This is a genomic window from Bacillus cereus group sp. BfR-BA-01309 (genome assembly GCF_022664315.1).
Classification (GTDB): domain Bacteria; phylum Bacillota; class Bacilli; order Bacillales; family Bacillaceae_G; genus Bacillus_A; species Bacillus_A mobilis.
Genome location: NZ_JAKUHE010000003.1, coordinates 1 through 57,671 on the forward strand (window position 1 = coordinate 1; position 57,671 = coordinate 57,671).

The window sequence follows — 57,671 nt, forward strand, 5'->3', positions numbered from 1 at the left end:
TTCATCCTGAGCCAGGATCAAACTCTCCAATAAAGTTAGTTTGTCTAGCATCTAAAAATAAAAATTGACGTTTCACGTTGTTTGTTTCGTTTAGTTTTCAAAGTTCAACATCGCGTTTCAGCGACTTTTATAATATACCATAGTACATTATTTTCGTCAACAAGTTTTTTAAGATAATTTGTATCCCTCATTTGCTGACTCTGCCTATTATATAGAGTTTTCTATTGCTATGCAAGTATTATTATAAAAAAATAAGAGGAGGAAAAATCCCCCCTCTTATTCTTCAGAAGAAACCTCTTCATTAGATTCCTCTTCTTCATCCTTTTGTGCTTTTGCTACCGTCGCTACCTCTTGCTCATCCTCTAAACGAATTAGACGAACACCTTGTGTATTACGTCCCATTTGAGAGATTTGATCAACTGGCATACGAATAATAACACCCGCCGCCGTAATTAACATGATGTCTTCTTCACCTGTTACAGATTTAACAGCTACTAACTTACCGTTTTTATCTGTAATATTACAAGTCTTCAGACCTTTACCACCACGGCTTTGTAGGCGGTATTCATCAATTGGTGTACGTTTTCCATAACCATTTTTGGTTACAATTAGAACATTTACATCCTCTTCGACGATTTCCATGCCTACAACTTGATCTTCGTCACCTAATGTAATTGCTTTTACACCAGCAGCGTTACGTCCCATAGAACGTACATCTTGCTCGTTAAAGCGAATTAGCATACCGTTGCTTGTTCCTACAATAATATCCTTATCGCCAGATGTTAAACGCACAGATATTACTTCATCCTCTTCACGAAGGGAGATTGCAATTAAACCATTCGTACGTATATTTGCAAATGATGAAAGTGGCGTTCTCTTAGAAATACCTTGTTTCGTTGTGAAGAATAAGAATTCATCGTCACCAAATTCACGAATTGGAATAATGGCGTTAATCCATTCACCCTTATCTACACCTAATAAGTTAATAATAGGTATACCTTTTGCTGTACGACTATACTCTGGGATTTCATATCCTTTCGTACGGTATACTTTCCCTTTATTAGTAAAGAATAAAATGTGATCATGCGTAGAAGTAGTTAATAAATGTTCTACGAAATCATCATCATTCGTCCCCATTCCTTGTACACCACGTCCACCACGGTTCTGTGTTTTGTACGTAGAAGCTGGCAGCCTCTTAATATAACCATTATGCGTTAACGTAATAGCAATGTTTTGCTCTGGAATCAAATCTTCATCTTCAATAAATTCCATGCCGCCAATTGTAATTTCTGTTCGTCTCTTATCATTGAAGCGCTCTTTTACTTCCGTTAATTCTTCACGAATAATCTCAAGAACTTTCTCTTCATCTGCTAAGATTGCTTTTAATTCAGCGATTAACTTCATTAAGTCTTGATATTCTTGCTCAATTTTTTCACGTTCTAATCCTGTTAAACGTTGCAGACGCATATCTAAAATTGCTTGCGCTTGTTTCTCACTTAAACCGAAACGTTCCATTAAGCCTTGCTTTGCAATATCTGCTGTTTTCGAACTACGAATTAACGTAATAACTTCATCAAGATGATCTAAAGCAATTCTTAATCCTTCTAAAATATGAGCACGCGCCTCTGCTTTTTCTAATTCATAAGCAGTACGTCGACGAATTACTACCTTCTGATGCTCCAAGTAATGATATAAATTTTGTTTTAAATTCAATACTTGTGGCTCTCCATTTACAAGAGACAACATATTAATACCGAAACTTGTTTGAAGTGCTGTATGTTTATATAGATTATTTAATAGTACATTAGCATTGGCATCACGGCGTACTTCCATAACAATACGCATACCGTTTCGATCTGACTCGTCACGTAAATCCGTAATACCTTCAATTTTCTTGTCACGAACTAATTCTGCGATTTTTTCAATTAATCGCGCCTTATTAACTTGATAAGGTAGTTCAGTTACGAGAATAGATTGTTTACCATTTGACTTTTCTTCAATTTCAACTTTAGCTCGAAGCATAATAGAGCCTCTACCTGTTTCATACGCTCTTCGAATCCCACTTCGCCCCAAAATTAAACCTGCTGTTGGAAAATCTGGTCCTGGAATAAACTCCATTAATTCTGCAATCGTAATATCAGGATTATGACTTAGTGCCAATACACCATCAATTACTTCACCGAGTTGATGCGGCGGGATATTTGTTGCCATACCAACCGCAATACCCGTCGTACCGTTCACTAATAAATTAGGGAAACGCGCCGGCAATACAATTGGCTCTCTTTCAGAACCATCATAGTTATCTTGATAATCAATCGTGTTTTTTGAAATATCACGTATTAATTCCATAGAAATCTTAGACATTCTTGCTTCTGTATAACGCATTGCTGCTGCTGAATCGCCATCAACAGAACCAAAGTTACCATGCCCATCAACAAGCATATAACGCTGACTAAAATCTTGCGCCATACGTACCATCGTCTCGTAAACAGCTGAATCACCGTGTGGGTGATACTTACCGATTACTTCACCGACAATACGCGCTGATTTCTTATACGCTTTATCAGCTGTAATTCCTAAATCATTCATCGCATATAAAACCCTACGATGCACAGGTTTTAATCCATCACGAACATCTGGTAATGCACGAGATACGATAACACTCATTGCGTAATCTAAAAACGAAGTACGCATTTCATGACTAATATTAATTTCTCGAATTCGTGCTTGTTGTTGATTGTCTGACATCAACGAGCACCTCCTCTTACATTTCCGTTACACATACATTGATTTATATGTAGAAGACAGGAATACTTAGATTCCTGTCGTTACCCATTTAAATATCAAGGTTTTTCACGTATTTTGCATTTTCTTGGATAAAGTTACGACGTGGCTCTACTTTATCTCCCATTAAAATTTCAAATGTTTCATCCGCTTCAATTGCATCTTGAAGAGAAACTTGAAGTAATGAACGTACTTCTGGGTCCATTGTCGTCTCCCATAACTGAGTTGGATTCATTTCCCCTAGACCTTTATAACGCTGAATACCTGGCTTAGGTTGGGCTGGTAATTCAGCTAAGATTTTTTCAAGTTCCTTATCGTTGTAAGCATATTGAATTTTCTTACCCTGTTGTACTTTAAATAAAGGTGGCTGTGCGATATATATATAACCACACTCAATTATTTGACGCATATAACGATAGAAGAACGTTAATAATAGGGTACGAATATGCGCACCATCAACATCGGCATCGGTCATAATAATAACTTTATGATAGCGTGCTTTTTCAATATCGAAGTCTCCGCCGATATTTGTACCGATCGCTGTAATAATTGTACGAACTTCATCATTTGATAAAATCTTATCTAAACGTGCCTTTTCAACATTAATAATTTTACCCTTCAATGGTAAAATTGCTTGGAAATGACGATCGCGCCCTTGTTTCGCAGAACCACCCGCAGAGTCACCCTCTACGATATAAATTTCACTAATTGCTGGATCTTTAGAAGAACAGTCTGCTAATTTCCCTGGTAAACTTGAAACTTCTAAAGCACTCTTTCGACGAGTTAACTCACGAGCCTTTTTAGCCGCTACACGCGCACGGGCTGCCATCGTCCCTTTATCGATAATTTTACGCGCAACATTGGGATTTTCCAGTAAGAACTTTTCAAATGCCTCTGAGAACACTGACTCTGTAATCGTTCTTGCTTCACTATTTCCAAGTTTCGTCTTCGTTTGTCCTTCGAATTGCGGATTTGGATGTTTAATTGACACAATTGCCGTTAAACCTTCACGAACATCTTCACCAGTTAAATTACTATCCGCATCTTTTAAAATATTATTTTTACGACCATAATCGTTGATCACACGAGTTAAGGCTGTTTTAAATCCTACCTCATGTGTACCGCCTTCATACGTATGAATATTATTTGTAAATGAGTAAATATGATTTGTATATCCTTCGTTATATTGGAGCGCGACTTCAACTTGAATACCATCTTTTGACCCTTCTACATATACAGGTTCTTCATGAATTGGCTGTTTTGAACGATTTAAATGTTCAACATATGATTTAATTCCACCTTCATAATGGAATTCTTTCTTCTGTTTATGTTCACGTTTATCTTCAATTGTTAATTTAATATTACGATTTAAAAATGCTAATTCGCGCATACGAGTTGCTAACGTATCAAATTCGTATACGATTGTTTCCTGAAAAATTTCTGGATCTGGTTTAAATCGAGTTATCGTCCCCGTTTGATCTGTGTCACCAATGACCTTTAAATCCGCAACCGGAATACCTCGTTCGTATTTTTGATAATGGATTTTTCCTTCACGATGTACAAATACCTCTAGTTCTGTTGATAGAGCATTTACTACAGATGCCCCAACACCATGCAAACCACCAGAAACTTTATAACCGCCACCGCCAAACTTACCACCAGCATGGAGAACAGTCATTATAACTTCTACAGCAGGACGTCCCATTTTTTCTTGTATACCAACTGGAATACCACGTCCATTATCCGTTACAAGAATACTATTATCTTCTTCGATACTAACGTTAATTTCATCACAATACCCTGCAAGTGCTTCATCAATACTATTATCGACGATTTCCCAAACAAGATGGTGAAGTCCTTTTCCACTCGTAGATCCAATATACATCCCAGGGCGTTTTCGAACCGCCTCTAATCCTTCAAGTACCTGTATCTGACTTTCATCATATGAGTTTTCTTCCATTTGCTTTTGTTCCATTGACACAAAGATCACCTACTTTTCCATTTAAATAGGGATTACGCCCTATCTATTTCACAATCTACCGTGCCGTTCGTTACATGAATTGTTTTCGCTTCTTTTAATGTTTCGTGTTCAATTCCGTCGACACTCGTCGTTGTCACAAATGTTTGCACTTTTCCTTGAATTGTATTTAACAGATGCGATTGACGATAATCATCTAATTCTGATAATACATCATCCAATAAAAGAATCGGATATTCCTTAACTTCTGAGTAAATCAATTCAATTTCAGCTAATTTTAGGGACAGTGCGGTCGTTCGTTGTTGTCCTTGCGAACCAAAGACTTGAACATTTTTACTATTAACGAAGAATTGTAAATCATCACGATGAGGACCAATTAAAGTCGTACCACGGAAAATCTCACGTTGTTTCACAGATTGAAAATTTTCATAGTATACTTCTTTTATTTTCGACAAATCCATTGATTCTGATACATCTACACTTGGTTTATAGACAATTTCTAATTCTTCTAATCCACGGCTTATACCGCGATGAATTGGAGCTGCCCATTCTTGTAGTAAATGCAAAAACTCAAACCGTTTTTGCAATATTTTTGCACCATGCTCAATAAGCTGAAGTGTAAATACATCCAACATCGTTTCCTCATTCTTACTATTCCCTTGCATTTTTTTCAGCAAGTGATTTCGTTGCGTGAGCACCTTTTGATATTGACTCAATTCATACAAATAGACTGGGGCTATTTGTCCTAATTCCATATCTAAAAAGCGTCTTCTTACTTGAGGGCTTCCTTTTACAAGATTTAAATCTTCTGGGGCAAACATGACAACATTCATCATGCCAATATATTGACTCAATTTTTGTTGTTCAAGTTGATTTAATTTTGCCTTTTTACCTTTTTTCGAAATATTTAATTCCAAAGACAAAGAACTATTTCTCTTTTGTAATTTCCCTTTAATTTGACCGAAATCTTCATCCCAACGGATAAGTTCGCGATCATTAGAGGTTCTATGAGATTTCGCCATCGCTAAAACGTAAATAGCTTCCATCAAATTCGTTTTCCCTTGCGCGTTTTCACCGATAATCACATTCACTTTATCTTCAAAGGAAAGCTCTAACTTTTCATAATTGCGATAGTTTTTTAACTGTATTTCTGAAATAAACAAAGGGCTCCCCCTTTATGCCTGAACTTGGAAACTTCCGCTTCCTGGAATTTCAATAATATCGTTCGCATATAATTTGCGACCTCTTCTATTTTCAAGTTCTTGATTCACGTACACTTCATATTCTTGTAAAAACCATTTTACAGCGCCACCTGTATCAATTACATCGGCTAACTTTAAAAATTGTCCTAGTGTAATATACTCTGTTGAAATTTTAATACGTTTCATAAAATCGCTCACTTTCTGAAAGTGTTCATTCTTTCATTGTACTAAATAAACTAACATTAGGAAAGTAATACCCAAAAATCAAATAAGGGCTACTAGTATCTGAAAACTAGCAACCCTTACTTCTTACTTAGTAAGTACGAACCGGTAAAATTAATTGAATAATGGACTCATCATTTACTGTGCGAATTAAGAATGGTCTCATTGCGCCAGTAAAGCTAATTTTAATTTCAGTACTATCTAAAGCTTTTAGTGCATCCATCATATATTTTGCACTAAAAGATATTTTTAATTCTTCCCCATCTACTTTTTCACATTGAACTTCTTCTACTACTTTCCCGATTTCTGGTGAATTCGAAGAAATTTCTAGCATTTCTTGTTCTAAAGTTGATAATTTCACAACATTATTACGACCATCCCTTGCTAATAGAGATGCACGATCAATTGCTTGTAAAAATTCTTTTGTATTTACAAAAATATCTGTTTTACTTTCAGCTGGAATTAAACGAGTTGTATCAGGGTAATTCCCTTCTAACAATCTTGAGAAGAATAATAAATGCTTTGTACGGAATAATACTTGATACTCCGTAATAACGATATCTACCATTTCTTCAGACTCATCTAGAATTTTGCTTAATTCATTTAAGCTTTTACCTGGAATAACAACATTCGCTTGAAATTCATCTGCGATTCCTTCGATTTTTGCTTTTCGAAGAGCTAACCTGTGACTATCTGTAGCAATACAAGTTAATTCGCTGTTATATACTTTCCAGTTTACACCTGTCAAGATCGGTCTTGTTTCAGAAGTGGAAACTGCAAATACAGTTTGTCTGATCATATGTTTCAGTAAATCTGTTGGAATCTTAAAAACATGATGTTCTTCAATTTGTGGTAACAATGGATATTCAGCAGAATCTAAACCATTTAGATTAAACTCTGATTTTCCAGAAGTTATTTTTGTCATAAAATGATTTTCCACAGAAATTTCGACAGTCTCTTTAGGTAATTTTTTTACAATCTCACTAAAATATTTTGCTTGTAAAATAATACTTCCTGATTGCGCTACTTCTACGATTTCTTTTCCATCGTCTTCAACTGGGATAAAGGATTCAATTGAAATATCAGCATCGCTTCCTGTTAACGTAACGCCTTCTTCCGTAGCGACAATTTTAATTCCTGTAAGGATCGGAATTGTTGTACGAGAAGAAACAGCCTTCATTACATCTTGTACACTTCTTACAAGATAGTCTTTTTGTATTGTAAAACGCATAAAGAAAAACCTCCGGTAAGTATAAGATTTTATTTAATTAATAAAGATAAAAAATAGTAGTAATAGTAATAGGGCCTGTGGATATGTGGATAACCCCGTTAAAGGATGTAAAAACAGTCTATCTACATGTGGATAGACTGTGCGTAAAACAAGGTAAGTTATTCACACTATTCAGCTACTACTTTAAAATATCGTTAATTTCTTCAACTTGCTTTTGTAATTGCGTATCCGTTTTAAGCAGCTTAGAAATTTTTTCATGTGCATGGATAACTGTTGTATGATCACGTCCACCAAATTCTTCACCTATTTTAGGTAAGGAGGAGTCTGTAAGTTCGCGTGATAAATACATTGCAATTTGGCGAGGGAAAGCAACTGATTTTGTTCGCTTTTTCGCCTTGAAATCTTCCAATTTTATTTGATAAACATCCCCAACAGCCTTTTGAATATCATAAATGGAGATAATTTTTGGTTTAGAATTTGGAATAATATCTTTAAGTGCTTCAGCTGCTAAATCAGCATTAATATCTTTGTTAATTAAAGATGAATAAGCTACAACTCGGATGAGTGCACCTTCTAGTTCACGAATATTTGAATCAATTTGATTTGCAATATAAAGCATAACCTCATTTGGTATATCGAGTCCTTCAGCCTTTGCTTTTTTACGTAAAATTGCAATTCGTGTTTCTAAATCTGGTGGCGTAATATCCGTAATGAGTCCCCATTCAAAGCGAGAACGAAGACGGTCTTCTAAAGTTGGAATTTCTTTTGGTGGCCGATCACTTGAAATTACAATTTGTTTACTTTCTTCGTGTAATGCATTGAATGTATGGAAAAACTCTTCTTGAGTTTGTTCTTTTCCTGCTAGAAATTGAATATCATCTATCAATAAAACATCTACATTACGGTATTTATTACGAAAATCGACCGCTTTATTATCACGAATAGAATTAATGAATTCATTTGTAAATTTTTCTGATGATAAATATACAACCTTCGCGTTTGGGTTATGTTCAATTACATAATGACCAATTGCATGCATTAAATGGGTCTTTCCGAGTCCAACTCCCCCGTAAATAAAGAGGGGATTATATGCTTTAGCTGGCGCTTCGGCTACAGCCAATGAAGCAGCGTGAGCAAAACGGTTACCAGAGCCAATAACAAATGTATCAAACGTATATTTTGGATTTAGCATGCTCTGCGGTAAATGATTAGAATCATCTTGTGCTGAATTTGGTTTAGAAGGAGGAAGATCAATCTCCTCTTCAGCTTGACTTTGGGGAATAATAAAGCGAATAGCTAATTTTGCCCCCGTTAAATCGTAAAGTGTTTCCGAAATTAGCTCTGAATAATGAGATTCTAACCAATCACGAGCGAATTCATTTGGAGCCGTAATTGTTAATACGTCTTTCTTTAAATTATGCGCGGTTGTTGACTTTAACCATGTTTCATAACTTGGCTTACTGACCTTTTTTTCTAGTTCTTTTAAGGCACTGTTCCATAAATCAGAGATGTTTTCCAAAGGTGTCCCTCCTTTACTAAGATGGTAAAAGAATAAGGTTGCGCAACAAATGTACAACCTAAATAAATATAAAATGTATATTTATACGAAACGTATTTTAAAACCTAAAAACGTCGTTTGTATATGAGATAGGGTTTTCGACAAAAAAAGCAAATGTGGATAATCATTTACCCACATGTGATTAAAACTGTCCACATGTTATACACAAATTGTGGATAAGATAAAGGTGTGGAAAACTTATTCAAAGTGAAAACACAACTATAATATCAAAAAAAAGTAGCTATAGCAATGAATTTCAGAAAGTTATCCACAAAATCAATACCTTGTGGAATAAACTTGTCCACAACACGATATACTGTGTAAAAGTGCGAAAAAGGTTTGTGGATATAAAAAACAAGAAAAAACATTTATCCACAAGGAAATATAGGGTCTGTGAAAAAGTATGTGAATAGGTTCAAAATGAATATTTGATGAAAATTTCGAGAACCATTGACATTTTCCTAGTTGATTAACTATAATTTATAGGACTGTCTTTAACAGATATTCCTCAGGGAGGTGTCATATAATGAAAAGAACTTACCAACCAAATAAACGTAAGCGCAGCAAAGTACATGGTTTCCGCAGCCGTATGAGCACAGCGAACGGACGTAAAGTGCTAGCAGCTCGTCGTCGTAAAGGAAGAAAAGTATTATCTGCGTAGACCACTGATCGTTCAGTGGTCTTTTTTTCTAATAATAGTGAATTTCCACTGATGAACTACAGGAGTGTCAATTGATATGAAGAAAACACATCGTATAAAAAAGAATGATGAATTCCAGACGGTTTTTCAAAAAGGAAAATCGAATGCGAATCGTCAGCTTGTTGTCTATCAACTAGATAAGGCAGAGCAGCCAAACTTTCGTATTGGTCTTTCTGTCAGCAAAAAAATAGGAAATGCAGTAGTGCGTAACCGAATTAAACGTATGATCCGCCAGTCAATCACAGAATTAAAAGATGAGATAGATTCTGGAAAAGATTTTGTTATAATAGCAAGGAAGCCTTGTGCAGAGATGACATATGAAGAATTAAAGAAAAGCTTAATTCATGTCTTTAAACGCTCTGGTATGAAAAGAATAAAAAAGTAGCGTAAGGAAATGAATTACACTATATACATACCGAAACAAGGAGGAGCAGGCTTTGAAAAAGAAAATAGGTTTACTAGCCATGGTTATTGCATTAATGGCAATTGCTACTGGCTGTAGTGAAGTGAATCAGCCGATTACGCCGAAAAGTACTGGAATTTGGAATGAATATTTCGTATATCCGCTTTCTCAGTTAATTACGTATTTTGCCAACTTATTTGGTAGTAATTACGGTTTAGCAATCGTCGTTACAACGCTTATCATTCGTTTTGCATTATTACCATTAATGATTAAACAAACGAAGAGTACGAAAGCAATGCAGGCGTTACAACCAGAAATGGTGAAGTTAAAAGAGAAATATAGTTCTAAAGATCAAGCAACACAGCAAAAACTACAACAAGAAATGATGCAGTTATATCAAAAAAATGGTGTAAATCCATTAGCAGGATGTTTACCAATCTTTGTTCAGATGCCTATTTTATTCGCGTTTTACCATGCGATTATGAGAACAGCAGAAATTAGTAAGCATACATTCTTATGGTTCGACTTAGGGCAGGCAGATCCGTTCTATATCTTACCGGTTGTTGCGGCAATTACGACATTTATTCAGCAAAAGCTTGCAATGGCAGGAACAGCTGGTCAAAATCCGCAAATGGCAATGATGATTTGGCTTATGCCAATTATGATTTTAGTCTTTGCAATTAACTTCCCAGCTGCATTATCACTTTACTGGGTTGTTGGTAATATCTTTGGTATCGCTCAAATGTACTTGATCAAGGGGCCGGAAATTAAGGCTAGTAAGGCAGGAGGATCAAGCAAGTGAGTGTAATTACTGCTAAAGGACAAACAGTCGATCTGGCAGTACAAGATGCTTTAAGACAACTAAATGTTTCAAAAGACCGAGTAGATATAAATATTATCGATGAAGGTAAAAGAGGGTTCCTAGGTTTATTTGGGAATCGACCTGCAGTAGTAGAAGTTGTATTGAAGAAAGATCCGATTCAAGAATGTGAAGAATATTTAAAAAATGTGATTCACGATATGGGTGTGGAAGCTGAGATTAGTAAAATTGTAAAAGGACGCGAAGTTGAATTTACAATTTCTGGCGAAAATATAGGTGTTTTGATTGGAAAAAGAGGAAACACCTTGAATTCTTTACAGTATTTAACAAAACTTGTGGCGAATCGTAATACAAAGCAGTATATTGGCATCACACTAGATGCTGAAAATTATCGTAGTAAAAGAAAAGGTACATTAGAAGCCCTTTCTTATCGATTAGCAAAACAAGTAGTAAGTACGAAAAAAAGGGTTGTGTTGGAGCCTATGCCATCTTTTGAACGAAAGATTATCCATCAAGCATTATCTAATCATCAAAATATCATTACAACTTCTGAAGGAAAAGAACCACATCGACATGTTGTAATATCTTCCAAGTGACCGGTTACTCAATTGAGTGCCGGTTTTTTTGAGGGGAAAATAGGTGTGGATAACTAAAAAACACTAAACTTATCCACTGTGAATAAGTTTAGTGTTTTTTACATGAGGACATAATAAAATGAGTTATTATTCTTTTGTAGATAGGTTCGTTATGGTATTCTAATAATTTAGTGAAGAAAATAATCATGTTGAAATAGAGATAAATAAGCAAGTGAGGTGAAAGGACATGGAATTTGATACAATTGCCGCGATTTCCACAGCGCTTGGAGAGGGTGCAATTGCCATTGTTCGAGTAAGTGGGGATGATGCGGTTGAAAAAGTTAATCGTATTTTTAAAGGGAAGGATTTAACAGAGGTTCCTTCTCACACAATTCATTATGGTCATATTGTTGATTTAGATACAAATCAAGTTATTGAAGAAGTAATGGTGTCCATTCTGCGTGCACCGAGGACATTTACACGTGAAAATATAGTAGAAATTAACTGTCACGGTGGACTTGTTTCGGTAAATAAAGTGTTGCAGCTTATTTTAGCACAAGGAGTACGATTAGCAGAGCCTGGTGAATTTACGAAACGTGCTTTTTTAAATGGCCGTATTGATTTATCACAAGCGGAAGCTGTTATGGACTTAATCCGTGCAAAAACAGATCGTGCAATGAACGTAGCGATTAATCAAATGGAAGGACGATTATCTAAATTGATCGGCCGTCTGCGTCAGGACATATTAGAAACGTTAGCTCATGTTGAGGTAAACATAGATTACCCGGAATATGATGATGTGGAAGAAATGACACATAATATTTTAATTGAGAAAGCTACACATGTCCGTGCTGAAATTGCAAAAATATTAGAAACATCGAAGCAAGGAAAAATTTTACGTGAAGGTATTGCTACTGCAATCATCGGTAGACCTAACGTTGGGAAGTCATCGCTATTAAATAGTCTCGTTCAGGAGAAAAAGGCAATTGTAACTGATATTGCAGGAACAACTCGTGATGTTATTGAAGAGTACGTTAATGTGCGTGGTGTACCACTTAAACTTATAGATACAGCCGGAATTCGTGAAACAGAAGATGTTGTTGAAAGAATTGGTGTAGAGCGTTCAAAAGAAATGATGAGTCAAGCTGATTTAGTGTTAGTTGTCGTGAATTATAGCGAGGCTTTAACGAATGAGGATGAAGATCTATTCCGTGCCGTACAAGGAAAAGATTTCATTGTTATTGTAAATAAGACTGATTTACCGCAAACAATTGATATGGAACGTGTTACAGAATTGGCAGCGGGAAATCGTGTTATTACAACATCGCTAATTGAGGAACAAGGAATAGATGAGCTTGAAAAGGCAATAGCTGATTTATTCTTTGAAGGAGCAATCGATTCTGCAGATGTGACATATGTTTCTAATGCAAGACATATTGGATTATTAACACAAGCAGGAAAAACAATTGGAGATGCGATTGAGGCGATAGAAAATGGTGTTCCAATTGATATGGTGCAAATTGATTTAACAAGAACGTGGGAAATACTTGGTGAAATTACTGGTGATACGGTCCATGAAAGCCTAATTGACCAGCTGTTCTCTCAATTTTGTTTAGGAAAATAATATAGTGATGTTTTAGAAAGATAGAGATTATTAGGAGGAATAAACAATGGGATACAATGCCGGTTCATACGATGTCATAGTAATCGGTGCAGGTCATGCAGGATGTGAAGCTGGTCTTGCGGCAGCACGAATGGGCTCCAACACATTAATGTTAACAATTAATTTAGATATGGTAGCGTTTATGCCATGTAACCCTTCTGTTGGTGGACCAGCAAAAGGGATTGTTGTTCGTGAAATTGATGCATTAGGCGGAGAAATGGGACGCAACATTGATAAAACACATATTCAAATGCGTATGTTAAATACAGGTAAAGGACCAGCTGTGCGCGCACTTCGAGCACAAGCAGATAAGTTCTCTTACCAGCATGAATTAAAGAAAACAATTGAAGAAACACCAAATCTAACGTTGTTCCAAGGAATGGTAGAGCGTTTAATTGTTGAAGATGGTGAATGTAAAGGGGTAATTACGCAATCTGGTGCTGAATATACAGCAAAGACAGTAGTAATTACGACTGGAACATTTTTACGCGGTGAGATTATTATGGGGGATTTAAAATATTCGAGCGGTCCGAATAATCAACAACCATCTATTACTTTATCTGAACATTTAGAGGAGCTTGGATTTGATCTTGTTAGATTTAAAACAGGTACACCTCCGCGTGTAAATAGTAATACAATTGATTACAGTAAAACAGAAATTCAGCCAGGTGATGATAAACCACGATCTTTCTCTTTTGAAACGACAAAATTTATTATGGATCAAATTCCATGTTGGTTGACGTATACAAGTACGGAAACACATCGTTTAATAGATGAAAACCTACATCGCTCAGCTATGTATTCTGGTATGATTAAGGGAACAGGACCTAGATACTGCCCTTCAATTGAAGACAAAGTAGTAAGGTTTAATGATAAACCACGTCATCAAATTTTCTTAGAGCCAGAGGGACGTAATACACAAGAAGTGTATGTACAAGGTTTATCCACAAGCTTACCAGAAGATGTACAGCGTGATATGCTTAGAACAATCCCTGGTCTAGAAAACGTTGAAATGATGCGTACAGGTTATGCGATTGAATATGATGCGATGGTGCCAACACAACTATGGCCAACACTTGAAACGAAAAAAATTAAAAATTTATATACAGCAGGACAGATTAACGGAACTTCTGGTTATGAAGAGGCAGCAGGACAAGGGCTTATGGCTGGAATTAACGCAGCATGTCGTTCTTTAGGCAAAAAAGAAGTTATTTTAGGTCGCGAGGATGCTTATATCGGTGTCTTAATTGATGATCTTGTAACGAAAGGTACAAATGAACCATATCGTTTATTAACGTCTCGTGCAGAATATCGTCTATTATTACGCCATGATAATGCTGATCTTCGTTTAACTGAAGTTGGTCGTGAAATTGGACTAATTAAAGAAGAGCGCTATGAGCGATTTACAAATAAAAAATTACAAATTGAACAGGAAAAGGAACGTTTAAGCAGCATCACTATTAAGCCACGTCCTGAAGTTCAAGAATTAATTCGTAGCATTGGCGGAAGTGAATTGAAAGATGGAATACGTGCAAGTGACTTGTTACGTCGTCCAGAGATGACATATGAGCACATTCATCTTTTAGTACCAAGTGAAGTAGAATTAAGTGATGAAGTGACAGAACAAGTTGAAATTCAGATTAAGTACGAAGGATATATTGAAAAATCTTTACAGCAAGTAGAGCGTATGAAGAAAATGGAAAACAAAAAAATCCCTGTGGATATTGATTATGATGCGATTTCTAGCCTTGCCTCAGAAGCTAGACAGAAATTGAAAGATGTTCGTCCACTTTCAATGGGGCAGGCTTCACGTATTTCTGGCGTAAACCCAGCGGATGTTTCCATTTTACTTGTGTATATTGAACAAGGAAAAATTGCGCGAGTATCGAACCAATAAATAGTAAGGAGATATTGCTAGATGAACATAGAACAATTTCAATCTATGCTAGAAGAGAAGGGGATCACCCTCTCTTCTAGACAGTTAGAGCAGTTCGAAATCTACTTCGAAACATTAGTAGAGTGGAATGAAAAAATGAATTTAACGGCTATTACGGAGAAAGAAGAAGTATATTTAAAACACTTTTTTGATTCCATTACAGCTGCCTTTTATTATGATTTTTCAAAACCATTCTCAATTTGTGATGTTGGCGCAGGAGCTGGATTCCCAAGTATTCCTTTAAAAATCTGTTTCCCGCACTTAAAAGTGACAATTGTAGACTCATTGCAAAAGCGCATTAATTTCCTAAATCATTTAGCACAAAAGTTAGAATTAAGTGACGTTGCGTTTTGTCATGATCGTGCTGAAACATTTGGGAAAAAAGAAGGTGTACGTGAATCGTACGATATTGTAATGGCACGTGCAGTTGCGCGTCTTTCGGTATTGAGTGAGTTATGTTTACCACTTGTAAAAGTTGGAGGAACATTCATTGCAATGAAAGGTGCTGCAGCAAACGAAGAAATTGAAAATGGCAAGTATGCTTTAGAGGTGCTAGGCGGGGATCTAAAAGAAATGTCTACGTTCCAATTACCGTTTGAAGAAAGTGAACGTAATATTTTATTAATCGAGAAAAAGCGCAAGACACCAAAGAAATATCCACGCAAACCGGGAACACCCAATAAATTACCTATTGAAAAATAAATCTTATTAGACGTAAGATTAAATTATATAAATGAAAACGTAAATGTTTCATAGGAAACATTTTATGGAGAATAGTCAATAGGCCTAAAAGGTGGTGGAATATGTATGAAAAATACGTTTTCTCGTTTATTTGGCTTTGGAGATAAAGAGAGCGAATTCGAATTACAAGACGAAAGCCATGAAGAAATAGATAAAAAGGTATATGAAGAAATACAAGAAATTCCGATAGTAAATATTACCCCTAACCGTTATCAACCACGAACAGTTTTTGATGATGCGCGTATTGAGGAGCTAGCATTAACGATTCGTACACATGGACTTATTCAGCCAATTGTTGTGAGGCAATATGAGGATGACAAGTACGAGATTATTGCTGGGGAAAGACGTTTCCGTGCGGCAACAAAGTTAGGGTGGGAAAAGGTTCCTGCAATTATAAAAAACTTAAATGATACAGAGACAGCTTCTGTAGCTTTAATTGAAAACTTGCAACGTGAGGAACTAACAGCAATCGAGGAAGCTGTGGCATATCAAAAGCTAATTGAGTTACATAATTTAACACAAGAAGCATTGGCACAACGACTTGGAAAAGGACAATCCACAATCGCAAATAAGTTGCGATTGTTAAAGTTGCCTGAAGAAATAAAAAGTGCGTTATTAGAAAAAAGCATTACAGAAAGACATGCTCGCGCGCTCATTCCTTTAAAAAATGAGGAATTACAACTGAAGGTTTTACAGGAAATTGTGGAGAAACAGTTGAATGTAAAGCAAACAGAGGAACGAATTGCGAAATTACTAGAGGAAGCAAAACCGAAGCGTAAGGCAAAGCAAAAAGCAGTAAGTCGAGATACGAGAATCGCCATGAATACAATTAGGCAGTCATTACAAATGGTTGCTGACAGTGGTTTAAATGTTAATTCTGAGGAAGAAGAATTTGATGAGTACTATCAAATTACAATTAAAATTCCAAAGAAAAAATAATAATGGCGTGTTAGAGACCTTATCCTATTGGATAGGTCTCTTTTACTATATTTTCTTGCTGGATGAAGAAGGAGTTTACAAATAAATTTTGAAGTTTAATAAGGACGTAAAAGAAAAACTTTTATTTCATGTTACAATAAACGTAATTGTTACTAGAATAAGATAGAAAGGTTGAAAGTAGGTGACATCATGGGAAAAATCATTGCTATTGCCAATCAAAAAGGTGGCGTTGGGAAAACAACCACATCTGTTAATTTAGGGGCTGGATTGGCACAAGTAGGTAAAAAGGTCCTTCTTGTAGATATTGATGCTCAAGGAAATGCAACGACTGGTGTGGGAATTGAAAAATCCGAATTAGATCAATGTATTTACAATGTTCTTGTGGAAGATGCAGATGTTCAAGGGGTTATACGTAAAACCGCAACTGAAAACTTAGATGTTCTACCCGCTACAATTCAATTGGCAGGTGCTGAAATTGAATTGGTACCGACTATTTCCCGGGAAGTACGTTTACAAAGGGCATTACAGCCAGTTCGTGATGAATATGACTATATTATTATCGACTGTCCCCCGTCCTTAGGGTTATTAACGATTAATGCATTAACCGCAGCAGATTCTGTTATTATTCCTGTTCAATGCGAGTATTACGCACTAGAAGGATTAAGTCAGCTATTAAATACAGTTCGACTTGTGCAAAAGCACTTAAATAAAAATCTAGCAATTCAAGGCGTATTGCTAACAATGTTGGATGCCCGTACGAATTTAGGGATTCAGGTTATAGATGAAGTGAAAAAATATTTTAGAGATAAAGTATACCGTTCGATTATTCCTCGTAATGTTCGTTTAAGTGAGGCACCAAGTCATGGGAAACCAATTATGCAGTATGACGCTAAATCAAGAGGGGCAGAAGTATATATAGATTTAGCAGAGGAAGTGATTGCAGGTGGCTAAAGGATTAGGAAGAGGAATCAATGTGTTTTTTCCTGATTTAGATGTGAAAGAAGAAGAGACAATTCAGGAGATTGCGATAACTGAATTAAGACCGAATCCATATCAACCACGTAAACACTTTAATAAAGAGGCGATTCAAGAATTGTCGGCTTCTATTAAAGAGCATGGCATACTGCAACCATTAATTGCTAGGAAGAGTATTAAAGGATATGAAATCGTTGCAGGTGAAAGAAGATATCGTGCTGCCAAAGAGGCGGGGCTCGAAAAGGTACCTGCTGTTGTAAGACAATTAAACGAGCAGCAAATGATGGAGTTTGCATTGCTTGAAAACTTACAACGAGAAGATTTAAATCCAATGGAAGAAGCAATGGCATATCAAATGTTAATGAATGAGCTAAATATAACGCAAGAACAATTAGCAAAACGTCTTGGTAAGAGCAGACCTTACATTGCAAACTATACGCGGTTATTAAGCCTCCCTTCTTTTGTGCAAGATATGATTGCAAATGGCCAACTTTCAATGGCTCATGGGAGAACTTTGCTTACGATAAAAGATGAAGAACAATTAAAATCTTTATTAAAGCGAATTGAAAAAGAAGGATTAAATGTTCGTCAGTTAGAGAAAATTGTCCAGGAGATTAATCAACGCGTTTCACGTGAAACAAAACAAGTGAAAAAAGAGAGAAATATATTTTTTGTAGAGCGCGAAACGTTCTTAAGAGAAAAGTTTGGTACAGATGTGAAGATTAAAGAAACGAAAAAAGAAAAAGGTAAAATCGAAATTGAATTTTTTAATAAAGAAGATTTAAATCGTATTTTAGAATTATTAGCACGGAAAAATTAAAAAGCAAACCATCTTATTATTTATAGATGGTTTGCTTTTTTTAATACAGATAATTTTTGGTCTGTTTCTTTTATACTTTGTGCAATTACATCAGCCATTTTCATGACTAAACTTAATCTTGTATTTTGCAGGACGAAAAACTCCATAAAACCATTTAGATTTACGATGCCGTGAATATGTAAATCACCAACTGCAGGTAACTTTTTATTCATTGCAGCTCCAGGTTTGCTAGGCCCCATTCCGGTAGTGATGGAACCGATACTTTGAGACTTTCCTAAACAGGCATCGACCGCAATTATAAACGAAGCAGGATTATCTTTCTGTATATTCTGAATTTTTTCTTCTAAATTTAGCGCATGTACTGGCTCATCTAGTGTGCCAAACACTTGGAAGTTTTTAATTCCTACTTGTTCTAGTTTCGTACCGACTAACGGACCGAGTGCATCGCCTGTAGAACGATCTGTTCCAATACAAACGAGAATAATTGGTATATTTATTTTAATAGGGATATGGGAAAGTAGGAAGTTACTAATTGTCTCGGAGGCTTCTACGTCTTGGTGCATAACATTTTGAGTTTCTTTTTCGAAAAAGGGTAAGCGAAAACTTCCAATATTCATGAAGCATCCATCCTTTTAATAAATTTTCAAAATATGTTATAAGGTAAATAAAATGGAAAACTATAAGTGCGTACTTCTTGTAAAACTTGAGTGAAAACGGAAATAATAGTACTAGTATATATATATTCGTTCCATTTTATACCTGCATGGCAGTTAACAAATACAATTAAAGTCATAAAAATTTTTCAGAAACCAGGGTGACTTCTGATACAATGAGAAGGATAATTAAAAAGAAATTTTAGTTGGAGAGGTAGAGGTACATGGATTTAGCGTTGAAATGGTTTGAGTCCATTGATTGGACGAATATAGGTGTGAAATCACTAAAAATAGTCGTTATTTTAATACTTGGTGCAATTATTGTGCGAGTTGCTCGTGCAATTGTACGAAATGCGTTTCGTATGGGAAGCCGTTCGCCAATTCAAATTTCAGAACGTCGTACAGTTACAGTAGCGAAGTTACTTGAAAATATTGTGGCATACGTTGTTATGTTCATTATGTTAATTGCGATTTTGGGTGTGTTTAATATTAATGCATCTGGTCTACTAGCGGGTGCTGGGGTAATTGGTTTAGCAGTCGGATTTGGTGCTCAAAGTTTAGTGAAAGATGTTATTACGGGGTTATTTATCTTGCTAGAAGATCAATTTTCGGTAGGTGACTATGTGAAAATTGGTCAGTTTGAAGGTGTCGTTCTAGAAATTGGACTTCGTACAACAAAAGTAAAGAGTTGGACAGGTGAAATTCATACTTTACCAAACGGAAGTATCATTCAGGTTACGAACTATTCAGTTAGTAATAGTGTAGCATTTGTTGATGTATCGATTTCGTATGAGGCTGATATAGCGAAAGCGGAGCAAGTAATTGAAGAGTTATTAGAAGAATTACCTGCACAGTATACCCAAATGGTAGCAAGGCCTCAGTTATTAGGTGTGCAAACATTGGCTGCATCAGAAGTTATATTACGTGTTATTGCGGAAGTGGAGCCGATGCAACATGCGGTTGTTGCAAGAGCCCTTCGTAAAGAAATTAAAAATCGTCTAGATTTACATGGAATTGAAATTCCATATCCACGTATGGTTTTATATAATCGTGAAGAATTGGTGAGTGGAAAAGCAATTTAGTATGGAGAGGGGTTTGGAGAATGGAGCAAAAGCAGTATAACTTGTACGATGTTGTGGAAATGAAGAAAGCCCACCCATGTGGTGAGAATCGCTGGAAGATTATTCGTATGGGAATGGATATCCGCATTAAGTGCGAGGGATGTGACCATTCAGTAATGATTCCTCGAAGAGAATTTGATCGTAAGGTGAAAAAAATACTTGTGAAGCACGAAGAATAGAGAAAAAGTAACAGTTGCAATGGGGTAGCTGTTACTTTTTTCGTTTGGAGGAAACTTGTCATTTTTTTCGTTACTATCTATAATGATGAAAGATTGAGACATAGGAGTGAAAAATATGGGATTAACGGCTGGGATTGTTGGATTACCTAACGTAGGGAAGTCAACTTTATTTAATGCAATTACACAAGCAGGAGCAGAATCTGCAAACTATCCATTCTGTACAATTGATCCAAACGTAGGGATTGTAGAAGTACCAGATGAGCGTTTAAATAAATTAACGGAATTAGTAGAACCGAAAAAAACTGTTCCGACTGTATTTGAGTTTACTGATATTGCAGGTATCGTAAAAGGTGCTAGTAAAGGTGAAGGTTTAGGAAATAAATTCTTATCTCACATTCGCCAAGTAGATGCAATTTGCCAAGTTGTTCGTTGTTTTGAAGACGAAAATATTACACACGTTTCAGGGAAAGTAGATCCGATCGATGATATCGAAACAATCAACTTAGAGCTAATTTTAGCGGATTTAGAATCTGTTGATAAACGTATCGAACGTGTTGCGAAATTAGCAAGACAAAAAGATAAAGAAGCAGTATATGAGCATGAAATTTTAGTTCGCTTAAAAGAAGCTTTTGAAGAGGGCAAACCAGCTCGTACTGTTGAATTCACAGAAGAGCAAATGAAGATTGTTAAAGGCCTTCATTTACTTACAACAAAAGAAATGTTATACGTAGCAAACGTAAGTGAGGACGATATTATCGACCCTTCTGAAAATAAATACGTACAAATGGTAAAAGAATTTGCTGCAAATGAAAATTCTCAAGTAATCGTTGTATGTGCAAAAATCGAAGAAGAAATCGCTGAGCTAGACGAGGAAGAGAAAAAAGTATTCCTTGAAGAACTAGGTATTGAAGAATCTGGTTTAGATCAATTAATTCGTGCTGCGTATGATTTATTAGGACTTGCTACTTACTTCACAGCTGGTGTGCAAGAAGTGCGTGCATGGACGTTCAAACAAGGTATGAAAGCACCACAATGTGCGGGCGTAATTCATACAGACTTTGAGCGTGGATTTATTCGTGCGGAAACAGTTTCTTACGAAGACTTAATGACAAACGGTTCTATGACAGCTGCAAAAGAAGCTGGTAAAGTTCGTTTAGAAGGAAAAGAGTATATCGTAAAAGACGGAGACGTTATGCACTTCCGATTCAACGTTTAATTTAATATTTCCTAGGAAAAATAAAGATATGAGCTTGGCAAATATATTATGTGTTTGCCAAGTTTTTTATGCATGGGTGAGTTGATTCATCTAACTTACTATGATATAATCTAAACTCGTGAGTAATTACTATAAATTAATTGCTCCTTGCCCATTATGGGCCGTTTAGACCAAAAGGAGGTGAAAGTGTAATGAGAAAGTACGAAATTATGTACATCATTCGTCCTGGCGTTGAAGAAGAAGCTCAAAAAGCTTTAGTTGAACGTTTCGCAGGTGTTTTAACAAACAATGGTGCAGAAATCATTAACACGAAAGAGTGGGGTAAGCGTCGTTTAGCTTACGAAATCAACGACTTACGTGAAGGTTTCTACATGATCTTAAACGTGAACTCTAACGCAGAAGCGATTAATGAATTCGACCGTTTAGCTAAGATCAACGAAGACATCCTTCGTCATATCGTTGTTAAAGAAGAAGAAAAATAATTGATATATAAGGGAGAGTGGTTCGATTGATGAATCGTGTTATCCTCGTTGGTCGTTTAACTAAGGACCCTGACTTACGTTACACGCCCAATGGTGTTGCAGTAGCTACTTTTACGTTAGCTGTGAATCGCGCATTTGCGAATCAACAAGGTGAGCGTGAAGCTGACTTTATTAATTGTGTAATATGGCGTAAACAAGCAGAAAACGTAGCGAATTATTTGAAAAAAGGTAGCTTAGCAGGCGTAGATGGACGTCTTCAAACTCGTAATTACGATGGACAAGATGGTAAACGTGTATATGTAACAGAAGTTCTTGCGGAAAGCGTACAATTTTTAGAGCCGCGTAATGGCGGTGGGGAGCAACGTGGTTCATTTAATCAGCAACCATCAGGAGCTGGTTTCGGTAACCAAAGCTCTAACCCATTTGGTCAATCTAGTAATTCAGGCAACCAAGGTAACCAAGGGAACTCTGGATTTACGAAGAATGACGATCCATTTTCAAATGTAGGTCAACCGATCGACATTTCCGACGACGATTTACCGTTCTAATACAGTAAATTAGTTAGTTTTAACAAAGAATGGAGGGAATAGACATGGCAGGACGCAAAGGTGGACGTGCGAAGCGTCGTAAGGTGTGTTTCTTCACATCTAACGGCATCACTCGCATTGACTATAAAGATGTTGATTTATTAAAACGTTTCGTTTCTGAGCGTGGTAAAATTTTACCTCGTCGTGTAACAGGAACAAGCGCAAAATACCAACGCAAACTTACAGTTGCAATTAAACGTGCTCGTCAAATGGCACTTTTACCATATGTTGGTGAATAATAGCGTATGAAATGCACAGTAGAGTCGGACTCTACTGTGCATTTTGCTATGCTTTTCTTTTTTGAAAGAGAGGTTAGATGATGAAGAATACGAAATTTATTACTGAGGGTGCAGCACTGTTAGCAATATATGCAATGTTATTGCTTATATCTATGTATGTTCCGATTTTGGGTACAGTTGTAACGTTTGCGTTACCATTGCCATTTATATTGCTAACGATAAGATATAGATTATCTAACGCCTTTGTAATTTTTACGGCGGCACTTTTTATTACTGTTATTGTCAGTCAACCGATGAACCTAGTAAAGACAACTATGTTTGGATTGATAGGTATCATTTTAGGATATATGTATAAAAAACGAAAAAAGCCGGTAGAAATTTTGATGGCGGGGACGCTTGCGTACTTAATTGGTATTATGCTCATTTATGTTGCGAGTATAAAGTTTTTTAACATAGATTTAATGAAGCAAATGCAAAATATGTTTAATGAAAGTATGGCGCAAAGTGAAAAGATAGTTAATGCTGCGGGTATGCCTATTAGTGAAGAACAAAAAGAGTTATTTACACAATTTAATGATGTGTTACAAACTTTATTCCCAAGTTTACTTGTAATGGTCTCGGTATGTTTGTCTTGGATTACAGTCATGATATCGGGTAGTGTTTTGCGAAAACTAAAGCATGACGTTATGCCCTGGCCTAAATTTAAAGATATACAATTACCAAAGAGTATTGTTTGGTATTACGTTATATTTATTTTGCTATCAACTTTTATAAAAGTAGAACCGACATCATATTTACATATGGTATTTTCTAACCTATATGTCATATTTGCTTTACTACTAGTACTGCAAGGTCTGACATTTATCGCTTTTATAGCGCATAGTAAAGGTTTTACGAAAGGGGTTCCTATTATTAGTTTTATTGTCTGCATGTTTATTCCGATGCTGTTTCCTCTTGTGACAATCTTAGGTATAATTGATTTAGGGATTTCATTGCGTTCTAAAATAGGAGGATAAAGTAATATTCCTTATACTATTTTAATCTGTTTAACTAACTGTAAGGTGAGTTAGTTTTACTTTATAGGAGTTGTATACATGCCTGAATTTTATAAGAAACAGTGGTTTTTATATCCTGTTTACGTATTGGCATTTTTCGTGTTTGTGCTCATTTCAATCCTCTGTTATTTTCATTTAATGATGGGGATAGCCGCCTTTTTTATCTTTTGTATTGTACTTTTTGTTGTTGTACGATTTGAACTTACCTTTCAAAAGAACTTTGAAAAACATACGACAGAGATGATTACAAGGGTAAAGAAAGTGAGTAATGAGGCATTTAACCAAATGCCGATTGGTATTTTGTTATACAATAAGGATTATGGGATTGATTGGGCGAATCCTTATTTATCTTCATGCCTAGGACAGCATGCATTAGCTGGATGGCACCTTTATGATGTATCAGAAACGTTACTTCTTTTTATTAAGGGAGAAACTTCCGATGATATAGTCTCTTTAAATAACCGAAAGTTTCGCGTTTTTGTAAGGAAAGAAGAAAAGTTAATTTATTTCTTTGATGTAACGGAACAAACAGAGATTGAAAAGATGTACGAGGATCAACGGACTGTTTTAGCTGTCATTTATTTAGATAATTATGATGAAGTTACACAAGGGTTAGATGATCAATTACGTACGAATATAACAAGTCTTGTAACGTCACGACTAAATGAATGGGCCGTTAAGTATGGGGCATATTTAAAACGTGCATCTTCAGAAAGATTCTTCGTTGTACTAAATGAAAGTATTTTAGCACAAATGGAGAAAGGGAAATTTAGCATTTTAGATCAAGTGCGTGAAGAAACATCCAAAAGGAATATACCACTCACCTTAAGTGTAGGTGTTGGATCAGGTGATTTACCTTTATCAGAGCTTGGAGCAATGGCTCAGTCCGGTTTAGACCTTGCACTCGGCCGTGGTGGAGATCAAGTAGCTATTAAACAAGCGACAGGTAAAGTTAAGTTTTATGGTGGTAAGACAAATCCGGTTGAAAAACGTACTCGTGTACGTGCTAGAGTTATTTCGCATGCATTAAAGGATTTAGTATTAGAAAGTAGCAATGTCATTATAATGGGGCATAGAGCTCCTGATATGGACGCAATCGGTGCTGCGATTGGTATTTTAAAGGTAGCGCAATTAAATGAGCGCAAAGGATATATTGTGCTAGATGAAAATGATTCTGATAAGGGAATTAAGCGTTTAATGGATAAAGTGAAACAAAACGAAGAGTTATGGTCTCACTTTATTACACCAGGACAAGCGATGGAATTTGCAAATGATGATTCTTTACTTGTTGTTGTTGATACGCATAAACCTTCAATGGTGATGGAAGAAAAGCTGTTACACAAAATTGAAAATGTAGTTGTTATTGACCATCATCGCCGAGGAGAAGATTTTATTGAAGATCCATTGCTTGTTTACATGGAGCCATATGCTTCTTCCACGGCAGAACTTGTTACAGAATTACTTGAATACCAACCGAAAAATTTAAAAATGACAATGTTAGAAGCGACAGCATTGTTAGCGGGTATTATTGTTGATACGAAAAGCTTTACATTCCGGACGGGTGCTCGTACGTTTGATGCCGCTTCTTATTTACGCTCACATGGTGCAGATACTGTACTTGTACAAGAGCTTTTAAAAGAAGATATGGATCAGTACCTACGGGTTGCAAAAGCTATTAAAAATGCGTACATTTATACAAATGGAATTGCGATTGCAAAAGTGGATAGTGATGATTACTACGATCAGGTGCTTATTGCGCAATCAGCGGACACATTATTAACAATGACAGGAATTATTGCATCATTTGTTATTGCAAAACGTGGCGAGAATTTTATTGGAATTAGCGGCAGGTCTTTAGGTGAAGTGAATGTGCAGCTAATTATGGAGAATTTAGGCGGTGGCGGGCATTTAACGAATGCAGCGACACAAATGAAAAATGTTACAGTAGATGAAGCTGAGGAGAAGCTTCGATTTGTTATTGATGACTATTTACAGGGAGGCACACAATCATGAAAGTAATTTTTCTAAAAGACGTAAAAGGTAAAGGGAAAAAAGGGGAAGTAAAAAACGTACCAGATGGCTATGCAAATAACTTCTTACTAAAACAAGGATTAGCTGCTGAGGCGACAAATAGCAGTATGAAAACTTTAGAAGCTCAAAAACGCAAAGAAGAAAAAGATGCAGAAGCAGAGCTTGAAAGTGCAAAAGAGTTAAAAGAAACGTTAGAGAAATTAACTGTAGAAGTAAAGGCTAAATCTGGAGAAGGTGGCCGTCTATTTGGTTCAATCACAAGTAAACAAATCGTAGATGCAATGCAAAAATCACACAAGATTAAACTTGATAAGCGTAAATTTGAAATGGATGATGCAATTCGTGCATTAGGCTATACAAACGTTACTGTGAAATTGCATCCGCAAGTAACAGCAACAGTAAAAGTTCATGTTAGTGAACAATAAAAATAAGTTGAGCAAGGAGGATTGCGTATGAGTGATGTAATGGCTGATCGTACCCCTCCGCATAATATAGAGGCTGAGCAGGCTGTTTTAGGGGCCATATTAATTGATCAAGATGCATTAACGGCAGCATCGGAATTATTGGTGCCTGACTCATTTTATCGAACGAAACATCAAAAGATTTTTGAAGTCATGCTTGGGTTATCTGATAAGGGAGAACCGATTGACTTAGTAATAATGACATCAGCAATGGCTGATCAAGGGTTATTAGAAGAAGTTGGTGGGGTTTCTTACTTAGCAGAACTAGCAGAAGTCGTTCCAACTGCTGCTAACGTAGAATATTATGCACGAATCATCGCTGAAAAGGCGCTCTTACGTCGTTTGATTCGAACGGCGACTCATATCGTGTCTGATGGGTATGAGAGAGAAGATGATGTGGATGGCCTTTTAAATGAGGCTGAGAAAAAAATATTAGAAGTATCTCACCAAACGAATGCAAAAGCATTCCAAAACATTAAAGATGTTCTTGTAGATGCTTACGATAAAATTGAACTTTTGCATAATCAAAAAGGTGAAGTTACTGGGATACCAACTGGATTTACTGAATTAGATAAGATGACCGCAGGTTTCCAGCGAAATGATTTAATCATCGTAGCGGCACGTCCATCAGTAGGGAAAACTGCATTTTCATTAAATATCGCACAAAACGTAGCGACGAAAACGGATGAAAATGTAGCGATTTTTAGTCTTGAGATGGGTTCTGATCAGCTTGTTATGCGTATGCTTTGTGCAGAAGGAAATATCGATGCACAAAGACTTCGTACCGGTTCATTAACTTCTGATGATTGGGCGAAATTAACGATGGCGATGGGTAGTCTTTCTAATGCCGGCATCTATATTGATGATACACCAGGGATTAAAGTAAATGAGATTCGAGCGAAATGTCGCAGATTAAAACAAGAACAAGGTCTTGGGATGGTTTTGATTGACTATTTGCAGCTTATTCAAGGAAGCGGGAAATCAGGAGAAAACCGTCAGCAGGAAGTATCTGAGATCTCTCGTACATTAAAAGGGATTGCGCGTGAATTGCAAGTGCCTGTTATTGCCTTGTCACAGTTATCTCGTGGTGTAGAATCTCGTCAAGATAAACGTCCGATGATGTCTGATATTCGTGAATCGGGAAGTATTGAGCAGGATGCTGATATTGTAGCCTTCTTATATCGTGAGGATTACTATGACCGAGAAACGGAAAATAAAAATACGATTGAAATTATTATTGCAAAGCAGCGTAACGGTCCTGTAGGCTCAGTAGAGCTTGCATTCGTTAAAGAGTTCAATAAGTTCGTTAACTTAGAACGTCGCTTCGAGGATGGACATGCGCCGCCTGCATAAAGATAGTATAAAAAAGAAACGCATTTCTTATAATAAGATGTGTTTCTTTTTTTTTTATAGGAAAGATAAGGCTTTCATAATGTAAAAATATAATTCTTACGAACGAAAATGTTTTTTTATAAAAAAATGTTCGCTTTTTGGTTGACTTCTTTTTCGGTTTTGGTACAATTATATTGTTTGAATAGATCGTTTGAAAATCGCGGAGGTGCTTTAATAATGTCTTCAGTAGTAGTTGTAGGAACACAATGGGGCGACGAAGGAAAAGGTAAAATCACTGATTTTCTTTCTGAGCATGCGGAAGTAGTTGCAAGATATCAAGGTGGAAATAACGCGGGACATACAATTGTTTTCGGCGGAGTTAAATATAAATTACACTTAATTCCATCTGGTATTTTCTATAAAGAGAAAATTTGTGTAATCGGAAATGGCTTAGTAGTAGATCCGAAAGCATTACTTGAAGAGTTAAAATACTTACACGATCGTGGTGTAAGTACTGATAATTTACGTGTAAGTAACCGTGCGCACGTTATTTTACCTTATCACTTAAAACAAGATGAGTTAGAAGAAGCAAGTAAAGGTGATAACAAAATCGGTACAACGAAAAAAGGTATCGGTCCTGCATATATGGATAAAGCTGCTCGTATTGGTATTCGTATGGCTGATCTTTTAGACCGTGAAGCATTTAAAGAAAAGCTTGAGCGCAATTTAGTAGAAAAAAATCGTTTATTTGAAAAAATGTACGATACAGAAGGTTTCAGTGTAGAAGAAATCTTCGAGGAGTACTTCGAGTACGGACAACAAATCGCACAATATGTATGTGATACGTCTGTTGTATTAAATGATGCACTAGATAACAATCACCGTGTATTATTTGAAGGTGCACAAGGTGTTATGCTTGATATCGACCACGGTACGTACCCGTTCGTTACATCGTCTAACCCGATTGCTGGTGGTGTAACAGTTGGAACTGGAGTTGGTCCTGCGAAAGTTACTCGCGTTGTAGGTGTATGTAAAGCATATACAAGCCGCGTAGGTGATGGTCCGTTCCCTACTGAGCTTAATGATGAAATTGGTCATCAAATTCGTGAAGTTGGTCGTGAGTATGGAACGACAACTGGTCGTCCACGCCGCGTAGGTTGGTTCGATAGCGTTGTTGTAAGACATGCACGTCGTGTTAGTGGTTTAACAGATCTATCATTAAATTCTATCGACGTTCTAACAGGTATTCCGACTCTTAAAATTTGTGTTGCTTACAAATACAATGGCGAAGTTATCGATGAAGTTCCAGCAAACTTAAACATTTTAGCAAAATGTGAGCCTGTATACGAAGAGCTTTCAGGTTGGACAGAAGATATTACTGGTGTAAAATCATTAGACGAGCTTCCTGAAAATGCAAGAAAATACGTAGAACGTGTTTCTGAGTTAACAGGAATTCAATTATCTATGTTCTCAGTTGGACCAGATCGTAACCAAACAAATATCGTTCGTAACGTATACGAAGCTTAATTGATATTTTTGAGAAAAAACTCATGTCCGCATGAGTTTTTTCTTATCTTTTATAAAAAAATGAAAAAAGGTATTGCAAAAAATAAAGAAAACATGTTATGATACATCTTGTCGTCACGAAAATATGACGTTGGTGAGTATGAGCCATTAGCTCAGTTGGTAGAGCATCTGACTTTTAATCAGAGGGTCGAAGGTTCGAATCCTTCATGGCTCACCATTTTATTTTTCGTGGCCCGTTGGTCAAGTGGTTAAGACACCGCCCTTTCACGGCGGTAACACGGGTTCGAATCCCGTACGGGTCATGTTTTTTTTATGTTCATTTTTGGTCCCGTGGTGTAGTGGTTAACATGCCTGCCTGTCACGCAGGAGATCGCCGGTTCGACCCCGGTCGGGACCGCCACTTTTGTTTATACCACCATTAGTGGTTTTATATATAGTTTTGGCTCGGTAGCTCAGTCGGTAGAGCAGAGGACTGAAAATCCTCGTGTCGGCGGTTCGATTCCGTCCCGAGCCACTCTCAGGATATTAAGTGGGCCCACTTAATATCCTTTTTATTTGTGTAATTTTACAAAATTGAGTAGTTATTTTAAAATAGAATGAGGAGCCTCTAGCAGTTGAAGCTAGAGGTTTTTCTATAGATCGTATAGGATTCCGTGTAAAAGTGGATCATACATGAGTCTGTGAGAATAGAGGAGAAAGTACTTAAGCAAAAGATGCGGTCATATAGGGACATACTATGTAGACATCAATGTGTTTAGGGATATTGACCATATTTTTACCCGCTATTTACCGGGCAGTAAGCCCCACCTTAAAATTCAACGAAAGCAAAGAAGTTAGGTGTGGGATCAACTTCCCGTAAAAGCCCGATTAGTGAGGGCTAATAATCAGTGGATGATGAAGAAAACACCCACTGATTAAAGTTTCACTTTATAAGGAGGAAATAGACGATGATGGGAAAGAAAATTTTAGTAGTTGATGATGAAAAGCCGATTGCGGATATTTTGAAGTTCAACCTAGAAAAAGAAGGTTTTGAAATTGTAATGGCGCATGACGGTGATGAAGCGATTGAAAAAGCGAATGAAGAGCAGCCAGATATGGTTTTATTAGATATTATGCTACCAGGTAAGGATGGCTTAGAGGTTTGTCGTGAAATACGTAAAAGCTCAGAAATGCCGATTATTATGCTTACAGCAAAGGATTCTGAAATTGATAAAGTATTAGGGCTTGAGCTTGGTGCAGATGATTATGTAACGAAGCCATTTAGTACGAGGGAATTACTTGCTCGTGTGAAGGCGAATTTACGCCGCCATCAACAAGGTGGTGCTGCAGAAAAAGAAGAAAATACGGAAATGGTTATTGGACCAATTGTTATCAATCCAAATGCGTATAGTGTAACGAAACGTGAGGAAAATATTGAACTTACACATCGTGAATTTGAGCTACTACATTATTTAGCAAAACATTTAGGTCAAGTTATGACTCGCGAACATTTATTGCAAACGGTTTGGGGTTATGACTATTTTGGAGATGTACGTACAGTGGATGTAACAGTACGTCGTTTACGTGAAAAAATTGAAGATAATCCGAGTCATCCTACTTTAATTGTAACTAGACGTGGAGTAGGGTATTACTTGCGTGACCCAGAGCAGGAATAGTATATGAAGAAAGTTGGTTTTTTTCAATCTATTCATTTAAAATTTGTACTCATATATATGCTATTAATATTAATAGCTATGCAAGTTATTGGGGTATATTTCGTAAGGGAATTAGAAAAGAGTCTTGTACAGGGCTTTAGAGATTCTTTAACGCAGCAAACGAACTTATTAGCGTATAACTTGAAACAAGAGTTTAAAAAAAGTCATACAAAAGCAGAAACAGAATCAACAGATGAAACGATTAAAACTTCAATTCGAAAATTTGCTTCTGATCGAAAGAAAGATATCCAAGAAGTAAGAGTATTTGATTCGAATAGAAAGTTACTTGCTATTTCAGATGAGTCAAAGCAAAACAAGGTAAATAGAACATCAACTGATATAGCTGTTCAGCGGGTATTGGTACAGAAAAAGCCAGAAGTGAAAATTGAGAAGGATGGTCGTACAGGCCATCGTGTACAAGTTATGATTACTCCTATTCTAGATGATAACGGCAAAGATGCACTTGGTGTTATTTACATTGTTGCATCTATGGAAGATGTTTATAAACAGATGAAGGATATTAATCAAATTTTTGCGACTGGAACCGTTATTGCATTACTCGTAACAGCTGTACTTGGAATTTTGTTAGCTCAAACGATTACGAGACCAATCTCAGATATGCGAAGACAAGCGATTGAAATGGCAAAAGGGAACTATTCAAGAAAAGTAAAAGTGCATAGCCATGATGAAATTGGACAATTAGCATTATCTTTCAATAATTTATCAAAAAAATTACAACAAGCTCGTTCTTCAACGGAAAGTGAGAGACGTAAATTATCATCCGTTTTATCACATATGACAGATGGAGTAATTGCTACTGACCGAAAAGGGGACATTATTTTATTAAATGATCCTGCGGAAAAGATGCTAAATGTTTCGCGTGAAACGGCGCTTGATCAATCTGTTTTAGAAGTATTAGGGATACAAGAGGAATTTACGCTTGATCATTTATACGAAGAGCCTGATTCTGTGTTATTAGATTTTAGTACGAGAAATGAACCATATATTTTACGTGCTAGTTTCTCTGTTATTCAAAAAGAGACAGGGAAAGCAAATGGTTTAATAGCCGTATTATATGACGTAACTGAGCAGGAGCGTATAGAAAGGGAACGCCGTGAGTTTGTAGCAAACGTTTCCCATGAATTAAGAACGCCATTAACAACGATGCGCAGTTACTTAGAGGCACTTACGGATGGCGCGTGGCAAGATCCGAATATTGCACCGCAATTTTTAACAGTTACACAAGAAGAAACAGAAAGAATGATTAGACTTGTAAATGCGTTATTGCAACTTTCTAAACTCGATAGTACAGAGCATCGTTTAATGAAAGAATGGGTCGACTTTACTGACTTCTTTAATAACATTATTGATCGTTTTGAAATGTCTAAAGAGCAAAACGTAAGTTTCAAACGATCTTTCTCTAAGAAATCCCGATTTATTGATATGGATACGGATAAAATTACGCAAGTTTTGTATAACATTATTTCGAATGCATTAAAGTATTCACCAGAAGGTGGAACAGTAACATATCGCTTACGTGATCGCGGGGAATTATTAGAGATTAGCGTAAGTGACCAAGGAATGGGTATTCCAAAAGAAAACGTCGATAAAATCTTTGAACGTTTTTATCGCGTAGATAAAGCACGTTCAAGACAAATGGGTGGTACAGGACTTGGATTAGCAATTGCGAAAGAAATGATTGAGGCACATGGTGGCTCGATTTGGGCGAAGAGTGAGGAAGGAAAAGGGACAACTATTTACTTCACATTGCCAATGGCAGCGGATGAAGAGGACGATTGGGAATGAGTATGGAAAATGTTAAAACGATAGTTTTAATTAATTTAGTTGTAATTAGTCTATTTCTTACTTTTAACTTATGGACGTATGTGCCAGATTCCACGTCTATGCAAAACGCAAAATTTGTGCAGGGTAATGAAGGAACTACTCAAACTAAAATCGCTGATGTTGTCCGTCCTACTTCTATCATCGTGCATAAAGATAAAAATCATTACGGGAGCAAAAGAGAGGGAGATATAGAATCAATCTATAAACCTTTGGAAGCAGGGGAATTATATGATTTCAAAGAGATATCGATTGCTAAAGCTGATTTCCTTTCTTATGTGCATGGTGAAGGGAAAATTGAACTTATTTTTCCTACCAACATTCCATTTGATGCCGTTAAATCTATGTTTAATATGAAAGGAAAAAGTATAGATAAACCTAAACATTTTAATCGAATTATTCTTGATCCGTCTAGAAGTAGAGATCAAGAAATTAAAATTAATTTTGTTTCTGATGGTGATAACTCTAGAATATATGAAGCAAAATTAAGTGGTGTGTATTTAAAAGATATTGTAAATGCACAAAATCAATTTATAGTATCGGCAAAACCTTATTTTGACTATCAAATTAATGATATGAAAAAGCTATTTTTACCAGATGGAACGACAGAATTAAGTAATATAACATATATTTCATCTAATTTAGCGGTGGATACATTTAAGAATGCCCTTTTTAGTGACCCACGTTATTTAAGCCCTATTACTGAGAAATCAAAAGAAACATTTACAGATGGTATTAGGTCCATGGAGATTGAAAACGATCAACATATGTTAAAGTATAAAAATTCTTCTGTTTCAAGTGAGAAAACGACAGATAATTTAATGCTTTTACAAAAAAGCTTTGATTTTGTAAATGGTCACAGTGGGAGTTTGGATTCATATCGTTTGGACTATATGAATAAAGGACAGACCGTATTCCGTTTACACGAAGATGGATACTCCGTATTCAATACAGATGGATTAGCTGAACTGAGACAAGTATGGGGATCAGAAGAAGTAATGGAATATGAAAGACCGTTGTTGTCTTTAAATACGAAAGGCATAGAACAGAAGGTTACTCTTCCATCAGGTCACGTTGTAATAGCATCCTTAGAAAATAATGACGCGGTAGATAAACGATTTATTAAAGACGTTGGTATTGGATACAAATTATCACTAGATGGGCAAGTGGCTCGACTACAGCCAATTTGGTATGTAAAGTTTGTTGAAGATGAAGCTGGCAAACAAAAAATATATGAGTGGAGTGAGGGAGGACTAAATGGATTGGGATCGGATTAAAACCATATTTATTGTGACCTTTTTTGTTTTGGACCTCTTTCTCATTTTTCAATTCATTCAAAAGCAAGATAGTAATCAATTGGAGCTTATTGCAGAAACAAAGATAGATCAAGAATTAAAAGCAAACAAAATTACTATGGGTAATTTCCCTAAAGAACCGAAAAAAGAGTCATTTATTAGGGCGGAAAACAAGGCATTTAAAGAAGAAGATGTACAGTCTTTAAAAAATCAAACAGCGCATATACAAAATATGTACAAGATAGAAAGTAAGCTAAAAGAGCCCTTTTTGAACACAAAATCATTATCCAAAGATAAGTATAGTGATTTTTTGAAGAACTATGTATTGGATGGACAAAAGTATGAGTATGGGGCGATGAAAGACTCTAAAATCTACTTCTTCCAAAAGTATAAAGATAAGCCTATTTTCTATAACGATCAGGCAATGATTGTTGTAGAATTAAATGAAAAAAATGAACTTGTGTCGTACACACAGACGATGCTAACTGATTTAAAAGAAATGGGCGAAAGTGAAAAAACGAAACAGCAAGAAATTATTACTGCTCAAACGGCTTTAGAGAATCTGTATTTAAAAAATAAAGTTCATGGGAATACACATGTAAAAGAAGCACAAATTGGTTATGCCACCCTTACCGCAGCTACTTCTAATAACCAAGTACTTGCTCCGACGTGGAATTTAAAAACGGAGCAGAAGCAGGACTTCTTTGTAAATGCAATTGAAGGACAAGTTATGGAATTAGGGGAAAGGGAAAATCAAGTGGTTGATGAACATACTGGAGTGAGAAAGAATGGGGTTGCATTTTAGCGTACTTGCAAGTGGAAGTACAGGGAATATGCTATATGTAGGAACAGATGAAAAAAAATTACTCGTCGATGCAGGTTTAAGTGGTAAAGCAACAGAGGCTTTATTTAAACAGGCAGAACTAAATATAAATGATGTATCAGGTATCCTTGTAACGCATGAACATAGTGACCATATTAAAGGGTTAGGTGTATTGGCACGTAAATATGATTTACCTGTTTATGCAAATGAGAAAACATGGAATGCAATGGAACATTTAATTGGAAATATCCCAACTGAGCAAAAATTTATTTTCTCAGTTGGGGATGTGAAAACATTCGGTGATATTGAGGTCGAGTCATTTGGTGTTTCTCATGATGCGGCAGAGCCGATGTTCTATGCTTTTCATAACAATAATAGAAAGTTAGCCCTTATTACAGATACGGGATACGTGAGTGACCGTATGAAAGGTGTTATTAAGGGTGCGAATGCTTTCGTGTTCGAAAGTAATCATGACGTGGAAATGCTTCGTATGGGACGTTATCCATGGAGTATTAAGCGACGTATTTTAAGTGATGTGGGGCACGTTTGTAATGAGGATGCTGCATTAGCGATGGCGGATGTCATTACAGATGAGACAAAACATATTTATTTAGCCCATTTAAGTTTAGATAATAACATGAAAGAACTAGCACGTATGTCAGTATCACAAGTATTAGAGGAAAAAGGATTTGGAGTGGGAGAAGCCTTCGAAATTCATGATACAGATCCGAAAATGCCTACAAAAATTCAATACGTATAATTCTTCATTTTAGTAAACAATAAAGGTGAATATAGTTGTTTTCAGGAAGATGGGTGAACAAATATGTCCTTTATTGATGAAGAAAATTATCGTATGAAACGTGCAAGAAAAAAGAAGCATAAAGGCATTGTTATTTCAAGCATAGCAGGAACAATTGTAGGAGCTTCGTTATTTGCATTTGGAGCTCCTTTATTTGCGAATGATGCAGGTGCGCTCCCGCAAGCTGAAGCAAGTGGAAGTAATATGGCCGAAGCTCAAGGAATTAAACAGATTAGCTTTGTTGATGCTGTTGATCGTGCGTCTGAAGCTGTTGTTGGCGTTATTAATATTCAACGAGATAATTTTTCAGAGGCAGATTCAGAAGCTGGTACAGGATCGGGTGTCATTTATAAAAAAGCAGATGGCCAAGCTTATATTGTAACGAATAATCATGTTGTTGCTGGAGCAAATCGCATTGAAGTAAGTTTAAGTGATGGTAAGAAGGTTCCGGGAAAAGTATTAGGAACGGATGTAGTCACAGATTTAGCTGTACTAGAAATAGATGCAAAGCATGTGAAAAAAGTAATTGAGATTGGCGATTCTAATACTGTTCGTAGAGGAGAACCGGTCATTGCGATTGGAAACCCACTCGGGCTGCAATTTTCTGGAACCGTCACACAAGGTATTATTTCGGCTACGGAACGTATTGTTCCAGTAGATTTGGATCAAGATGGACATTACGATTGGCAAGTAGAAGTATTGCAAACAGACGCAGCAATTAATCCGGGTAATAGTGGTGGTGCGCTTGTAAATGCGGCAGGTCAATTAATTGGCATTAACTCAATGAAAATTGCAGCAAAAGAAGTAGAAGGAATTGGACTAGCTATTCCAGTTACTAGAGCTGTTCCAATTATGAATGAATTAGAGAAGCACGGAAAAGTAAGGAGACCGTATGTTGGAATTGAACTTAGATCGTTAAATGAGATTCCAAACTACCATTGGTCAAAAACATTGCATTTACCAGGCAATGTAACAGAGGGAGTTTGCATTTTAGATGTGAAAAGTCCTTCGCCAGGTGTAGATGCTGGTTTACGAGAACACGATGTGATTGTAGCAGTAGATGGAAAACCGGTTCGCGATATTATCGGATTCCGTACGGCCTTATATGATAAAAAAATTAATGATAAAATGACTCTTACGTTTTATCGTGGTACAAAACGAGCAACAACAACGGTTAAACTAGGCGTTCAAAAGTATTAAAAACAGGAGGGCCTACCTCCTGTTTTCTATTGTAGAAAAGTGAGGTGAAGAATATGAATTTACCTTGTTGTTTAGAACATGTTGAATTAGCTTTAGATATTATTGTGGATGAGTGTGAAGTTGCACCGGTTATCAACAATGTGGATAACTCGGAAAAAGAGAAAAAAACATGTGAATTTTGTCAAAACGAGGCGACATATGTTGTATCGAACACAGATTCTCACACAATATGTGGGTAACATTTGTGGATATGTGGATAAGTTATGTGGATAACATGTTTGTAAGGTGGGGAATACGTGTGAATATCTCGATTATTTCAATTGGGAAATTAAAAGAAAAATATTTAAAACAAGGTATAGCAGAATACTTAAAACGATTATCTGCATACGCAAAAGTAGAAGTAATTGAATTGCCAGATGAAAAGGCACCAGAAAATTTAAGTGAAGCAGAAATGTTAATTGTAAAAGAAAAAGAAGGTATACGTATACTGGATAAAATTTCTGATGATACGCACGTCATTGCGTTAGCGATAGAAGGAAAGCAAAAATCATCAGAAGAATTTGCTGTAAGCTTAGATCGTCTTGCTACATATGGAAAGAGTAAAGTTGCCTTTGTAATTGGTGGATCACTTGGACTAAGTTCAGAAGTAATGAAGCGTTCAAATGAATCTCTTTCTTTTTCAAAGATGACATTACCACACCAATTAATGCGATTAGTATTGCTTGAGCAAGTGTATAGAGCGTTTCGTATTAATCGTGGTGAACCGTATCACAAGTAACTGCAAACCAATCTCAAAAAACAATAAATTTAGTATGTATTTTATAAAATAGGTTAATAATGAGTGTGTAATCAATAATAACTTATTAAACATTTGGACGAAGTCATCAAGGAAGTATATAAAGAAATAGTTGAATAGTAATTGTATTGGAATCAGATTTCCTAATACAAGATACAAATTCATTGTTTTCTTTAATCTTTCTTGTTTGCCTTCGTCTTTTTTTGTTAAAAAGGAGGGAAATGTATGATAAAAAGTATTCCAAAAGTAGTTGTTAAAATCATCGTAAAAAAAGTAATTAAAGAATTATTAAAGTAAAATCTAGGGAGGTAATAAAGTGAGTTTTTTACCTGACAATGGTGATTATGAAGAGATTATAGAAGAGGTAATTGAATTTATTTGGGATATTCTGTTTAAAGGAAAAGGTTGAAATTATTTAATCCGTTATTTAGCCACTACGTTTAATTTCACTAGTGGCTAGATAATGAAAATATAGAAATTACATTTATATATTATAAGGTTAGATGCCTATGCCGATAGGCAGTCCATATATGAGGCTAGGAACATAAAAAGATGTATTAAAGTAAAGGGTTTATATTTTTGAATTTATACTTCTTATTAAACAATCCACTTATTATTCAGCGGGAATTAAATTTTAATTTTATATTTTGTATATTATATTTTATGATTTTTAAGCTAAATAAGTCGGATCAATTAGGTATAATATATTTAATATTAAATGAAGATCCACATTTTTAAATTCTTAATAAATACGCATAGAATATTTTTTGATAGATGATTCGTGTAAGTAGATAGTTAAATATATTGGAGGAGGAGAAATAATATTGAATGCTTTTTTAGTAATTATAGTATCTTTAGCAATTATTATTATAATATTCAAAAATAAAATCAGACTTAGAAGAGAGATTAGAAAAATTATTAATGAGAATCCGAATACAATAAGGCATCTAAAAAACAAAACTTTTAAAGAACATGAGCTTATAAAGAGCTTAAAAGGGAAGATTTATGATGCACTGAGTGGGAGTAAGCATCTAATAAATAGAACGAGTCTGGATAAAATAATTGATCAAGAAATTAGTAAGGAAATTAAAGGGTGGAAAAAAAGATTATTTAAGTATATAGGAGTTACTGGTATTACATTTTGTATTTGTGTTATTGTAATGCTAGTTTTATCTGAGGATTATTCAGATAAAAAAGTATCAGGAAAAGAAGTAACAATGAGCAAAATAAATAGTTTTATTGAAGGTGCTAAATCATACATTAAAAAATATGAATTCTCAGAGGTCAAACAAGATCTAGAGCAAGTTACAGGGAAGATTAATGAAGAAAATAGAAGAAAAAATGAGGAGTACTTTAATACTGGTATTACATATATGAAAAATGGTCAATTTCAAAGTGCAATAAGCCTATTAGAAAAAATAGATAAGGATTCTGGAAATTATGAGGAAGCCCAGGAACATCTTAAAATTATTAAAAGAAATTTATATATGAAAGAATCAAAGGATATTGATTATAAAGAACTACAGAAGAAACCAGAAGAATTTAAAGGTAAAATAATTCATCTATATGGTAGAATTTACAATATACAAGAGGTTAATGGAAAAACAATCTTATCTCTATCAACTACTCAGGATAAGGATGAGGTTCATATAGGTAAGGAAGCACTTATACTTTTTCAAAAAGTAACGCCTTTAAATGAAGGAGATTATATTCAAATATATGGTGAAATGTTAGGGAATTACTCAAAGAATTATAATGAAATTAGTAATTTTATTAAATCAAATAAACATAATATTTATTTTGATCAACGGACTTTTATTGAACAGGTACCAGTAATAAAAGTAAAAATAATTCAAGATTTAAAACAAAATATACATGAGGGATAAATAACGAATGAATACATTTGATGAATTATTGGAATCTTTAGGTATAAGGGAGAAAAAAGAGATAGGTAAAGAATTATTTGAATCAATTATGTTTGGTAATCATTTTAAAGGCTTATGTGAATCTTTAGGTTTGGATTCTAAAATTGTAGAGAAACATATATTAGAATACTCAAGTTTTAAGTTGTTTCAAGAGCAATGCTTGTTTTCTGATGATGATATTAAGTTAATGGAAAAATATAATGAAGAAGTAATAGTGAATTTAACATTTGGGGAAGTGTTAGATAAGGAGTTTTGTAATTCTTTCGAAACATATTATGAAAGTTTTGGATGTGTTTTAAATAATAAAGTTGAAGCAATTGCTTTTAAAGAAAAGGAAAAAATAATTCAAGCAATTAAGAATGTGAATCAAGTAAAAAAATCACTAAATTACATAAAAAATGAAGGTATGTTTTTTAATATATATAAGGACTGGCTAAAACGGCATAAAAAACCTTTTAATAAAGAAGGGGATAAATTAAATGAAGTGAAGGATATTGGAATGTTAAGGGAAAATACCATATCTTATTTGAAAATGCTAAATCAATTAGATGGATTAACATGTAATGAAGATATGTTTAAATTTGAGAATGCTTCCAATATGCTATTTATTTTTAGATGTTATCAATTAGTAAATGAAAATTCACATAAGATCGATTCATCTTATGAAGGGGATTTTTTAAATATATTAGCTTCATTATGTATTATAGAAGACATTAATTTAAAATTATATTTAGTAAAGCAGTTAATAGAAAATGGTAATTTATTTGATGGACGTATATATAAATTACTTAAAGTGTTTTTAAGCAATGTATATATGTTAGGAATTATATACCCGGAATTTGTAAAAAAATATATAGAGATAAAAATATTAAATAAAAATAAAAAAAATTGTTCCATGGTATTGAAGGAAGTCAATCAACAAATAAGTATGAAAGAAGAATTTAGAAATGTTAAGGATTTAAAGCAAAGATTATACATATATGAGCTATTAGGGAAGAAAAGGCTTTTCAATTTTAGTGAAATGATGGATGAATATGAAAAAGTAGAGGTAAATAATCTAAAGCTATATAAGAGTATTTATCTGAGAATCTCTAGTCTTCAATCAACAAAAAAAGAAGCAGATCAATTTCTCATTAGGGATATTACGGATATAGTTAAAATATGCGTAGAATCAGAAATGGATATTGAATCAATTATGTCCATATACTCATTTGAAATAGTGGAGAAAGTTAAACCAAAATGGCGAAATGTGCGGATGTCATATAAATAAAAAAATTTATGAAACGTTATTTCTTTTATGAAATAACGTTTTTTATAGTTTTATCAAGTCTTCCACTAGCATATTTTCCATTTAAGACAATATGTAAGTAAATTTTTTATATGTAATATATGGGTCAAGGGAGGCTGAATGTTTAAGATGAATAATCCTATTGATGAAAAATTATATATAAATATAAATATCGATGATAATAAAGATGAGCAAATTAATATTCAAGAAAAGGTAGAGAAAAATGAAGGTTCCGTTGAAAAATTTAGTAAGAATGTGGGGAATATTAAAGATCTATTTGCTTCTTATACAGCAGGCAATATAGAAGAGTATATAAAAAAACAAAGTAGTGATATGGATAAGATTACTAAAGAATCGGGTAGTAAGAAAAAAATTAAAAATAAGGAAAGTAATAATAAAGAGTTTAAAGAAAGTGAGAATGAAAAAGTAAATAAAACTAATGTGGATTATGATATTTATAAAAAATTATTAGAACGGGCGCAATTTAAAGTACATCAAGATGATGTGTATTTATACATAAATCAGTACGGCTATTTTAAAAAATTAACACCTAGTGAATTAAAGGTAATAATTAGGAAGGGATGGCCAGAATGGATTGAACGACAACTAACTAAGTATAAGGTAGACGATGTAATTGATCGATTAAAGGGAAGTCATGTACTACAAATTAATAGTGATAGTTTTGATAAGTATACAGGTTTAGTTAATTTTGAAAATAATGTGTTGGATGTAAATAACAGTGAATTATATGAACATTCACCCAAATTTAATTTTAAAAGTTATATTAAAGCTAACTATTATACAAATATGAATAAAAATAGAGGAGAAACATTCAGGGGATTTATAAATCAATGTATTGAGGGCGATGAGGAGAAAGAGAAATTACTTCAAGAAATATGTGGATATGTAATCTCTAATTGTTTTAATGCAAAGAAATTTTTTGTTTTTATTGGAAAACCACATACAGGCAAGAGTACATTATTAGACTTATTAAAAGAGATTATAGGCAGTGAATACACATCAGCAATACCATTACATAAGTTAGGTGATCGTTTTATGACAGCTAATCTATTCGAAGCAAAGTTAAATATATCAGGCGAATTGAACGAGGGAGAGCTTAAAGGATTAAATACGATTAAGGCTCTGACTGGTAATGATGACATTATAGGTGAAAGAAAAGGAAGAGATCCATTTGTATTTAAAAATAAGGCAAAATTAGTATTTGCAGGAAACCAGATGCCATTATTAAAGAATTTAGATAGTACTTCTGCATTTTTTGATCGGATAATTTTTGTGACATTTAATAATACAATCCCAGAGCATAAAAGAGATTTAGAGCTAAAAGAAAAAATGCTTAGGGAGAAGGATTATATTGTTTATTGGGCTATAAAAGGATTAAAAAGATTAATTAAAAATAATTTTATATTTACTACATGTAAGAGCTCCACTGATTTTAAAAATAAATATGTAGAAGAAGTAAATACAGTTATCTCATTTATTCAGCAATGTTGTCTATTAGATAGAAATGATTATAGGTTACGAATTCATAAGAAAGATCTATATTATAGTTATTATCAATATTGTACAAATAATTGTTTAGGCGCGGTGGGGAAGGTGGAATTTTTTAATCAAATAAACGGCTTATCATTAGAGAAAAAGAAATTTAGATATAATAAATCCACTCCATTAGAAGGATATTTAGGAATTACCTTAAAGGATAGGATAGAAAAGGATTTTTAAAAATATTGTCTACATCATCTACCTTATAGCCAAAAGCATTGATTTTATGCGGATATTTCGATTCATAACGTAGATTTATAGTCAATTATTTACTACATAAATAGCTACATGTAGAACTTAAGTAAACGTAAATGTATGAAATTTATATATATATTATATTTTTGGATACGTATTTCTATAGTGAAAGGGGGAAGAAAAATGATGGTAGATGATGCAACTAAGTATAGTGATTTAATTGATATCTTGTGTGATGTATTAGGTGATTATATGTATATTGGAAAGGATGAAGAATGTGAAGAAGGTAGCAATATATGCTAGGGTTTCGACAACAGAACAAGCAGAAAAGGGCTATTCTATTGATGCACAAATTGAAACTGTTAAGAAAAAATGTGAATTGGCAGAAAGGAGAGTTATTAGAGAATATGTAGATCGAGGGATAAGTGGAAAATCCATTGAAAAGCGTGTGCAATTGCAACAATTAATAAGGGATGCTAAATCAGGGGAGTTTGAAGAAGTATGGGTTTGGAAAACAAACCGTTTAGCAAGAAATAACTTAGATTTGTTAAAAGTCGTAGATATTCTAGAAAAAAGTAACGTAAGTTTCAAAAGTTGTACGGAAGAGTTTGATACTTCCACAGCAGCTGGAAAATTATTATTAAGTGTGCTTGCTTCTTTAGGGGAATTTGAACGAAAAACAATTGTTGAAAATGTACAAATGGGCATGAAAAAGCGAGCTAGGTTAGGTAAATGGAATGGTGGACAAGTATTGGGATATAGATCTGTTAAGAATAATGGAGATAGCAAAAAATCTAAATTACAAATTGTAGAGGCAGAGGCTGAGCTAGTTCGAATGATTTTTAATTTATATGCAGGTGGAAAAGGCTTAAAAAGTTTAGTAAATCACATAAATAAATTAGGATATAGGAGTAAAAAAGGAAATATGTTTGCAATTGCAACAATAAGGGACATTCTACATAACCCATTGTATATTGGGAAAATTCGTTATAATAAAATGCAGAATTGGAGCGAAAAAAGAAGGAAGGGAAAGAGTGAGGAAATCATATTAGTTGAAGGGGAGCATGAAGCCATTATTGATATAGATTTGTGGGATAAGGTTCAAAGTTTATATAAGAAGAAATCTTGTAAACCAGTTAGAAATTATAGTGGTTCATATCCATTAACAGGTATCTTGAAGTGCCCACAGTGTGGTGGCTCTATGGTAGCTGGAAAAACTAAAAGAAAACTTAAGGATGGAAGCTATAAAATACATCAGTATTATTTTTGTGGTGAATGGAGAAATAAGGGGATTGCCGCTTGTCGTTCCAATGGAGTTAGGAAAAATGAAATTGAGGAATGCGTTTTTAAGAAAATAAGAGAAGTACTATTTACTAAGACTATATTAAAAGATGTCGTAGATCGAATGAATAAAAAAAGACAGAATATTACAAAACCTAAAATGGAGCGTTTAGAATATATAGATCAAAAAATTAAAGAATTGGAATTGAAAAAGAATAAAATATTCGATTTGTACGAAGAAGGTATTTTTGAAAAGGAGGATTTATCTGAGCGAGTGAAAAGCCTTTCTAATCAAATAAAATGTAATTTAGAAGAAAGGGATAAAATTCAGCAAAGTGTTTCAGAAGAGCAGATAGAACCCATTGATTATAAATTAGTTAAAAGGGTTTTGGCTAAATTTAATCAAGTGTTAACTAAAGTAGAGGATGAAAAGAAAAAGTTAATTTTGAATTTAGTAATTCAAAAAATTGAATTGGATGAACAAAGAATGCTAAAGAAGATTACATTTGCATTTGATGATCAAGTTAAAAAATATATATTTAATGAAAAAGAGGGTGAATCCATATATGGAACATCCTCTTTTTGCTTTTCACTAATTGTATAGATGGAATAAAAAGTTTAGCTTTAAGATAGAGATTTTATAAAATTTAATATCAATTTAATGATATTATCATTAGTTAGTTTTATTGCATTGAAAAAAGTATTAAAATTAGATATGTTAAATAATTTGTGATAAAAATATGATAATAAATTTTAAGTTCTAAGGTGCATAATTACCCTTAAGAAGAATGTGCTTATTCTTAGGTTTTAAGTGGTTAATAATATGTACCTAAAAGAACTAACACAGAAATACAAGAGGAGTGACGTTATGGATAAAATGCTAAAGGGTGCAGATTACTTACTTCTTCTTTTTTATTTACCAGGTAAAACCTCAGTGAATTGTGAGCCTATTGAAGGAAGAACTCGTATTACTAAAATGATGTTTTTATTTAATGAAGAGGTGTACAAATATATTGATCTTTATACATTAACACCTAGTGAGTATCTACCTAAATTTGAGGCATATCATTACGGACCGTTTTCAAAAGACGTTCATCAACAATTAGACCTTTTTGTGAAAATAGGCTTCTTAGATGAAAAAGAGCGAGAGATATCTAATGATGAGGAAGTAGATTTAATGGATGATCGTATAGAAATTGAGGAAGATGATGATTTTCTTATTGATAAGTTATATGTGACTGAATATGTTTTAACAGATAAGGGGAAAAATTTTGTGGAAGAGAGAATTTTAAACCAATTAGAGGAGTTTCAAATAGAGTATTTAACTATGTATAAGGAAAAAATAAATTCCATAGCGCTTAGTGAACTTCTTAGTTATGTTTATAATAAATATCCGAACTACGCGGAAAAATCAAGGATTCGTAATAAGGTGAAATGACGTGAGTAAAACACTATTTAATATATCAGAACAACAACTAGTAGAGACATCAGAAATGATTTTGAACAAGAAGGGATTTCAAACTTTTAAGGAAGTACCGTTATTTTCGTCTTCTATAGATATGATTGTAATAAAGGATCAAACCATAAATGCTATTGAATTTAAATTAAGAAATTGGAAAAAAGCAGTGCAACAAGTATTAAGGCACTCAATTTGTGTGGACTACATGTATGTGTGTGTACCAAGATTTAAAAAAGAGGAAACAAGAGAGAATATTGAGCAGACTGTATTATTACATGGCGTAGGATTATTTTATTTTTATTATAATGAAAATGATGAAGCCATTTTAGAAGAGAAAATTAAACCCCAAAAATCAAGAACTGTATGGGAAAAGAAAAAAAGTGATTTAATGACTACATTAATGACATAAAAGTTGGGATGGGGAAAAATGAAAAAAAATATGAAAATTATTAGATATGGGACTGTTGCTGAGCAAAAATATATTAGCGAATTCTCGGATATGTTTGATTTACTAGTGATAAATGCCAATATGATATCATATGCTTCTGCTTCTATTTCAAAGTTTGTTTCAACTCAGAGCAATTTGAATTATATAATTGATCCCATCACACATGCTTTGCAACATAAGATAGAATTAATTACATCAAGTAAAGGGGAAATAAAAAAGTCTTTTGCAAAAATGATTGGTAGCTATGCTGAATTTGTACAAGAAAAAGTTTTGGAAAGAAAAAGTGTTTTAACTCCACTTGATTTTGAAAAAGAGGATAATGTGAGTGAATTTGTTAAAAGTGTAATCGATTTTCAAAAGAATCATGTAATAGAAAATGTAAAGGATCAAGATTTCTATGAGTATTTAGAATATGCGGGTGTTGATTTTCAACCCTTATGGTATATTATCCCTTATTTTAGTATGAATACATTAACGATGAATAAGTGGTTACCGGTTAACTTGAGACTTATTAAGTATGCAATTTCAAAGTACCCGAAAGATAAATTAGCAATGCAAATCGTGATTGAAAAAGATATTTTAAGAGAAAAAAGTAGTATTGAGGAATTAGTGGGTTATTACAGGGATACAGGTGTAGAAAGAGTCTTGGTTTGGATAGATGATTTTTCGGCTTTTGAATCATCAGAGGAATTAATCCATAATTTTTGTTATTTAATTAAACTATTTAATCAAGCTAATGTAGCTGTATATAATTTATATGGAGATTTCTTTTCTGTACTATTGTGCCACGAGGACTCACCTTATCAGCTAAATGGGGTATGTCATGGTATTGAATATGGGGAAAAGCGAGCGGTAGTTCCTGTTGGTGGTGGAATACCGATAAACAAGTATTATTATTATCCATTACATCAGAGAATTTCATATGGAGAGAGTGCCACAGCTTTAACTGTATTAGGATATATTCCAGAGAATAATTATTCAGGTTACTACAGTGATATATGTGGATGTGAAACTTGTAAAAGTGTTATAGGAAAAAATATGAATAACTTTGAGCAATATGGGGGATCAAAAGCAATTGAGATAAAAAGAAAAAATGGAATAGTTAATAGGGAATTTCCGACTACAGAAGCAAAAGGACTCTGTATTAAACATTTTTTAAATTCTAAGAATAATGAGTGGAAAGAACTTAATTTTAAATCTCTAAATGAAATTTTAGCGGAATTGTTAACAACAGGGGAGAAATATAAGGAAATTCGCTATGATACTTCTGTAATATTTGATTTATGGAATCGTAGTTTGAAGAGTGAAGAGTAATAGGGGGATATGGTTATGGGAAAAACCGTGTACGTTTTGGGGGCTGGGTTCTCAACTCTAGCCAAATTGCCTCCACAAGCAGATATTATAAACCGAATCTTTAGTCCTACTACTGAGCAGTTTATGTCAAATAAGATATTAATTAAAACTATTACTAGATTTGAAAATGCTAGGAAAAATATCGCAAAATTTTTATTGACACTTTTCTCCAATAAAAGTATAGAGAAATTTGCTACTGAAAAAATAGGGACTAGTCTAGATGAGTTAAATCTCACAGAAAAAGAAGAGATTTTTAATGCTTTGGCAGAGGATTTATCGTTTTGGCAGGAAATTTATAAATTTATTAGAGAGAAATTAAGTGGGGTTACATTAGAAGATATATTCACTATTTTAGATAAAGCAGTTGTATCTAATGAACATATACAAGGTTATAATTTATCAAAAATTATAGCTCTTAGGGAAGATATTATCTTTTGTATAATTAGGTTATTTGTAGCTGAACTAAGTGATTATAAATACGATACGTCTGTATATACAGAATTCGTGAAGAAAATTTTGAATTTAAGATTTAAGGAAGGACAGGAAAAAGATCCAGTTTCTATTATTACACTTAATTGGGATGCACTTTTAGATATATATTTCAATGAGGTAATTAAAACAGATAAAAAGTATGAAAATGCCAGATTGGATTACTGCATATATGATTATGAATATAATCATTTTTGTGAAAAAAAAGGTGAAGAAAAGCCAGTTCCTTCAACTTTACTCAAAAATTTAAACTATTTTAATATTAAATATATTAAACTTCATGGATCAATGAATTGGTTAATTTGTAAAAATTGTAGGCGTCTTTTTTATTCAGCAGATGAGTATATAGCGTTAAAGGAGTTTGAAAAAAATTCCCCTCAGTGTCCATTTTGTAAAGAAAATTACTCCTCTATAAGTAATGATGATCAAACAAACTTAAAAAGTGAGTTAATAACACCGACATTAATAAAAAATTTGGATAATGTAAACTTTAAAAGTATGTGGAAAAATGCTTTTGTAGAACTCTCAGAGGCAGACAAAATTGTATTTATAGGATATTCTTTACCACAAGCAGATTTTGAATTGAGATATATGTTGAAAAAATCCATAAAGCCTAATACGGAGATTGAGGTAGTATTATATTTGTATGATGATCCTGATAGATTAAATACATATTTGAAAGGTGAAGATGGTATTAGGTTATATAACTCGTTAGCAGGAAATTTTGCTGGGACAAGGTTTACATCATTTTTCGGAGGCGAACAGATTAAATTTTATTATGAGGGGTTAGAAAGTTATGTTAATGATTATATGGAATAAGGATAGAGTCTATTATAAGAAATCAGATGCAATATCCTTATAGTTTGCAGTTTGATATGATACGGTGAACCGTATCATAAATAGTAATAGTACATTCAAACGGCTACAGATGTGGCCGTTTTCTATATTTCCTGAAATAAGTATGTTTCTATTTCTAACAAAGTGTGATGTAATATGAAGAGGAAAAAAGTATAAGTAGTCATAGAAGTGAGGAATTAAAGGTGAAGAAGTTTAAAAAGTTTTACTTGGAGATTACGAGTGTATGTAATCTTGCGTGCAGCTTTTGTCCGCCGACGGAAAGGCAGAAGCAATTCATTTCTGTGGAGGATTTTGCGAAAAGATTAGACCAAATTAAACCTCACACAGACTACATTTATTTGCACGTGAAGGGTGAGCCATTGCTCCATCCAAAAATAGATCAATTATTAGATTTAAGCCATGAAAAAGGGTTTAAAGTTAATATTACAACGAACGGAACGTTAATTAATAAGAGAAGGCATAGACTGTTAAATAAACCTGCGTTAAGACAAATGAATTTTTCATTACACAGTTTTGATGGACATCCAGGTTCGCAAGATAAAGAGGGTTATGTAAGAAGTATACTTTCCTTTATTAGAGAGGCGACAAGTCAATCGGATTTAATTGTTTCACTACGATTATGGAATTTAACTCAGGATAATAAAACGAATGCTGAAATCCAGAAGAATAGAGATTTATTATCCATTATTGAAAATGAGTTTGGTCTATCTTATCAAATCGAAGAGAAGCTTACACCAGGAAAAGGTATAAAAATTGCGGAACGTGTCTTTATTAATCAAGACTATGAATTCCAGTGGCCGGCATTACATGAAGAAGAGGATGATGGAAAAGGATTCTGTCATGGTCTTCGAAATCAAGCTGGTATTTTAGCGAACGGAACGGTTATTCCTTGTTGTTTAGATGGTGAGGGGATTATTAACCTTGGGAATATTAATAATGACTCATTTTCTAACATTATAGAAGGTGAAAGAGCAACAAACATTGTCGATGGATTTTCGAAAAGGGTTGCGGTCGAAGAGCTATGCAGGAAATGTGGATACCGTAAAAGATTTGGAAAATAAATATGAAACAAGCCCTCATCAAGCGAGGGCTTATTTTTTATCCCATTATTTGCCGGGCAGTAAGACCCCCACCCCGAAATTCAGCGGAGGCAAAGAAGTTAGGTGGGGAATCAACTGCCCGTAAAAGCCTGATTAGTGAGGGCTAATAATCAGTAGGGGATGGCCTCCCACTGATTAAAGTTTCACTTTATTCTTGATAAGAGCGTTCTAATTCATCAATTAAGGAACCGACGTAAGAAACAGCTTTACGGATTGCATCTGGTTTTGACATATCTACTCCAGCATGTTTCATTAATTCAAGTGGTTTCATCGTACCACCAGCGCGAAGTACATCTAACCAGCGATTAACAGCAGGTTGCCCTTCCTCTTTAATCATTTGAGCTACTGCAGTAGATGCAGTGAGGCCTGCAGAATAGGTGTAAGAATACAAGCCCATATAATAATGAGGTTGACGCATCCAAGTTAAGCCAGCGCCTTCGTCAATTTCTACAGAATTTCCCCAGAATGTCGAAAGTACATTTGTTTTTATTTCAGTTAAAGTTGTAGCTGTAAGTGCTCCTCCTTCTTCTGCTAGCGTGTATACTCTTCTTTGATATGCTCCCTCAAGTAAGTGAGTAACAAAGTTATGATAATATGTGCCGAGTAGTTGCAGAATTACCCATCTGCGCATTCTCTTATCGTCAGTCGTCGCTAATAAATGCTGGGCTAATAGTAATTCGTTCATCGTAGATGGTGCTTCGACGAAGTACATAGATGGACGTACATTCATAATACGCTGGTTTTTATTTGCTAAATAAAAATGTCCAGCATGCCCAAATTCATGGGCTAATGTGAAGCATCCACGCATCGTATTTTGCCATGTAATTAAAATGTATGGATGAGAACCATATGGACTTGAGCAAAATGCCCCTGTTGATTTCCCTACATTATCTGCAAGATCGACCCATCTCTCTTTAAATCCTTTTTCGATAATGGAACCATATTCATCGCCCAATACTTGTAAAGAGTCTTGAATGAGTTTTCCGGCTTCTTCGTATGTGATGCTTGGATTAAATTCGGGATCTAAAGGTGCATGTAAGTCGCAGAACAGCATTTGATCGAGTCCTAGTACTTTCTTTTTTAAATCTGCAAAACGGCGCATATGAGGTGCTAATTCCTTGTATATAATATCAAGTTGATTGTCATACATTTCAAGTGGAACTTTTTGAGGTTCCAAAAGCATATGAGTAACAGATTCAAATTTGCGTAAACGAGAGAGTGTTACTTGTTTTTTTACTTCAGTCGCATATGTTGTTGCCACTGTATTTTTATATCGTTTCAAGGTGGAAACAAATGATGAGTACGCTTTTCTACGTACGTCTACGTTTGGAGAGAACTCATATTTGCTTTCAAATAATGCAAATGATACAGGGAGTTCGTTTCCTTGTTCGTCTTGTATGGAGGTAAAATCCATATCGGCTAATTTAGTCATACCGTAAATTTTGTATGGAGAACTATGTACTTCGCCAAGTGCAGCAAGAGCTTCTTCTGTTTCAGGAGAGAGCGTGTGCGGCCTTTTTCGTAGGATGTCTAGTAATGATTTACGGAAAGGTTCGAGTTTTGTTTCTTCAGCTAAATATTTTTCAATTGTGCCTTCGTCGAATGAGAGGATTTCATTATGGATAAAGGATAATGCAGTATGTACTTTCGTCCATAAAGCAGCAATTTTGGAAGAGTTCGCTTGAACAACTGGATTGGTACGATCAGTAGATTCTTTTAAATTTGCGTAGGAGTATAATTTTGTTAACTTCATTAAAAGCTCTTCTTCTAAAAGTAGAACATGTAATAAGGTAGTGGAGCTAGTGTGTAAGTGTCCTTTAAACGCATCAAGTTTTTTTATATCGTCTGTTAATACACGTAATGCAGTTTCCCACTCTTTATCAGATTGATATAAATCAGAGAGGTCCCATGTTAGTTCGGTAGGGACTTCCGCGCGAATATGGCGTTTCTCAATTATATTTTTCATTTATTATATCCCCCTTATTATAAGTATCTAAAAACATAATACTAGAAAATTCAGTAAAATAAAAATATTTTACATTTCTATATATATAAAAGAAGGACAAGCATAAAAATGCTTGTCCTTCGAGTCAAATTTAAAAATTAATATACTTTATCGCCGTTGAAAATAGAGTTTTTCACGACTACATAATCTACAGTACGAATTGAGTCTAATTTTGTTCCACCAGCGTAAGAGATAGAAGATTGAAGATCTTGTTCCATTTCGATTAAAGTGTCTTCTAAAGAACCTTTATGCTCAACGAACATTTTCTTACCTTCAACGTTTTTCTTCTCGCCTTTTTGGAATTCAGAAGCTGAACCGAAATACTCTTTATAAAGTTTGCCGTCTTTTTCGATTGTTTCCCCTGGAGACTCTTCATGACCAGCGAATAGAGAACCGACCATAACCATAGTCGCCCCAAATCGAATAGATTTAGCTACGTCGCCGTGTGTACGAATACCACCGTCAGCGATAATAGGCTTACTTGCAGCTTTTGCACACCAGCGAAGTGCAGCTAGTTGCCAACCGCCAGTTCCAAAGCCTGTTTTAATTTTAGTAATACAAACTTTACCAGGTCCAATACCAACTTTTGTTGCGTCAGCACCAGCGTTTTCTAATTCTCTTACCGCTTCTGGAGTTCCAACGTTTCCAGCAATAACGAAGCTTTCTGGTAAATGCTTTTTAATATGCTGAATCATGTTGATTACAGCATTGGAATGTCCGTGTGCGATATCAATCGTGATATATTCAGGTGTAAGTTGCTCAGCAGCTAATTGTTGTACGAATTCATACTCGTCCTCTTTTACACCAACGCTAATAGAAGCGATTAATCCACGTGATTGCATATCTCTAATAAATGAGATACGTTTTTCTGGTTGGAAACGATGCATGATATAGAAGTAATTGTTTTCAGCTAAATAAGTTGCGATTCTTTCATCGATAATCGTTTGCATATTTGCAGGTACGACAGGTAATTTAAATTTATGTTTACCTAAAGTGACAGTTGTATCACATTCAGAGCGGCTGTTTACAATACATTTTGCAGGAATTAATTGAATATCTTCATAGTCGAATACGTTTTCCATCATTTACACCCCTAAAATACGAATATTTTATTTAGTTTTTTAAAAAATGTTCGTCCAAAGGATAATTTACATTATTTTTATGAAGAAGTCAAAGTATTTCTTAACATTTTTTTAAAAAACAGAGTATATATATGATGGAATAGTGTTAAAAGCGAATTTAAGACATTTTTATATCCTTATTGTTCGTTTATTAGAATCTAGATAGGAGTGTTGTCAGTGATAACAACTATTTTATTGAAGGCAAACATTAAAAAGAAAAGGCATTATCATTTAGTTGAACATTAGATGGAATGACGGAGGTTATTTTTATTCTGAAATAATATTTCTAAAATTTTTTTCGGAATAAAGAAACCTTTTGTTTATTCCTATATAAAAAGATGAATCTTGCACGATTTGCCTTTTTATGTGAGCTTTCAAGTATAATGAATAAGGTGATAGTGTATCTACATGATAATTCAGTGATAGGAAACGATAAAGAAGAAAATAATACAGAATAAAATGAGGTTAATATATGAATAAAAAAAGCTTTACCAATTATGCATTAAGTAAAGAAATTGTAAGAGCACTTACTGGTTTAGGCTACGAAAATCCAACAGAAGTGCAAGGAGAGGTTATTCCAGTTGCATTGGAAAAGAGGGATCTTGTTGTAAAATCGCAAACTGGAAGTGGAAAAACAGCTTCATTCGGTATTCCACTTTGTGAAATGGTGGAATGGGAAGAGAATAAGCCACAAGCATTAGTTTTGACGCCGACGAGAGAACTTGCTGTTCAAGTGAAAGAAGATATTACGAATATAGGCCGCTTCAAAAGAATTAAGGCAGCGGCCGTTTATGGTAAGTCTCCATTTGCACGTCAAAAATTAGAGTTAAAACAAAAGACACATATCGTAGTGGGGACTCCTGGCCGTGTGTTAGATCATATTGAAAAAGGTACCCTTTCTTTAGAATGTCTGAAGTATTTAGTCATTGATGAAGCAGATGAAATGCTAAATATGGGCTTTATTGATCAAGTAGAGGCAATTATTGATGAATTACCTACAAAGCGAATGACAATGCTATTTTCGGCAACACTTCCAGAAGATGTTGAAAAGTTATCCCGTACGTATATGGATTCGCCAACGCATATTGAAATTAAGGCTGCCGGGATTACCACAGACAAAATTGAACATACACTTTTTGAGACGAGAGAAGAGGAGAAGCTTTCACTTCTTAAAGATGTAACAACAATTGAGAATCCAGATAGTTGTATTATTTTTTGCCGTACACAAGAAAATGTAGATCACGTATTTAGACAGTTAAATCGTGTTAACTATCCTTGTGACAAAATACATGGTGGTATGGTGCAAGAAGACCGTTTTGAAGTTATGGACGATTTTAGAAAAGGAAAGTTCCGTTATTTAGTAGCGACAGACGTAGCTGCTAGAGGAATTGATATTGATAATATTACACATGTTATTAACTATGATATTCCGTTAGAGAAAGAAAGTTATGTACATCGTACGGGAAGAACGGGACGAGCTGGCAATAAAGGAAAAGCTATTACATTCGTAACTCCGTATGAAGATAGATTTTTAGAAGAAATTGAGGTGTACATTGGCTTTGAAATTCCAAAGGCATATGCACCTTCAAAAGAAGAGGTTATGAAAGGGAAGGCAGTATTTGAGGAAAAAATACATGCTAAACCAATTATAAAGAAAGATAGAAGTGCAGACTTAAACAAAGGGATTATGAAGCTGTACTTTAATGGTGGGAAGAAAAAGAAAATTAGAGCGGTAGATTTTGTCGGCACAATTGCTAAAATTAAAGGTGTTACAGCAGAAGATATAGGAATTATTACGATACAGGACAATGTTTCTTACGTTGAAATATTAAATGGAAAAGGACCAATTGTTTTAAAGACCATGAAAACTACAACGATTAAAGGGAAACAATTAAAAGTCCATGAAGCAATTAAGTAAATAAAAAAACTATCCACTGTAACAGGTAGATAGTTTTTTTATTTACGATTCTTTTAAATCGTCCACTAACTTCTCTGCCAATCGTCTGTACATATTACTCATCGTCACGAAGGATGTTAGTAATAAAAACTTTTCTAGCTTTTGATCTTCTAAGGAGGAAATCTCATTTACTTCCCTAATACGATTATTTACGTCCTGTTTAAAGGTTTCCACATTGGTTTCAGTAAGAGCAAGATAATCTTTATAGAGAGTATTTAATTCGAATGTATCATCGTTTAGTAAAGGTACATTTATATTTTCTAAGGAACTTTTTATGTCATTAATGGAAAGGGCTCCTTTTAATTGGTAAATCAAGCTAATTAGAATCATATGCTCTTTTGAATACTTTTTATTTTTAATAGGGATGAATAGTTTCCCTTTTGCGTAATTGTTAATCATTGTTTTTGTTAATACTTTTTCATCATCAGTTCTTGTTGAATCCGTAAAAGTATTCTCAAATAGTTGAACAACTTGGTCTACATATAAGTCGACATTTGGGATATCCTCAAGTTTAATATTTTTTTCTAAATGTAATGATTCAAGTAATTTATTTATATTTTCCACGTAAAACCCCTCACTTTTATAACTTAGTGGAACTGAATGTTTAGTATATCTTTAAATATGGTATTACGAAACAAGTGAATTGTAAATGTTGACTAGTATAAATAATGTGTATATAATTACATGTAGTTATAAAAACTACATGTAATTATATGAGGGGTGTTTATATGAATACTTATGTAAGAGAACCGGTTAATGCATTTACTCACTTAGGAGGAGCTGTATTAGCATTTATTGCATTATTAGCTATGCTTGTGAAAGTTTCTGTTAAGATGCCATCTTTTGCTGCAATTACAGCTGTTATTTTATTCGGTATTGGGATGATGGTCCTTTATATGGCATCAGCTGTGTATCATAGTGTTGTAGCCAGTGAACGTGTTATTTATTTCTTTAGGAAGTTAGATCATTCTATGATTTTTATATTAATTGCAGGTACATATGCACCCTTTTGCTTAATTACATTAAGTTCGGCAAATGGTTTACTACTATTTTGTTTAGTTTATGCAACTGCGATTTGTGGTATTGTTTTTAAAATGTTTTGGTTTAATTGCCCAAGGTGGTTATCGACAGGAATTTATCTTCTGATGGGTTGGTTAATTGTTCTATTCTTTGCACCGCTAGCTGAGAATTTAAGTACAGGAGGTATCCTTTTCTTAGTACTTGGAGGTATTTTTTATACAATTGGTGGGTTTATTTACGGTGCTAAGCCAAAATGGTTGGAGTTTAAATATATGGGGCACCATGAAATTTTTCATGTTTTCGTATTATTAGGAAGCCTGGCACACTTTTTAAGTGTATATTGTTACGTAATTTAACAAATCAGAACGTTTGGATAGCTTTTACTAAAATTTTTGGGTAATAAAAAATGATATAGAAAAATATAGATGTTGAAGAGCTACATAACTTAAAGGTTATGTAGCTTTTTGTATAAAATAAAATTTAAAATATTTAGAATTTATATCTTGGACTATGGTAGGATAGATATGTATTGAGGTTATAAAATTTTATAATTAATAATTAGTGGGGGACTATATATATGGCGATACTTATAACGGGTGGAGCAGGATATATTGGTAGTCATACGTGTATAGAATTATTAAATAGTAATTATAAAATTATAGTCGTAGATAATCTTTCAAATAGTTCAATCGAGTCTTTAAACCGAGTAAAAGAGATAACAGGAAAACAATTCGAATTTTATAAAGAAAGTGTTTTAAATCGTGAAAAAATGAATGAGATTTTTTTGAGAAATAACATTGAAGCGGTTATACATTTTGCTGGATTTAAAGCGGTGGGGGAATCAACTACAATTCCTCTTACATATTATTATAATAATATAATAAGTACGATCATACTATGTGATGTGATGCAGAAACATAATGTTAAAAAATTTATTTTTAGTTCATCTGCAACTGTATATGGAATTCCAAAAACATCACCAATTACAGAAGAATTTCCGCTGAGTGTGACAAATCCATATGGACAAACAAAATTAATGATTGAGCAAATTATGCGTGATGTAGCAAAAGCTGATGATGAATGGAGTATTGCGTTACTTCGTTATTTCAATCCATTCGGAGCACATAAAAGTGGCCGTATTGGAGAAGATCCAAATGGAGTTCCGAATAATTTAATGCCATATGTAACGCAGGTGGCGGTAGGTAAGTTAAAAGAGCTAAATATATTCGGAAATGATTATCCAACGAAAGATGGGACAGGTGTCCGTGATTATATTCACGTTGTTGATCTTGCAAAAGGACATGTAAAGGCACTTGAGAAAGTACTTGAGACGAAAGGAATCGAGGCATACAATCTTGGCACAGGTAAAGGATATAGTGTATTGGAGATGGTAAAGGCTTTTGAGAAGGTTTCAGGTAAGAAAATACCTTATAAAGTAATAGGGCGTCGTCCTGGTGATGTAGCAATATGTTTTGCTGATGTATCTAAAGCGAAACGAGAATTAGGATGGGAAGCGGAATATGGGTTAGAAGAGATGTGTGTAGATTCTTGGAGATGGCAGGTAAATAACAAAAATGGTTATCAAATGATTTAAGCAAGTTAGTAAAGTATTCTTTTATAGGATACTTTATTTTTATTGTATGTATATAATAAATCCTGTTTTTTATGCTGTTACCTGAGGTCAGTAATATACTTATTTTAGGAAAGAGAAATGAATGAAATATTACTGACCA

General features: G+C 34.4%; 51 protein-coding genes and 4 tRNA genes. 45 read left to right on the forward strand and 10 right to left on the reverse strand.

The window, feature by feature from the left end; translation table 11 throughout:
* Positions 1-276: 276 nt before the first annotated feature.
* The 6 genes from gyrA to dnaA all read right to left on the reverse strand — a co-directional run bounded on the left by gyrA (position 277) and on the right by dnaA (position 8,936).
* Positions 277-2,748 carry a DNA gyrase subunit A gene (gene gyrA, locus MR115_RS07115; RefSeq protein ID WP_001282859.1) on the reverse strand — a complete coding sequence of 824 codons (2,472 nt, stop codon included), beginning with the start codon at positions 2,746-2,748 and terminating at the stop codon, positions 277-279.
* 88 nt (positions 2,749-2,836) lie between these two features.
* On the reverse strand, positions 2,837-4,759 hold the full coding sequence (gene gyrB, locus MR115_RS07120) for a DNA topoisomerase (ATP-hydrolyzing) subunit B (RefSeq protein ID WP_061679590.1): 1,923 nt from the start codon (positions 4,757-4,759) through the stop codon (positions 2,837-2,839).
* A gap of 38 nt (positions 4,760-4,797) precedes the next feature.
* Positions 4,798-5,925, reverse strand: a complete 1,128-nt coding sequence (recF, locus tag MR115_RS07125) for a DNA replication/repair protein RecF (protein ID WP_000470743.1) — start codon at positions 5,923-5,925, stop codon at positions 4,798-4,800.
* Positions 5,926-5,937: 12 nt separating this feature from the next.
* A complete protein-coding gene (gene yaaA / locus MR115_RS07130) occupies positions 5,938-6,150 on the reverse strand; it encodes a S4 domain-containing protein YaaA (RefSeq protein WP_000821366.1) in 213 nt (70 codons plus the stop codon).
* Positions 6,151-6,277: 127 nt separating this feature from the next.
* Positions 6,278-7,417, reverse strand: coding sequence for a DNA polymerase III subunit beta (dnaN, locus tag MR115_RS07135; RefSeq protein WP_001212888.1), 1,140 nt, complete (start codon positions 7,415-7,417; stop codon positions 6,278-6,280).
* Between the two features lie 178 nt (positions 7,418-7,595).
* Positions 7,596-8,936: a chromosomal replication initiator protein DnaA gene (dnaA, locus tag MR115_RS07140; protein WP_016085337.1), complete on the reverse strand. Its 1,341-nt coding sequence runs from the start codon at positions 8,934-8,936 to the stop codon at positions 7,596-7,598.
* Between the two features lie 565 nt (positions 8,937-9,501).
* Here dnaA and rpmH point away from each other — a divergent pair.
* The 10 genes from rpmH (at position 9,502) to spo0J (ending at position 18,547) form a co-directional block, all read left to right on the forward strand.
* Positions 9,502-9,636 (forward strand): 50S ribosomal protein L34, encoded by a 135-nt coding sequence (gene rpmH, locus MR115_RS07145; protein WP_000831901.1) that lies wholly within the window; start codon positions 9,502-9,504, stop codon positions 9,634-9,636.
* 76 nt (positions 9,637-9,712) lie between these two features.
* The gene (gene rnpA / locus MR115_RS07150; protein ID WP_000750813.1) at positions 9,713-10,060 is read left to right on the forward strand and encodes a ribonuclease P protein component; all 348 of its coding nucleotides are present in this window, start codon (positions 9,713-9,715) and stop codon (positions 10,058-10,060) included.
* A gap of 52 nt (positions 10,061-10,112) precedes the next feature.
* The gene (spoIIIJ, locus tag MR115_RS07155; protein WP_061679591.1) at positions 10,113-10,880 is read left to right on the forward strand and encodes a YidC family membrane integrase SpoIIIJ; all 768 of its coding nucleotides are present in this window, start codon (positions 10,113-10,115) and stop codon (positions 10,878-10,880) included.
* On the forward strand, positions 10,877-11,494 hold the full coding sequence (gene jag / locus MR115_RS07160) for an RNA-binding cell elongation regulator Jag/EloR (protein ID WP_242240626.1): 618 nt from the start codon (positions 10,877-10,879) through the stop codon (positions 11,492-11,494). The genes spoIIIJ and jag overlap by 4 nt, the downstream gene beginning before the upstream one ends.
* Before the next feature lie 226 nt (positions 11,495-11,720).
* Positions 11,721-13,097 (forward strand): tRNA uridine-5-carboxymethylaminomethyl(34) synthesis GTPase MnmE, encoded by a 1,377-nt coding sequence (mnmE, locus tag MR115_RS07165; RefSeq protein ID WP_000393765.1) that lies wholly within the window; start codon positions 11,721-11,723, stop codon positions 13,095-13,097.
* 46 nt (positions 13,098-13,143) lie between these two features.
* The gene (gene mnmG, locus MR115_RS07170; protein WP_242240627.1) at positions 13,144-15,033 is read left to right on the forward strand and encodes a tRNA uridine-5-carboxymethylaminomethyl(34) synthesis enzyme MnmG; all 1,890 of its coding nucleotides are present in this window, start codon (positions 13,144-13,146) and stop codon (positions 15,031-15,033) included.
* A gap of 21 nt (positions 15,034-15,054) precedes the next feature.
* The gene (gene rsmG / locus MR115_RS07175) at positions 15,055-15,774 is read left to right on the forward strand and encodes a 16S rRNA (guanine(527)-N(7))-methyltransferase RsmG (RefSeq protein ID WP_001019622.1); all 720 of its coding nucleotides are present in this window, start codon (positions 15,055-15,057) and stop codon (positions 15,772-15,774) included.
* Positions 15,775-15,879: 105 nt separating this feature from the next.
* Positions 15,880-16,752 (forward strand): nucleoid occlusion protein, encoded by an 873-nt coding sequence (gene noc / locus MR115_RS07180; protein ID WP_000799026.1) that lies wholly within the window; start codon positions 15,880-15,882, stop codon positions 16,750-16,752.
* 189 nt (positions 16,753-16,941) lie between these two features.
* A complete protein-coding gene (gene soj, locus MR115_RS07185; RefSeq protein ID WP_000516117.1) occupies positions 16,942-17,703 on the forward strand; it encodes a sporulation initiation inhibitor protein Soj in 762 nt (253 codons plus the stop codon).
* The gene (spo0J, locus tag MR115_RS07190; RefSeq protein WP_242240628.1) at positions 17,696-18,547 is read left to right on the forward strand and encodes a stage 0 sporulation protein Spo0J; all 852 of its coding nucleotides are present in this window, start codon (positions 17,696-17,698) and stop codon (positions 18,545-18,547) included. Before soj ends, spo0J begins: the two co-directional genes overlap by 8 nt.
* Positions 18,548-18,567: 20 nt before the next feature.
* On the opposite strand, the gene yyaC is transcribed toward spo0J, so the two are convergent.
* Positions 18,568-19,164, reverse strand: coding sequence for a spore protease YyaC (gene yyaC, locus MR115_RS07195; RefSeq protein WP_242240630.1), 597 nt, complete (start codon positions 19,162-19,164; stop codon positions 18,568-18,570).
* Positions 19,165-19,424: 260 nt separating this feature from the next.
* Here yyaC and MR115_RS07200 point away from each other — a divergent pair, with 260 nt between their 5' ends.
* The 32 genes from MR115_RS07200 (at position 19,425) to MR115_RS07355 (ending at position 49,796) form a co-directional block, all read left to right on the forward strand.
* Entirely contained in the window at positions 19,425-20,282 is an 858-nt protein-coding gene (locus tag MR115_RS07200) for a mechanosensitive ion channel family protein (protein ID WP_098273037.1), read from the forward strand.
* 20 nt (positions 20,283-20,302) lie between these two features.
* Positions 20,303-20,500, forward strand: a complete 198-nt coding sequence (locus MR115_RS07205; RefSeq protein ID WP_000436051.1) for a DUF951 domain-containing protein — start codon at positions 20,303-20,305, stop codon at positions 20,498-20,500.
* 115 nt (positions 20,501-20,615) lie between these two features.
* Positions 20,616-21,716 carry a redox-regulated ATPase YchF gene (ychF, locus tag MR115_RS07210; RefSeq protein ID WP_000524656.1) on the forward strand — a complete coding sequence of 367 codons (1,101 nt, stop codon included), beginning with the start codon at positions 20,616-20,618 and terminating at the stop codon, positions 21,714-21,716.
* 191 nt (positions 21,717-21,907) lie between these two features.
* On the forward strand, positions 21,908-22,198 hold the full coding sequence (gene rpsF / locus MR115_RS07215) for a 30S ribosomal protein S6 (protein WP_001233781.1): 291 nt from the start codon (positions 21,908-21,910) through the stop codon (positions 22,196-22,198).
* 26 nt (positions 22,199-22,224) lie between these two features.
* On the forward strand, positions 22,225-22,746 hold the full coding sequence (gene ssb, locus MR115_RS07220) for a single-stranded DNA-binding protein (protein ID WP_000981963.1): 522 nt from the start codon (positions 22,225-22,227) through the stop codon (positions 22,744-22,746).
* A 44-nt stretch (positions 22,747-22,790) separates the two neighbouring features.
* Complete coding sequence (gene rpsR, locus MR115_RS07225; RefSeq protein ID WP_000918874.1) at positions 22,791-23,024, forward strand: 30S ribosomal protein S18; 234 nt, start codon at positions 22,791-22,793, stop codon at positions 23,022-23,024.
* An 80-nt stretch (positions 23,025-23,104) separates the two neighbouring features.
* Positions 23,105-24,040, forward strand: coding sequence for a YybS family protein (locus MR115_RS07230; RefSeq protein ID WP_242240632.1), 936 nt, complete (start codon positions 23,105-23,107; stop codon positions 24,038-24,040).
* 78 nt (positions 24,041-24,118) lie between these two features.
* A complete protein-coding gene (locus MR115_RS07235) occupies positions 24,119-26,092 on the forward strand; it encodes a DHH family phosphoesterase (RefSeq protein WP_242240634.1) in 1,974 nt (657 codons plus the stop codon).
* Entirely contained in the window at positions 26,089-26,535 is a 447-nt protein-coding gene (rplI, locus tag MR115_RS07240) for a 50S ribosomal protein L9 (protein ID WP_061679600.1), read from the forward strand. The genes MR115_RS07235 and rplI overlap by 4 nt, the downstream gene beginning before the upstream one ends.
* A gap of 27 nt (positions 26,536-26,562) precedes the next feature.
* On the forward strand, positions 26,563-27,924 hold the full coding sequence (gene dnaB / locus MR115_RS07245) for a replicative DNA helicase (RefSeq protein WP_061679601.1): 1,362 nt from the start codon (positions 26,563-26,565) through the stop codon (positions 27,922-27,924).
* 216 nt (positions 27,925-28,140) lie between these two features.
* A complete protein-coding gene (locus MR115_RS07250) occupies positions 28,141-29,430 on the forward strand; it encodes an adenylosuccinate synthase (RefSeq protein ID WP_000100234.1) in 1,290 nt (429 codons plus the stop codon).
* Between the two features lie 141 nt (positions 29,431-29,571).
* Positions 29,572-29,647: transfer RNA gene (locus MR115_RS07255), tRNA-Lys, on the forward strand.
* Between the two features lie 13 nt (positions 29,648-29,660).
* A tRNA-Glu gene (locus MR115_RS07260) sits at positions 29,661-29,732 on the forward strand.
* Positions 29,733-29,754: 22 nt separating this feature from the next.
* A tRNA-Asp gene (locus tag MR115_RS07265) sits at positions 29,755-29,830 on the forward strand.
* Between the two features lie 41 nt (positions 29,831-29,871).
* Positions 29,872-29,944, forward strand: a tRNA-Phe gene (locus MR115_RS07270).
* 433 nt (positions 29,945-30,377) lie between these two features.
* Positions 30,378-31,085, forward strand: coding sequence for a cell wall metabolism DNA-binding response regulator WalR (gene walR / locus MR115_RS07275; RefSeq protein WP_000971865.1), 708 nt, complete (start codon positions 30,378-30,380; stop codon positions 31,083-31,085).
* Between the two features lie 3 nt (positions 31,086-31,088).
* Entirely contained in the window at positions 31,089-32,930 is a 1,842-nt protein-coding gene (gene walK, locus MR115_RS07280) for a cell wall metabolism sensor histidine kinase WalK (protein ID WP_061680121.1), read from the forward strand.
* Entirely contained in the window at positions 32,927-34,243 is a 1,317-nt protein-coding gene (locus tag MR115_RS07285) for a YycH family regulatory protein (RefSeq protein WP_242240636.1), read from the forward strand. Before walK ends, MR115_RS07285 begins: the two co-directional genes overlap by 4 nt.
* Positions 34,224-35,066 (forward strand): two-component system regulatory protein YycI, encoded by an 843-nt coding sequence (locus MR115_RS07290; RefSeq protein ID WP_063262414.1) that lies wholly within the window; start codon positions 34,224-34,226, stop codon positions 35,064-35,066. The genes MR115_RS07285 and MR115_RS07290 overlap by 20 nt, the downstream gene beginning before the upstream one ends.
* A complete protein-coding gene (locus tag MR115_RS07295; RefSeq protein WP_000522836.1) occupies positions 35,050-35,844 on the forward strand; it encodes an MBL fold metallo-hydrolase in 795 nt (264 codons plus the stop codon). Before MR115_RS07290 ends, MR115_RS07295 begins: the two co-directional genes overlap by 17 nt.
* A gap of 63 nt (positions 35,845-35,907) precedes the next feature.
* A complete protein-coding gene (locus MR115_RS07300; RefSeq protein WP_242240638.1) occupies positions 35,908-37,083 on the forward strand; it encodes a S1C family serine protease in 1,176 nt (391 codons plus the stop codon).
* A gap of 53 nt (positions 37,084-37,136) precedes the next feature.
* On the forward strand, positions 37,137-37,322 hold the full coding sequence (locus tag MR115_RS07305) for a CxxH/CxxC protein (RefSeq protein ID WP_001052827.1): 186 nt from the start codon (positions 37,137-37,139) through the stop codon (positions 37,320-37,322).
* Positions 37,323-37,381: 59 nt separating this feature from the next.
* The gene (rlmH, locus tag MR115_RS07310) at positions 37,382-37,861 is read left to right on the forward strand and encodes a 23S rRNA (pseudouridine(1915)-N(3))-methyltransferase RlmH (RefSeq protein ID WP_001027003.1); all 480 of its coding nucleotides are present in this window, start codon (positions 37,382-37,384) and stop codon (positions 37,859-37,861) included.
* Between the two features lie 842 nt (positions 37,862-38,703).
* Positions 38,704-39,765, forward strand: a complete 1,062-nt coding sequence (locus MR115_RS07315) for a hypothetical protein (RefSeq protein ID WP_242240640.1) — start codon at positions 38,704-38,706, stop codon at positions 39,763-39,765.
* Between the two features lie 7 nt (positions 39,766-39,772).
* On the forward strand, positions 39,773-41,074 hold the full coding sequence (locus MR115_RS07320) for a hypothetical protein (protein ID WP_242240641.1): 1,302 nt from the start codon (positions 39,773-39,775) through the stop codon (positions 41,072-41,074).
* Between the two features lie 138 nt (positions 41,075-41,212).
* The gene (locus MR115_RS07325; protein WP_242240644.1) at positions 41,213-42,832 is read left to right on the forward strand and encodes a DNA primase family protein; all 1,620 of its coding nucleotides are present in this window, start codon (positions 41,213-41,215) and stop codon (positions 42,830-42,832) included.
* 283 nt (positions 42,833-43,115) lie between these two features.
* Positions 43,116-44,732 carry a recombinase family protein gene (locus tag MR115_RS07330; RefSeq protein WP_255863945.1) on the forward strand — a complete coding sequence of 539 codons (1,617 nt, stop codon included), beginning with the start codon at positions 43,116-43,118 and terminating at the stop codon, positions 44,730-44,732.
* 264 nt (positions 44,733-44,996) lie between these two features.
* Positions 44,997-45,566, forward strand: a complete 570-nt coding sequence (locus tag MR115_RS07335; protein ID WP_242240648.1) for a hypothetical protein — start codon at positions 44,997-44,999, stop codon at positions 45,564-45,566.
* Between the two features lies 1 nt (position 45,567).
* Positions 45,568-45,996: a hypothetical protein gene (locus MR115_RS07340; protein ID WP_227593351.1), complete on the forward strand. Its 429-nt coding sequence runs from the start codon at positions 45,568-45,570 to the stop codon at positions 45,994-45,996.
* Positions 45,997-46,014: 18 nt separating this feature from the next.
* Complete coding sequence (locus MR115_RS07345; protein ID WP_242240649.1) at positions 46,015-47,349, forward strand: hypothetical protein; 1,335 nt, start codon at positions 46,015-46,017, stop codon at positions 47,347-47,349.
* 15 nt (positions 47,350-47,364) lie between these two features.
* Positions 47,365-48,696, forward strand: coding sequence for a hypothetical protein (locus tag MR115_RS07350; protein WP_242240650.1), 1,332 nt, complete (start codon positions 47,365-47,367; stop codon positions 48,694-48,696).
* Positions 48,697-48,917: 221 nt separating this feature from the next.
* Positions 48,918-49,796, forward strand: a complete 879-nt coding sequence (locus MR115_RS07355) for a radical SAM/SPASM domain-containing protein (protein WP_000713629.1) — start codon at positions 48,918-48,920, stop codon at positions 49,794-49,796.
* Positions 49,797-49,983: 187 nt separating this feature from the next.
* On the opposite strand, the gene pepF is transcribed toward MR115_RS07355, so the two are convergent.
* On the reverse strand, positions 49,984-51,801 hold the full coding sequence (gene pepF / locus MR115_RS07360; protein WP_242240651.1) for an oligoendopeptidase F: 1,818 nt from the start codon (positions 51,799-51,801) through the stop codon (positions 49,984-49,986).
* A gap of 137 nt (positions 51,802-51,938) precedes the next feature.
* On the reverse strand, positions 51,939-52,922 hold the full coding sequence (gene guaC, locus MR115_RS07365) for a GMP reductase (protein WP_087983463.1): 984 nt from the start codon (positions 52,920-52,922) through the stop codon (positions 51,939-51,941).
* Positions 52,923-53,433: 511 nt separating this feature from the next.
* On the opposite strand from guaC, the gene MR115_RS07370 reads away from it, so the two are divergent.
* Positions 53,434-54,879 (forward strand): DEAD/DEAH box helicase, encoded by a 1,446-nt coding sequence (locus tag MR115_RS07370; protein ID WP_242240652.1) that lies wholly within the window; start codon positions 53,434-53,436, stop codon positions 54,877-54,879.
* Between the two features lie 42 nt (positions 54,880-54,921).
* On the opposite strand, the gene MR115_RS07375 is transcribed toward MR115_RS07370, so the two are convergent.
* Positions 54,922-55,482: a DUF1836 domain-containing protein gene (locus MR115_RS07375; RefSeq protein WP_242240654.1), complete on the reverse strand. Its 561-nt coding sequence runs from the start codon at positions 55,480-55,482 to the stop codon at positions 54,922-54,924.
* Between the two features lie 164 nt (positions 55,483-55,646).
* Here MR115_RS07375 and trhA point away from each other — a divergent pair, with 164 nt between their 5' ends.
* Both trhA and galE read left to right on the forward strand, forming a co-directional pair.
* A complete protein-coding gene (gene trhA, locus MR115_RS07380) occupies positions 55,647-56,294 on the forward strand; it encodes a PAQR family membrane homeostasis protein TrhA (RefSeq protein ID WP_060487911.1) in 648 nt (215 codons plus the stop codon).
* Positions 56,295-56,515: 221 nt separating this feature from the next.
* The gene (gene galE, locus MR115_RS07385) at positions 56,516-57,532 is read left to right on the forward strand and encodes a UDP-glucose 4-epimerase GalE (RefSeq protein WP_063262407.1); all 1,017 of its coding nucleotides are present in this window, start codon (positions 56,516-56,518) and stop codon (positions 57,530-57,532) included.
* Positions 57,533-57,671: the final 139 nt, after the last annotated feature.

What these genes read in the sequence shown, in the direction of transcription:
- gyrA (WP_001282859.1), bottom strand. Translation starts at nt 2,748, where the DNA reads ATGTCAGACAATCAACAACAAGCACGAATTCGAGAAATTAATATTAGT.
- gyrB (WP_061679590.1), bottom strand. Translation starts at nt 4,759, where the DNA reads ATGGAACAAAAGCAAATGGAAGAAAACTCATATGATGAAAGTCAGATA.
- yaaA (WP_000821366.1), bottom strand. Translation starts at nt 6,150, where the DNA reads ATGAAACGTATTAAAATTTCAACAGAGTATATTACACTAGGACAATTT.
- dnaN (WP_001212888.1), bottom strand. Translation starts at nt 7,417, where the DNA reads ATGCGTTTTACAATACAAAAAGACTATCTTGTAAGAAGTGTACAAGAT.
- rpmH (WP_000831901.1), top strand. Translation starts at nt 9,502, where the DNA reads ATGAAAAGAACTTACCAACCAAATAAACGTAAGCGCAGCAAAGTACAT.
- rnpA (WP_000750813.1), top strand. Translation starts at nt 9,713, where the DNA reads ATGAAGAAAACACATCGTATAAAAAAGAATGATGAATTCCAGACGGTT.
- mnmE (WP_000393765.1), top strand. Translation starts at nt 11,721, where the DNA reads ATGGAATTTGATACAATTGCCGCGATTTCCACAGCGCTTGGAGAGGGT.
- mnmG (WP_242240627.1), top strand. Translation starts at nt 13,144, where the DNA reads ATGGGATACAATGCCGGTTCATACGATGTCATAGTAATCGGTGCAGGT.
- rsmG (WP_001019622.1), top strand. Translation starts at nt 15,055, where the DNA reads ATGAACATAGAACAATTTCAATCTATGCTAGAAGAGAAGGGGATCACC.
- noc (WP_000799026.1), top strand. Translation starts at nt 15,880, where the DNA reads ATGAAAAATACGTTTTCTCGTTTATTTGGCTTTGGAGATAAAGAGAGC.
- soj (WP_000516117.1), top strand. Translation starts at nt 16,942, where the DNA reads ATGGGAAAAATCATTGCTATTGCCAATCAAAAAGGTGGCGTTGGGAAA.
- yyaC (WP_242240630.1), bottom strand. Translation starts at nt 19,164, where the DNA reads ATGAATATTGGAAGTTTTCGCTTACCCTTTTTCGAAAAAGAAACTCAA.
- MR115_RS07200 (WP_098273037.1), top strand. Translation starts at nt 19,425, where the DNA reads ATGGATTTAGCGTTGAAATGGTTTGAGTCCATTGATTGGACGAATATA.
- MR115_RS07205 (WP_000436051.1), top strand. Translation starts at nt 20,303, where the DNA reads ATGGAGCAAAAGCAGTATAACTTGTACGATGTTGTGGAAATGAAGAAA.
- ychF (WP_000524656.1), top strand. Translation starts at nt 20,616, where the DNA reads ATGGGATTAACGGCTGGGATTGTTGGATTACCTAACGTAGGGAAGTCA.
- rpsF (WP_001233781.1), top strand. Translation starts at nt 21,908, where the DNA reads ATGAGAAAGTACGAAATTATGTACATCATTCGTCCTGGCGTTGAAGAA.
- rpsR (WP_000918874.1), top strand. Translation starts at nt 22,791, where the DNA reads ATGGCAGGACGCAAAGGTGGACGTGCGAAGCGTCGTAAGGTGTGTTTC.
- MR115_RS07230 (WP_242240632.1), top strand. Translation starts at nt 23,105, where the DNA reads ATGAAGAATACGAAATTTATTACTGAGGGTGCAGCACTGTTAGCAATA.
- MR115_RS07235 (WP_242240634.1), top strand. Translation starts at nt 24,119, where the DNA reads ATGCCTGAATTTTATAAGAAACAGTGGTTTTTATATCCTGTTTACGTA.
- rplI (WP_061679600.1), top strand. Translation starts at nt 26,089, where the DNA reads ATGAAAGTAATTTTTCTAAAAGACGTAAAAGGTAAAGGGAAAAAAGGG.
- dnaB (WP_061679601.1), top strand. Translation starts at nt 26,563, where the DNA reads ATGAGTGATGTAATGGCTGATCGTACCCCTCCGCATAATATAGAGGCT.
- MR115_RS07250 (WP_000100234.1), top strand. Translation starts at nt 28,141, where the DNA reads ATGTCTTCAGTAGTAGTTGTAGGAACACAATGGGGCGACGAAGGAAAA.
- walR (WP_000971865.1), top strand. Translation starts at nt 30,378, where the DNA reads ATGATGGGAAAGAAAATTTTAGTAGTTGATGATGAAAAGCCGATTGCG.
- walK (WP_061680121.1), top strand. Translation starts at nt 31,089, where the DNA reads ATGAAGAAAGTTGGTTTTTTTCAATCTATTCATTTAAAATTTGTACTC.
- MR115_RS07285 (WP_242240636.1), top strand. Translation starts at nt 32,927, where the DNA reads ATGAGTATGGAAAATGTTAAAACGATAGTTTTAATTAATTTAGTTGTA.
- MR115_RS07290 (WP_063262414.1), top strand. Translation starts at nt 34,224, where the DNA reads ATGGATTGGGATCGGATTAAAACCATATTTATTGTGACCTTTTTTGTT.
- MR115_RS07295 (WP_000522836.1), top strand. Translation starts at nt 35,050, where the DNA reads ATGGGGTTGCATTTTAGCGTACTTGCAAGTGGAAGTACAGGGAATATG.
- MR115_RS07300 (WP_242240638.1), top strand. Translation starts at nt 35,908, where the DNA reads ATGTCCTTTATTGATGAAGAAAATTATCGTATGAAACGTGCAAGAAAA.
- MR115_RS07305 (WP_001052827.1), top strand. Translation starts at nt 37,137, where the DNA reads ATGAATTTACCTTGTTGTTTAGAACATGTTGAATTAGCTTTAGATATT.
- MR115_RS07320 (WP_242240641.1), top strand. Translation starts at nt 39,773, where the DNA reads ATGAATACATTTGATGAATTATTGGAATCTTTAGGTATAAGGGAGAAA.
- MR115_RS07325 (WP_242240644.1), top strand. Translation starts at nt 41,213, where the DNA reads ATGTTTAAGATGAATAATCCTATTGATGAAAAATTATATATAAATATA.
- MR115_RS07330 (WP_255863945.1), top strand. Translation starts at nt 43,116, where the DNA reads ATGAAGAATGTGAAGAAGGTAGCAATATATGCTAGGGTTTCGACAACA.
- MR115_RS07335 (WP_242240648.1), top strand. Translation starts at nt 44,997, where the DNA reads ATGGATAAAATGCTAAAGGGTGCAGATTACTTACTTCTTCTTTTTTAT.
- MR115_RS07345 (WP_242240649.1), top strand. Translation starts at nt 46,015, where the DNA reads ATGAAAAAAAATATGAAAATTATTAGATATGGGACTGTTGCTGAGCAA.
- MR115_RS07350 (WP_242240650.1), top strand. Translation starts at nt 47,365, where the DNA reads ATGGGAAAAACCGTGTACGTTTTGGGGGCTGGGTTCTCAACTCTAGCC.
- pepF (WP_242240651.1), bottom strand. Translation starts at nt 51,801, where the DNA reads ATGAAAAATATAATTGAGAAACGCCATATTCGCGCGGAAGTCCCTACC.
- guaC (WP_087983463.1), bottom strand. Translation starts at nt 52,922, where the DNA reads ATGGAAAACGTATTCGACTATGAAGATATTCAATTAATTCCTGCAAAA.
- MR115_RS07370 (WP_242240652.1), top strand. Translation starts at nt 53,434, where the DNA reads ATGAATAAAAAAAGCTTTACCAATTATGCATTAAGTAAAGAAATTGTA.
- trhA (WP_060487911.1), top strand. Translation starts at nt 55,647, where the DNA reads ATGAATACTTATGTAAGAGAACCGGTTAATGCATTTACTCACTTAGGA.
- galE (WP_063262407.1), top strand. Translation starts at nt 56,516, where the DNA reads ATGGCGATACTTATAACGGGTGGAGCAGGATATATTGGTAGTCATACG.